The following is a 56,906-nucleotide window of genomic DNA, read 5'->3' on the forward strand; positions in this document are numbered from 1 at the left end:
ATCTCGACGGTCGACCGCAGCAACCGCCTCGCCCAGGACAGCATCCTGCGGTGGTGCCTCGAGGTGCTCGCCGGACTGAGCGACGACGCGGAGGCCGTCATGCAGGCCGGAGTGGTGATCCTCACGAAACTGTCGACGGGCATCGACGGGGTGTCGCTGCGGCTGCTCGCGGTGTACGAGGCCGAACGCGACACCTGGCTGTCGAACCGCAACGTCTCGCGCTCCACCCGGATCCAGGACATTCTCGCCGGCCGGCCCGTGGAGGTGGGGGAGGCCGAGGCCACCCTCGGCTACCGGCTCGGGCAGCGGCACCTCGGGGTGATCGTGTGGACCGAGGAGATCGACACCACCCGCAACGACCTGTCCGAACTCGAACAGGCCGTGACGGCGCTCGCCGACGAACTCGGCGCCCCCGCCCGGCCGCTGTTCGAACCGCACGACGCCCACACCGGCTGGGCGTGGATCCCCCTCGGCGGGGTCGAGACGGTCGACACCGACGCGCTCGGGGACGTCGTCGCGGGGTGGGACCGGACCGTCACCGTCGCGCTCGGCGCCCCGCAGGACGGGATCGGCGGGTTCGTGCACACCCACGAGCAGGCCGAACACGCACAGGTGGTGGCCCGGGCGGCCGGCGCGGCGGGGCCGCGGCTCGTGCCGATCACCGCCGTCGGGGCGGTGGCGCTGATGTGCGCGGATCTCGACGCGGCCCGCACCTGGGCGGCCGGCGCGGCGGGGCCGCGGCTCGTGCCGATCACCGCCGTCGGGGCGGTGGCGCTGATGTGCGCGGATCTCGACGCGGCCCGCACCTGGGTGGCCGACGTCCTCGGGCCGCTCGCCGCCCACGACCCCGCCGCGGGACAGCTGCGGCACACGCTGCGCGAGTTCCTCGCCAACGGCGGCAGCTACGTCGCCACCGCCTCCCGGCTGCACCTGCACCGCAACTCCGTCGCCTACCGGATCAACAAGGCCGAGGAACAGCTCGGCCGCAGCGTGCGCGAGGGCCGGCTCGATCTGGAGAACGCCCTGGCGCTGTGCCACTGGCTGGGGTCGGCGGTGCTGACCCCGGTCGCCGAGGTGCCGGCCCCGCCGGTGTGAGACCGCGTGCTCAGGCGCCCGGCACGATGGCCCGCACGAACCGGCCGATCTCCTCGATGGCCCGCACCGACTCGGGCAGCACGTCGGCGGCGGCCTGGAAGACGTGGATCTGCCGGTCCCAGACCTGCAGCTCGCACGCCGAGCCGGCGGCGGTGAGCCGCTCGGCCATCAGCTCGGCGTCGACGAGGAGCAGCTCGTCGGAACCCACCTGGATCAACGTCGGCGGCATGTCGGTCAGATCGGCGTCGACGGGACAGAGCCGGTCGAACCCGTCGAGGCCGCTGCGCGCGTCGCGGCGGCGCGACAACCCGGCGAGCCCGGACAAGGCGTTGCCGTGCAGCAGCGCGCACCGTTCGGCGTTGGTGTGCCCGAGTTTGCGGTCCGGATCGAGTTCGGTCAGCGGCGACAGCGCCACGATCGCGCCCGGCGCGGGCAGGTCGAGCTCCCGCAGTGCCAGCGGCACCGCGAACGACAGGTAGCCGCCGGCGGAGTCCCCGGCCACCACGATCTGTTCCGGCCGGTAACCGGCGTCCAGCAGGCGGCGGTAGGCGTCGACCCCGTCGGCGACGGCGTCGGCGATCGAGAACTGGGGCAGCATCCGGTAGTCGACCATCAGCACCGGTGCCTGCGCCTGCTGTGAGATCCGCGACACGAGGCGGCGGTGACTGCGCATCCCGCCGCACAGGAAACCGCCGCCGTGCAGGTAGAGCACCACCCGGTCGTCGCCCGCGCCGGGAGCCTCCACCCACGAGCCCGCACAGTTGTCGAGGGCGATCGGAAGGCAGCGGGTGCCGTCGACGGCGGGCAGCAGGCTCCCGACCCGGTCGAGCAGCCCGGTGGGCCACGGCAGGTGCGGGGCGCGTCCCCACAGGCCGAGCAGCGGGCGCAGCGTCATCCGCATCGACTGTGCCAGCAGCCGCGCCTGCAGGCTGGCGCCGCGGAACTCCCTGCGCTGCACGGTGACGGGGGCCTGTGGGGTCCGAGGGGAAGGTACACACGCCGGGGGTGCGGTCGTCACGAGCAGAACTCCTCACAGCGAATCGAGCGAATCGAAGGCCCGCATCCGACCGGTCCGCCTCGGGACCCGATCGGGAATCGGGGATCGGCCGGATCCACCCGTGCCGCGTCCTCATCGACGGTAGGGGCGAAGGTCCCGGGGTTCACCGGTCTGCGTGCACACTCCTCGCCGCGCGCGACTGGGCTGCACGCACAATCCTGCACCCGGTGACAGGAGCCGGGGAGAGGCACCTCACGCCGTCGGAGGCGGACGAACAGCGACAGTCGCCCATTTCGGACGCTCCGTGTGGAGTTGCGCCCCGAGTTGTTGTGCCGACAACCCAACGGCGGGGTCGTTCTGTGTGCTCACGACCCGATGGACAGCGGCCTAAGTCGTCTTATCGTCGATGCAGGGCCGATGACCGGAGCCACAGCATCAGCCCCTCGACCAGGGGGAACCCCGGCGGGATCAGCTTCCGGATGTGGCTCGGACGTTCCTTGCGAAAGGACCTCGATGGCCACCCACGCCGCACACCACGAGTCCGTCCCGGCACTGCAGATCCTGCGCTGCGAGCACTGCACCACCCTGCTTCCACCCGAGACCCTGCGCTGTTCGTCGTGCCGACGCGCCGAACTCACCCCGGTCAGCTGCTGCGGTACCGGTTCGATCGTCTCCTGGAAGCTGCTGCACAGGTCTGTGCGGGAAGACCAGATCACGCCGTCGACCATCGCCATCGTCGAACTCGACGAAGGCCCCTGGGTCTACACGAAGATCGAGGGTTCGCTGCCCGAGCGGGCCGAGGCCCCGGTGCGCGTCGAGTTCCGCCGCACCCCGACCGTCGACCGCTTCCCCGTCTTCGGAGTCCGCGCCGCCTGACCCCGCCGCTCTCCGGATGCAGTCGATCCGTGCGTGGGGGGCGTCGACGTCGGTACCGGGAGCCGGATCCGGACCTGGTTGCCGGCCGTCCTCATCGTGCCCGAGGTCGCCCACGCCGTCCACGGCACCGAGGACACGAGGCAGGGCCGGCTCTCCTCCGACCTGCACGAACCGGCGCGGACCGCGATCACCACCGTGTGGCTACCGATCCAGCACGTGCTCTCGTCGCTGCCCTACCGGTGAGGACGCGGACCCGGTCTCAGGCGCGGGTGGAGCGGGCCTTCCACGCCGAGTACGCGGCGGTGACGATGATCGCGCCGGCGAGCGAGCCGATGATGCCGCTCGGCCGCAATTCGAGGCCGTCGCCCGCGAGCAGGCTGATGAGCAGACCCCCGAGGAACGAACCCGCCACACCGGCGACGAACGCCAGCGTCCAGTCGATCCCGGAAGCCGACCTGCCCACAACGAGCTGCGCCACCGCACCGATGAGCATGCCGAACAGAATGATTCCGATGATCAACATTGCGCGAGTCTACGGCGCGAGAGTCTGCCCGATGGTGATTCCGCGGCGGGAAAACACCGCCCCTGCCGCGGAATTCACCTTCCGCGCTCACCCCGTCAGGGCTGGTGCACCGCCTCCAGCGTGGGGTAGTCGATGTACCCCTCGGCACCAGAGGCGTAGAAGAACTCGGGCCGCGGCTCGTTCTCCGGCAGACCGGCCCGCCACCGCGCGACCAGATCGGGATTGGCGAGTACCGCCCGCCCGACCGCCACCGCATCCGCGCTGCCGTCCGCGACGAGCCGCACCGCCTCCTCCCGGGTGGTCGGGGTGGAGAACCCACTGTTGGCCATCACTTTCCCGCCGAACCGCCGGCGCAGTTCCTGGATCAGCTCCCCGGCGGGATCGTCGTGCAACACCGACAGATAGGCCAGGCCCAGCGGCTGCAACCGGTCGACGAGGGTGCCGTAGACGGCGAGGACATCGGCCGGATCGGTCTCGGCGACGTCCTGGATGTTGCGTTCGGGGGAGATCCGCAGGCCGACGCGGCCGGCCCCGATGGCGTCGGCCACCGCCGTGACGATCTCCACGACGAGGCGGATCCGGTTCTCCACCGACCCGCCGTACTCGTCGTCACGCCGATTCGAGGCCGGCGACAGGAACTCGTGCAGCAGATACCCGTTCGCACTGTGGATCTCCACCCCGTCGAGACCGGCGTCGATCGCCCGTCGCGCGGACGCGACGAAATCGTCGACGACCGCGCGCACCTCGTCGCCGGTCAGGGCGTGCGGGACCGGGAACGGCTGCTTGCCGGAGGTGGTGTGGGTCAGGCCGTCGATCGCGACCGCGCTCGGGGCGACCACCCGCCGGCCACCGTTGGTGTCCGGATGGGTGACCCGCCCGGCGTGCATCAACTGCACCACGATGCGCCCACCGTCCGCGTGCACGGCGTCGGCGACGCGGCGCCAGCCCGTGGTCTGCGCGTCGGTGACCAGGCCGGGCTGGCCGACGAAGCCCTGCGACTCGAAGTTCACATAGGTGCCCTCCGCGACGATCAGCCCCACGCTCGCACGTTGCCGATAGTGTTCGGCGACCAGCTCGCCGGGAACGCCGTCCGGTCCGCCGCGCAGGCGGGTCAGCGGGGCCATGACGATGCGGTTGGCCAGGTCGAGGTCTCCGAGGGTCACAGGTGTGAACAGGTCCATGGGTGGCGCAACAGGCCGCGCTCCCACGGGATTCCCGGCACACCCGACGCTATGAGATGTGTCACCCCCGTCACGGCGTGCCCGCCCGCACGACGCGGAGGCGCGGGAGGCAGGATGGGGCCCATGCAGATCGAACCGTTGACCTATCAGTCCTCCGTCGTCGTGTCAGCCGACCCCGAGAAGGTGTACGCGCTGGTCTCCGACGTCACCCGCACCGGCGAGTGGTCCCCGGTGTGCGTCGAGTGCCGCTGGGACGACGGGCACGGCCCCGAGGTCGGCTCCTTCTTCACCGGCCGCAACGTCAACCCCGAACGCACCTGGGAGACCCGCTCGCAGGTCGTCGCCGCCGACCCGGGCCGCGAGTTCGCCTGGTCCGTCGGCCCGGGCCTGGTCCGCTGGGGCTACCTCATGGAGCCGGTCGAGGGCGGCACGAAGCTGACCGAGACCTGGGAATTCGGCGCGGCCGGCCAGGAGATGTTCCGCGAGCGCTTCGGCGACACCGCCCCGGCCGAGATCGCCAAGCGGGAGCAGGCCGCCCGTGAGGGCATCCCGGTCACCCTCGACGCGATCAAGCGCATCCTCGAGGGCTGATCGTCACGCCGACGTCCACTCCACCCCGGCGGAGCCTCGATCCCGGTCCGATATAACCGAAATCGTGACTGCACCACCCGGATGGCATCCCGATCCCGAAGGTCTACCGCAACTGCGCTGGTGGGACGGGAACCAGTGGACGTCGGCGACCCAGCCGTACCCCGCCGACCACGGGTCGCGGACATGTCGAAGATCATGCTGCGCGCCTACAACGCCGAAGCCGAGAACTGCGTCAAGACGGTCAAGGCCGGGAACCTCGCCGCAGCTTCGGCTCGGCTGATCAAGGCGGCCGAACAGATCGCCCGCCAGGGACAGATGATCTCCCTCCAGGTGACCCCCTACTATCAGCAGCTCCGACTGCGCGAACTCGAGCTGGCCGCCGACGTCCACCGGAAGATCCAGGAGGAGAAGGAAGCCGAACGTGCCCGCCGCGAAGAGCTCCGCGAACAGCGCAAGGCCGAACAGGAACTCGCTGCGGAGCGGGCCGAACTCGACAAGGAACGGGCCCACTACGAATCCGCCCTGGCCACCCTCGAAGCCAACGGCGACACCGCCGGTGCGGAACGGCTGCGGGCCAAACTCGCCGACGTGCAACGGGCGATCGACGACGTCGACTACCGCGCTGCGAACGTGCGGGCCGGATACGTCTACGTCATCTCCAACATGGGTGCCTTCGGGATCAACATGGTCAAGATCGGCATGACCCGCCGCCTCGACCCGATGGACCGCGTCCGCGAACTCGGCGACGCGTCGGTTCCGTTCCGGTTCGACGTCCACGCACTGTTCTTCTCCGAGGACGCCGTCACCGTCGAGGCGAAACTGCACGAAGCTTTCGCGGACAGACGGGTGAACAAGGTCAATCCCCGTCGCGAGTTCTTCTACGCCACGCCCGAGGAAGTTCTCGATGTCCTCCGGCAGCACGTCGGCGAGGTGCTCTCGTTCACGTCCGAACCGGAGGCCGAGGAATACCTGATCAGTATCGGGAAGAAGGACGCGTCGTTCTGAACCGACCGACGATTTGGTGTTCTCGACTTCGCTCACCGAAGTCGAGAACACCAAATCGGGCGCATCGGACCGGCGGAATTACCTCTTGTCGCCGTTCCGGGTGGAGATCTTCTTCACCGCGACCTGTTTCTCGTCCGCGGTGGGTTCGGACACCGGAACCGTGACGGTGAGAATTCCGTCGGCATAGGTGGCTTCGATGCCGTCCTCCACGGCACCGGGCGGCAACGACATCGACCGAGAGAAGGTGCCGTACCGGAATTCCGAGCGGGTGTTCTCCTTCTTCTCCTCGGAGCGTTCCGCCATGATCGACAAACTACCGTCCCGCACCCGGATGTCGACGTCCTTGTCCGGGTCGATTCCCGGCAGTTCCGCCCGCAGGATGTAGCGGTCGCCGTCGAGCTGCTCCTCGACGCGGATCATGTGGTCCTGCAGCGATGGCCACGCCGGCATCGCATCGAAGCGGGCCATGATCTCGGACCAGTCCGGCAACGCCGGCCAGGACGACAGAAGGGAACGAGAACGACGGGGTGAAATCGTGCTCATCGCAGACTCCCTCGAAAGGTGATCGGCTGCGGAATCTTTCGATTCCATTTCCGATCGTGCCCAGTACTCGATGCGCGGTCAAGCACCGGACGTGCTGCAACACAAGGAAGTCGACCAAAGTCACCGTCGAATTCGGAAAAGGTACCCATCGGGATGCGGGCCGACGGATCCGGAATTCGACGATTCGGTGATCCGGTAATTCGACGGGGAATGTCACACGGCTTCGAAACGTGCCTCGACGTCGGCGGTGAGCGTGATGCGCTCCGGTTCGAACACCAACCCCGGCCCGGACTCGTCCGCCGCCACCGCATCCGAACTCATCATCGCCGCCCGCATCACCGGCCCACCGCCGGGTGAGGGCGAGGGCCGGGTGCCGAGCATGCCCGGATCCGCCACCGCCACCGGTCGCACCGTGCCGCAGCCGAGCGCCGCCGCGTAGGTCTCGGCCTTGCCGCGCGCGTCGCGGACGGCGAGCTCACGCACACGGGCCAGACGCGTGCGCTGCGCCTTGCGGGTGACCCACCAGCGCAGGTCGGCGACGGTGACGGTCTCGACCGCCGCGACCCGCTCCACGAACGGCCCCACCGCGTCGAACCCGTGGAAGGTGACGGTGATCGACGCCGAGGAGGTGTACACCCACGGCTTGGTCTTGCCGTCGCGGTGGTAGGGGCGGTGCCGGCCGTGCCGCACCCGGTCGAACACCCACCGCTTCACCGGGCTCGGGGACTGCTCCCGCAGCTCCGTCACCAGCTCGGTGATCGTGGCGACCGCCGCGGTGACGGGCTCGGCGGCGTGGTCCCGGGTGGGACCGTCGGCGTGCACCCGCAGCACCACCGTGCAGCGGTTCGGCGCGACCGTGCGTTCGGCGTGCCCGGTGACGGTGATGGTGACGGAATGCAGATTCATGGCACGAGTGTGCCAGCGCCGGCCGCACTTCGGTGGTTCCGACCGCCTCGAACGCAGCCGGGAACACCGGATCTCACGGCCCGGCCGGTACCCGCACCCGCAGGTGCGTCGACAGCCACGCCACCATCGCGGCGGCCAGCCGCCGCCGGTTCTCGCGCCGGACGATGTCGTGCCCCTCGTCGTCGAACAGCAGGAACCGCACGTCCCGCCCCCGCGCCTCGAGCGCGGCGACGATCTGCCTCGACTCCGGCACCGGCACGTTCGTGTCGTGCGCGCCGTGCACCACCAGCAGCGGCGCCGTCAACGCGTCGATGCGGCGCATCGGCGACAGCTCCCGCAGCAACTCCCGGTCGTTCTCCGGATGGCCGTATTCGAGATAGGCCGCCGCGGCGATCCACGGCTCGGTGTGCGCGTAGAAGCTCTCCAGATCGCTCATCCCGCACACCGTGATCCCCGCGGCGAACAACTCGGGATGGAAGGTCAGCGACGCCAACGTCAGATAGCCACCGTAGGAGTGCCCGGCGCAGCCGATCCGGTCGGGTACCGCGATGCCCTCGTCGACGAGGAACCGCACGCAGTCGGCGACGTCGTCGATCGCGGAGAACCGGCCGTAACGGTCGTCGGCGTGCACGAAGGTGCGGCCGAACCCGCCGGAACCGCGCACATTGGGGGCGAACACGCTGATCCCGGCGTCGGCGAGGGCGGGGAAGTAGTCGCTGTAGCCGGGACGTTCCTGGTGCTCGGGGCCGCCGTGCAGCCACAGCATCACCGGCCCCGGCGCGAACCCCTCGGCCCGGTACAGCCAGCCGGACAACCCCAGCCCGTCCCGCGCCGGGAACTCGAGCAGCACCGGGGTGTCGGCGCGACGCATCTCGGTGCGGGCCGGCTCCACCGGACCCCCTTCCCCGGTGCGCGGATCGACGAGTTCCACCGACGGCGGCATACCCGGCCCCTCCACGGTGACGGCCAGCAGCGACCCGTCCGCGCTGATGCTCGGCTGCGACGCCACCAGCCCCGGCAGCGGGATCGGCGGATCCACCGAGGCGTCGGCGAGATGCAGGATCTGCAACTCGCTGAGTCCCTTGTGGTTCCACAGCAGCGCCACGGTGCTGTGGTCGTCGCTGACGGCGAACTCGTCGAGCGAGGCCTCGTCGCGTTCGGCGAGGATCCGGTAGGAGGTGCCCGCCGCCGAGACGGCGAGGCCGAGCAGCCGGTGGAACTCGGCGTCGTGGTCGCTGCGCACGAGCACCCGGATGTAGCGGTCCGGTTCGCCCTCGCTGGTGGCCCAGGGGGAGCGGTGCTGATCGAGCGCGCCGAGCACGTGATGGTCGTCGAGGATCACCCCGAAATCGGTGCTGGACCCGACATCGGCGGGCAGCAACGGGATCCGGCTCCCCCCACGCAGGAGCAGCAGTTCGCGGTGGCACCGCGGCCCCACCCGCAGCAGCGCCGCCCCGGCCCACGAATCCACCAGGTGCCCACCCACCCGCCGGTCGAGGACCGCGATCTCCCCGGTGCGCACGTCCACCAACCGGGACTCGGCGACGCCGTGCTCGTCGGCCGTGGTGACCGCGACCCGGGTGCCGTCCCAGCCGACGAGTTCGGTGGCGCACGCGTCGTCGGCACCCACGCGCCGCGCCGAGCGGTCCTCCGGATCGGTGCGCACCACCCACACCTGCGGCCGGTTCCCGCCGTGCGGGGCGATCTGGCAGGCCAGCCACCGGCTGTCCGCCGAGTGCGCGAGCCGGGTCACCGGACCGGGGACGGGCAGCTCGACACGCCGGTCGGTGCCGCAGTGGTGCCCGGACAGGAACCGCTGCACCGCCCACGGATAGCCACCGTCGTCGACGATGTGCGCGAACCCGGTCCCGTCCGGCGACACCGACGCCCCGGACGTGAACCGGATGTGCGGAGAAGTCGTCCCCACTAGCCCTCCACGGTCTGCAACCACATCTCCAGCAACCCCACCTGCCACAGCACGTTGATGCCGCGGCCGGTGCGGATCTCGTTCGGGGCGGCGAACAGGGCGTCGAGCGCCTCCGGCCGGTACAGCGCCCGGTCGCGGGCCGCGCGACTGCGCAGCGCATCGGTCACCATCTCGAGCACCTCGCCCTCGAGATGCCGGATCCCCGGCACCGGGAAGTACCCCTTGGTCCGGTCGATCACCTCGCCGGGCAGCAGCGCGCGGCTGGCCTCCTTGAGCACACCCTTGCCGTCGCCTTCGAGCTTGTACTCCGGTGGGCACGCCGCGGCGAGCTCGACGAACTCGTGGTCGAGGAACGGCACCCGCGCCTCGAGACCCCACGCCATGGTCATGCTGTCGACCCGCATCACCGGGTCCTCGACGAGCATGACGGTGGTGTCGAGCCGCAGCGCCGCGTCGACGGTGGTCTCGGCGCCGGCGGCGCGGTGGTGCCGGGCCACGAACTCGGCGCTGACGTCCCGGTCGAGCCGGTAGGCGGGGGTCAGCAGCGCGGCGATGTCGTCGTGGGTGCGGTCGAAGTACACCTTCGCGTAGGCCTCCGCCGACTGGCTGCGCGCCACCCCGACCAGCGGCTGGTACCAGTGGTAACCACCGAGGATCTCGTCGGCGCCCTGCCCGGACTGCACCACCTTCACCGAGCGGCTGACTTCCTGTGCCAGCAGATGGAAGGCGACGCAGTCGTGGCTGATCATCGGCTCGCTCATCGCGGCGATCGCCTGCGGCACCGCGGCCGGCAGCCGCGCCGGATCGATGTGGATCCGCTGATGGTCGGTGCCGAACGTCCGCGCGATCAGATCGGAGTAGTAGTACTCGTTGCCGGACTCGCCGCCGGCGGCGTCGAACCCGATGCTGAAGGTGGCCAGGTCGTGCTGCCCCCGTTCGGCGAGCAACGCCACGAGCAGGCTCGAATCGAGCCCGCCGGACAGCAGCACCCCCACCGGCACATCGGCGACCATGCGGCGGCGCACGGCGGTGCGCAGCGCGTCGAGCAGCGCCTCCTGCCACTGCGCGCGGCCCCAGTCCCGGTGCGCCGGGGAGCGCGTGAACACCGGTTCCCAGTAGCGGGTCTCGGTGCTCGACCCGTCGGGGTGCACCACCCGCACCGTCGCGGGCGGCAGTGTGCGGATGCCGCGGAAGACGGTGTGCGGGGCGGGCACCGCCGCCGCGAAGCTCAGATAGTGGTGCAGTGCCACCCGGTCGAGGGTGGTGTCGACCTCCCCGCCGCGCAGCAGCGCCTGCGTGGTGGACGCGAACCGCAGCCGGCCCGGTCGCTCGGCGAGATAGAGCGGTTTGATGCCGAGCCGGTCACGGGCCAGGGTGACCACCCCGGTGTCGAGGTCGTGGACCGCGAACGCGAACATGCCCTTGAACCGGTGCACGCAGTCGCTGCCCCAGCAGTGGAACGCCTTGAGCACGACCTCGCTGTCGGCCGTGGAGAAGAACCGGTAGCCGAGATGCTGCAGCTCCCCGCGCAGCTGTCGGTAGTTGTAGATGCATCCGTTGAACACCAGCGCCAGCCCGAGCTCGCTGTCGACCATCGGCTGCCCACCCCGCGAGGACAGGTCGATGATGCACAGCCGGCGGTGCCCGAACGCGACCGCCTGCCGGGCGTACGCCCCCGCCTCGTCCGGTCCGCGCGAACCCATCGACCCGGTCATCCGCGCGACCGCGGTCACGTCCGCCGGTGCCCCGTCGAAGCGGATCTCACCGCAGATTCCGCACATGCTCGCCGCCATCCTTTCCCGGGCCCGCGGTCGTGCCGCCCGCCGGTCCGGTCGTCTCGTCGGCCGTGTTCACCAGCGCGAACTCACCGGTGTGCCGCCCCGGCACCGGGGTGGTCCACGACCGGTCCGGGCTGTGCGGGGCGGTGACCGGCGCGCATCGTCCCGCCGTCGCGTCGATCAGCAGATCGACGACGTCGGTGAGCAGCCCGCGCCGCCGCAGGGCCCGGCGTTGCCGTGTGGCCCAGCTGCCCGCCCGCAGCACCTCGGTGGTCAGCGCGGTCACGGTGGCCCAGTCCCCGGCGGCCTCCAGCTCGGGGCGCAGCGAGCGGACCAGGTCCTCGACGACGCGTGGGGCCGGGCGAGGCCGCAGGGTGTCGACGTCGACGAGTTCCTCCTCGAGACCGGACCGGGCCGCCCGCCACATCGCGGCCCGCACCAGCGTCGGCGACGTCCGCGGCGCCGGCGCCCCCGACGCGAGGCGGGCGGACTCCCGTTCGACCAGCGCCCGGAACAACGCCGCGACCAGCACGATCGTGTCGACCGACGGGCAGCTGTCGCACACCCGCAGTTCCAGCGTCGAATAGCGGTCCGAGGGCCGCAGATCGAAGTAGATCATCCCCGGATCGGAGATCACCCCGCTGGCGATCAGGTCCGCGACGAGCCGGTCGTACTCGGCCGCCGAGGTCACCGGAGGGGTGGGCCCGGCCGTCGGCCACCGGCTCCACACCAGGGTGCGCATGCTCGCGTAGCCGGTGTCGGTGCCGTCGGCCCGGAACGGGGAACTGGCACTGAGCGCGAGCAGCATCGGCACGTAGGGGCCGACCCGCGCGGCCACCCGCACCGCCTCGTCCCGGTCCGTCACGTCCACGTGCACCTGGGAACTGCAGATCAACTGCTCGCGCACCAGCAGGCGGTAGTCGGCGAGCATCCGTCGGAAGCGCGGATTCTCCGTCACCCCCGGCTCGACGGCCGGGCACAGCGGCACCGACCCCGACGCCACCACCGCGGCCCCGAGCGATCCGGCGGCGTCGACCAGCACCTGCCGGTGGTGCACCAGATCCGCCCGCAGCTCGCGCAGCGAGGCGAACACACCGCTGTTCACCTCCACGGCACAGCGCTGCAGCTCCTCGACGTACACCTCCCCGGGCAGACGGGCGAGCAACTCGGGAGCACACCCCACCAGACCGCGCGAGGCCGCATCCACGAGATGGAACTCCTCCTCGACGCCGAGCCTGCGCACACGCGACCGGCTCATGGGCCGACACATCCCCCGGCGGCCTCGCAGCGCGCCGCGGCACAGGACAACAGATCGGACACGGGCTTCACGCCGTCCATGGACATCTCGATTCGGCCGACTCGTCAGAACCTCTGTCTACCCGCCCGGCGACCGTTCCGACCCCGGTGCGACCGCATCGTGACCCACCCGCGGTGGTCGAGCGCACTCGAGTGACAGGTGTGACCCATGGGGGAACTGGGTATCAGCGAGGAGCCGCACCACGGAGTGAACGAAAGGAAACTGCAACATGCTCGGACTCGGAATCCTCGGCTGGATCGTCATCGGAGGCCTCGCCGGCTGGATCGGCAGCAAGATCATGGGCACCGACGCGCAGCAGGGCATCCTGCTCAACGTCGTCGTCGGTGTCGTCGGCGGCCTCATCGGCGGGTTCCTGCTCGGGCTGTTCGGTGTCGACGTCGGAAGCGGCGGCTGGTTCTTCAGCTTCTTCACCTGCCTCCTCGGCGCGGTGATCCTGCTGTTCGTCGTCAAGGCGGTCACCGGTCGCCGCGCGCGCCGCTGACCGAACACGCCTTTCGAGGTGGTCCCGGCCCCAGGCCGGGACCACCTCGTCGTCTGCCGTGATCCCTCTGCGGTGGTCTCGTCGGCGGTGCTCCGGGAGGGCGGCAGGTCAGGGCAGGCGGGCGCGCAACCAGCCCGGATCCGGATTCGTGCGGACCTCGTCGCCGGCCACGACCGTCGGTACCGTCTCGTTGCCGCCGTTGAACCCCCGTACCCGCACCGCCGCGGCGCGATCGCGGTGGATGTCGACCCACAGCGCCCGGCCCGCCCGCCGCCCCAGCGCGAGACGCAGCCGCACGCAGAACATGCAGCCCGGACGCCAGTACACGATCGGCACCCCGCGCGCGGCCGCCTCGTGCCGTGCCCTCGCGTCGTCCACATGGCGGGGGAACAGCAACGGCGAGATCAGCCACCCCACCATCAGCAGCACGAGCGCCGTGACGATCGACACCGTGTCGGCCCCGCCGGTGACGAGCACGAACACGGCGAGCGCCGCCATCGTCGCCGGTAGAACCCACGCGCGTGCCATGCCCGTCAGCCTAGGGGCTCCGGTGCCCGGTGGGCCGGCCAGTAGGCTGTGGTGGGACGCGCGCTAGCGTGGACGGTCATGGTCGTCACCGAGAATTCACCGCGCGTCTCCCCACGGTTGGGTCTGTCGACACTGCTGCCCGCACTGTCGACCGCCGTGGTGCTGGCCCTGCTCGCGGCGCTGACCGTCCCCGCCCGGAACCGGCTGTACCTCGCCGTCGCCGAGACGTTCGAGCAGTCGGCGCTCGGCTCGTTCGCCGGGCTCGTCGCCGACAAGGGCCTGCTCGTGCTGGTCGCGTTCACCGGTGTGCTGGCCGTGCAGCTGTGGCGGACCGACCTCGAGCGGTTCCGGACCCTGGCGGTGGCCGGGGTCGGCGTGGTCGCGGCGTATCTCACCAGCGAACTCGTGAAACTGGTCGTGACCGAACCGCGGCCCTGCCGGGCCCTGGGCATCGAGACCGTGCTCGAATGCCCCGAGGTCGGCGACTGGTCGTGGCCGTCCAACCACTCGGTGATCGCCGCGTCCTTCGCCACCGCCTGCATCCTCGCCGTGCCGCGCCTGGCGTGGATCGTCGCGCCGCTCGCGGCGATCCTCGCCTTCTCCCGGGTGGCCGGCGGGGTGCACTACGTCCACGACGTGCTGTCGGGGATGTCCCTCGGTGTGCTCGTGGTCTCGCTCGTCACGGCCGTGCTGCTCCCGCTGTCGGGTCGTATCGACCTCACGCGCCTGGCGCCGCGCCGCTGACCCTCACCGCTTCGTCGCGGTCAGATAGGTCGGCTCCCGCGCGAATTCCTCCAGGGCCCCCAGATCCGGCGGCAGCGGCGGGATCGGCGTCCCGTAGCGCTCGGCGAGCCCGGCGGTGCTCGCCGGCTCCACCCACCAGCCGTGTTCGCCGAGCCAGTCCGCCGGGGACGCCCGCGCATCGTCGTAGAACAGCTCGGTGACGTCGACGCCGCCGAAGGGATCGGCCCCGCCGAACCGTTCGCGCAACTCGGTGAGCTGCCGGACGTGGTCGTCGCGCCCGAAATCGTTGAGCGCCACCCGGCTGCCCGGGGCGGACACGGCGTCGATCCGGGCGAACAGCGCATCGTGCGCCGGACCCGGCAGATAGGCCAGCAATCCCTCGGCGGACCACGCCGTCGGCCGGTGCGCATCGAAACCGGCGTCGGCGAGCGCGGCGGGCCAGTCCTCCCGCAGATCCACCGCCACCGTCCGCAGCTCCGCCCGCGGGCGGACGTCGTGCTCGTCGAGCACCGCCTGCTTGAAGTCGAGGACGCTCGCCCGGTCGATCTCGAAGATCACCGTGCCCGGCTGCCAGGGCAGCCGGTAGGCGCGATCGTCGAGCCCCGACGCCAGCACGACGGCCTGCCGGATCCTGCCGGCCGAGGCCGCGACGAAGTAGTCGTCGAAATAGCGGGTGCGCAACCCCATGAAGCCGGGGAAGAAGAACGGCATCGCCTCGAGCGGCGAGGGGTCGGCGAGTAGCGCCGTGAAGTGTGGGTCACCCGCGGCCTCGACGAACCAGCGGGCGAACGGGTCGTCGATCAACGGGTCGGGACGCTCCGATTCGAGGGCCCGCACGGTCGCGACGCCCAGCGCCGTGCGTCCCACACTGCTCACGATGTCCCAGTCGTCGCCGTCGGATCGGGTCGACATCTCGCGCCTCCGTAGACCGGCACCCCTCGGCCAGGCTACCGCCGCCACCGAGCCCCGGCAGGCGCTTTCCGGCTGTGCCCGGTCGGTGGGCGGGCCTACGCTACCGGACATGAGCCACGGCACCGGTGCACCACCGCCCAGCCGGCACATCTGCCGGGTGATCGCCTGCCCACCGCAGCGGGTGTACGGGTACGCCGCGAACCCCGAGCACCTCCCGGCCTGGGCCGCGGGCCTGGCCCGCAGCGAGGTGCACCGCGAGGGCGACGTGCTCGTCGCGGACTCACCCATGGGCCGGGTCACCGTCCGGTTCGTGCCCCGCAACGATCTCGGCGTGCTCGACCACGACGTCACCCTCCCGTCGGGGGAGACCGTGTACAACCCGATGCGGGTGCTCGCCCACCCGGACGGCGCCGAAGTGGTGTTCACCCTGCGGCAACGCGACATGACCGACGCCGAGTTCGACCGCGACACCCGCATGGTCGAGGAGGACCTCGCGCGGCTCGCGGCGCTGCTCGAGGACTGATCACAAACTCTGCACACAGGTGTTTTCAGACTGTTACGCTCCGCGCGTGCAGATCGCCGTCGTCGCCGTTCCCGGACTGACCGCCCTGGACGTCGTCGGCCCCTACGAGGTCTTCCGCTACCTGTCCGGCGCGGAGATCCGGTTCGTCTGGCACGAGACCGGACCGGTCGTCGCCGACAGCGGCATGCTGGCCCTCGGTGTCACCCACAGCTTCGACGAGACCCCGCAACCCGACATCGTCGTCGTCCCCGGATCCGGCACCGCCATCGCCGTGGCGGCCGAGGACCCTAAGCTACGCGACTGGCTGGTGCGGGTGCACCGCACGACCGCGTGGACCGTGTCGGTGTGCGGGGGTGCGCTGGTGCTCGCCGCCGCCGGACTGCTCGACGAGCGCCACGTCGCCTCCCACTGGCAGGCCCTGGCCGCCCTGCGCACCTTCGGGGCGGTGCCCTGCGCCGACGAGCGGATCGTCTACGACGGCAAGATCGTCAGCTGCGCCGGGGTGTCCGCCGGCATCGACCTCGCGCTGTCGCTCGCGGCCCGCATCGCCGGCCGGGACCGGGCCGAGGCCATCCAGCTGATGATCGAGTACGACCCGCAGCCACCCTTCGACAGCGGCCACATGAGCTCGGCGTCGCGCCGCACCAAACTGCTGGCCAACGCGCGGCTCTCCCGCGATGCCGCGCGCGGCGGGAACCTGGCCGCGGCGAGCCGGCTGGCGTGGACGACGACCCTCGACCGGATGCGCCGCCGCCGTCGCCTGGTGCGACGTCAGTCCGGCGCCGGTGCGCCGGTCGTCGCGTCGGTCTCGGTCGCGCGTGCGACGTTGCCTTCGGTCGCGCGCGCGACGTCGAGCTCGGCACGGAGCCGGGCGTTCTCGCCGCGCGCCGCGTCGATCTCGCCGCGCAGGGCACCGAGTTCGCTGCGCAGTGCCGTGAGTTCGGCGCGTAGTTCGTCGGCCCGCTCCCGCGCGGCCGTCTCCGCCGCCTCGGCCGCGGCGGCGGAGATGCGCGACTGTTCGAGCTGATTGCGCAGCTCCGCGGTGCGCTCCCGCTCGGCGCTCAGTTCGGTTCCGAGACGCTCACCGGCGGCGGCCTCCCGCTCGAGGGCCGCGTGGACGCGGCCCAGTTCGGCGCGGACGTCCGTGATCTCGGCGAGTGCGCGGTCGCGTTCGGCGGACACCTCCGCCAGCCGGCGCCCCTGGTCGGCGAGTGCGTCGTCCTGTCGCGCCACCGTCTCGCGCAGCTCGGCCACCGTGCGGGTGTGCTCGGCGGTCGCGGTGTCGAAATCCTGCTGCCACCGGCGCAGCGTCTCGGCGTGCTCGTCGGACAGGCGCGTCATCTCCTCGCGGTGGGTTTCCTCGAGTCGGCGCAGCTGCTCGCCGTGCGCGGCGCGGGCGTCGGCGAGTTCGGCGTCGACGGCGGCCACCGCGGCGTCGGCGTTGTCGCGGTCCTCGACGGCCTGGGCGAGCTGTTCGCGCAACCGCACGATCTTCGCGTCCGCGTCGGCCTTGACCTTCGCGAGTTCCGCCGCGGCCCGGGTCATCTGCACCTCGAGGGCCTCGGCGTCGGTGAGCCGGTCCACCGCCGTGGTGATCCGCTCGGCGAGCGCCGCGTACTGCTCGACGGTGGTGGAGGTGAGTGCCCGCAGCGCGGTGGTCGCGGCGGTGAGCGACGAGACGGCGTCCTCGGGACTGTCCACCGGCTGCTGGGTGCGGGCCGCCGCTTCCTTCTTCGCCCGTTCGCGTTCGCGGTAGGCGCGGACCCGATCGGCGGGGGTGGCGTACTTGCGGGGGCGGCCGACCCGGGGCTTGTCGGTGGGGGAGACGTCGGGGCTCTCCGGTTCGGGGGAGGTGTCGGTCATGGGGTCCTAGGAGGTCGCGGGGTGTCGAAACGCCTGGTGGTTGTCCACTCTACAGCAATACGTTTCGTAATGAATATCAGATCAGTAACGAAACGTAATGAAACGAAACGAAAATAAGGTGTGTTGAACTGGGGAAATGATGCCGGATACCGTCGGGCAGGCAGGAATCGTTACTTCGATACCTCGGCAAAGGGCTCGGCGCGGCCCGGAGACGACTGATCGTCATAATTCCCACTTATGACGATCACGAGCCGGGGAGGGGTCGAAAAACCGGACCCCTGCGCCGGCCCCGCGAACCGGTTGTCCCGGCCCGGCCGGGGTGCGACCCTGGGAACCGGACAGGCATGTCGGGGGAGACCATGACGGACGATTCGCTCGCACCCGTGCGCCGCTACCGTCCGGGCCGGTGGCGCCATCTCGAGAACGCGGTGATGAGCCTGCTCACCCGGGTGGGCCTGATGCCGCACTCCTACCTGCTGCTCACCCGTGGCCGGCGCACGGGGAAGTTGCGCCGCACACCCGTGGTGCTCGTCGAACTGCACGGCAGACGCTGGCTGGTCGCGCCCTACGGAGTGGTGGGCTGGGTGCACAACGCCCGCGCCGCCGGGGAGGTCACCCTCGTCCGCCGGGCCGAGCGCCGCACCTACACGATCCGGGAGGTGCCGGCCGAGGAGGCCGGGCCCGTGTTGCAGCGCTATCTGGACCTCGCGCCCGCACCCCGCAAGTACTTCCGGGCCCGCCGGGGCGAGCCGGTCCAGCGGTTCGTCGCCGAGGCGCACCTGCATCCGGTCTTCGAACTGACCCCCACCGCCGTTCCGGGATGAACTCGGCCGTGCGGCACGTCGGCATCCTCGGGCACAGCTGGGAGGGTGCCGCCGAATGCTGGCGCGAGGTGTGCCGGCACAGCGCCCGGCTCGGGCATCCGGGACATCCGGACCTGACCATGGACTGCATCTCGTTCGAGACCTGCATGCCCGCCTGGGAGGTCGGTGATCACGCCGCCGTGCGGGCCGTCCTCGCGACCGGCGTCGACCGGCTCGCACGGGCGGGATGCGAGTTCTTCGTGTGCCCCGACAACATCGCCCACCTGGCCCTCGAGGCTCCGGGTGTGCCCTGGCCCTACCGGGTCTGCACCTGATCGACCTCGTCGCCGACGCCGCGCGACGCGCTGGGCACACCCGCGTCGGCGTCCTGGGCACCCGCTTCACCATGGAGGGGTCGCTGTATCCGCGGGAACTGGCGGCACGCGGTATCGAAGCGGTCGTCCCCGCCGCGGCCGATCGGGCGATGGTGGACACCGCGATCTTCACCGAACTGGTCCACGGGGAGTTCCACGACGGCACCCGCGCCGCCTTCGTCGACCTCGTCGACCGGCTGGCGGCGTCCGGGTGCGACGCGGTGGCGTTGGTGTGCACCGAGATCCCCCTGCTGCTCACCCCCGAGGAGTGCCCGCTGCCGGTGCTGGACTCGACGCGGATCGCGGGTCGCGCCGCGCTCGAGGTGGCGCTCGGGCACCGCCCGGCACCGACCTGGCGGGGCGCGTCGTTCCGGCCGTGACGGTCCGGTCGGCTCAGTGACTGCGGTCGTAGTCCCGCTGCGCGGCGACGATCTCCGGTATCGATCCTTCGACGACCTCGACCAGTCCCAGCAGCGGCGCGGTGATGCGTCGGCCGAGGTCGGTGAGGGAGTACTCGACGTGCGGTGGGACGGTGCCGAGCACCGCCCGGTGCACCAGGCCGTCGCGTTCGAGGGTCCGCAGGGTCTGCGACAGCATGCGTTCGCTCACCCCGTCGACCCGCCGGTGCAGCTCCGCGAAGCGGTGCGCGTCGTCGACGAGGGCGGCGAGGATCAGCACACCCCACCGGCCCGTGATGTTCTGCAGCACCGGCCGCGACGGGCACCCCCGCGCGAAAACATCGGCGGCGGGAAGGGATTCGGTGCTCATGCACACGGAGTATACGATCACCGATCACCGATCACCGATCACCGATCCTCGGCCGAGGCCGCCCGCAGGGTTTCCCTTACGAAAAGTAAGTGGTGGAATCGGTGTGGTCCGATCCCACCCGATTCGAGGAGTTCCATGACCATCGCCGTCACCGGAGCCGCCGGCCACCTCGGCCGCCTGTCCATCGCCGCCCTGCGCGCCCGCGGGGTCGCTCCCGCCGACATCGTCGCCGTCGTCCGGGACGCCGCCAAGGCCGCCGACCTCGCCGCCGACGGCGTGCAGGTCCGCGTCGCCGACTACGGCGACCCCGCCGCCCTGCGCGAGGCCCTGACCGGCGTCGACAAGCTGCTGCTCGTCTCCGGCAGCGAGGTCGGGCAGCGCCTGCCCCAGCACACCAACATCGTCGACGCCGCCAAGGCGACCGGCGTGACCTTCATCGCCTACACCTCCGTCCTCCACGCCGCGACCAGCCCGCTGCTGCTCGCCGGCGAACACAAGGCCACCGAGGACCTGCTCGCCGCCTCCGGCATCGACCACGCCCTGCTGCGCAACGGCTGGTACTGGGAGAACTACGCGAGCGCCGTCGGGACCGCTGCGGCCACCGGCACCCTCGTCGGCTCCGCCGGCACCGGACGCGTCGCCGGCGCGGCCCGTGCGGACTTCGCCGAGGCGGCCGCCGTCGTCCTCACCACCGACGGACACGCCGGAGCCGCCTACGAACTCGGCGGACAGCGCCTGACCTACCCCGAGCTCGCCGAGGTGCTCTCCGGCCTCGTCGGCAAGCCCGTCGTCTGCCAGGACATCTCCAAGGAGGAGTACGCGACGATCCTGGAGAACGCCGGGGTCCCCGCCCGGTTCGCCGCCGTGCTCGCCGACTCGGACGCGGGCATCGCCGTCGGGGCGCTCGACACCGACAGCGGCGACCTCGCGCGGCTGATCGGACGGGCCCCGACCCCGGCCGCGGACGCGCTGGCGGCCGTCGCGCCGGCCGTGTGACACCGCCCGGCCGACTTCCGCCGTCAATGCCGACGAGTGCGGGCGCGTGGTGGCAGGATCGGAAGGCGTGAGCTCCGCGAACCTGACCCGTGCCGAAACCGCCGCGCGCGCCCGCGCACTCGACGTGCACTCCTACCGTGTCGAACTCGACCTGCGCGGCGCCGTCGATCCACGCCGCACGAGCTTCCCGACGGTGACGACCCTGGAGTTCACCGCCTCCGCGGAGGAGAGCTGGATCGACTTCATCGGCGACTCCGTCGAATCGGTCACCGTCAACGGCGACCTCGTCCCGGTCGTCTACGACGGCGCCCGCATCACGATCGGTGGGCTGCGCGAGATCAACGTCGTCACCGTCGTTGCGACCGGCCGCTACAGCCGCTCCGGGGAGGGGCTGCACCGCTTCGTCGACCCGGTCGACGGCGCGACCTATCTGTACACCCAGTACGAACCGGCCGACGCGCGCCGCGTGTTCGCCTGCTTCGAGCAGCCGGATCTGAAGGCGCCGTTCACCTTCGTCGTCACCGCCCCCGCCGGCTGGCAGGTGCTCTCCAACGAGGCCCCCGAGCAGCGTGTGGAGCGCGAGGGCAGCCAGACCGTCACCTTCGCCGCCACCCAGCCGATCTCCACCTACATCACCGCGATCGTCGCCGGCCCCTACCACCGTGTCGGATCCTCGTGGCGCCGCGGCGATCTCGAGGTGCCGCTCGGGGTACTGTGCCGCGCCTCGCTCGCCGAGCACCTCGACGCCGAGGAAATCCTCGAGATCACCGAGCAGGGCCTGGACTTCTATGCCGAGCACTTCGCCTATCCCTATCCGTTCGGCAAGTACGACCAGGTGTTCGTCCCCGAATACAACCTCGGTGCGATGGAGAACCCGGGCTGCGTCACCTTCACCGAGGCCTACGTCTTCCGCGGCGCCGCCACCGCCGCCCAGCACCAGGGCCGCGCCAACACGATCCTGCACGAGATGGCGCACATGTGGTTCGGCGATCTCGTCACCATGAAGTGGTGGGACGACCTGTGGCTCAAGGAGTCCTTCGCCGACTTCATGGGCGCCTTCGTCAGCGCCGAGGCCACCAAGTTCACCGACGCCTGGGTGGCCTTCGCCAACCGCCGCAAGGCCTGGGCGTATCTGCAGGACCAGCTGCCCACGACCCACCCGATCGTCGCCGACATCACCGACCTCGAGGCCGCCAAACTCAACTTCGACGGCATCACCTACGCCAAGGGCGCCAGCGTCCTCAAACAACTCGTCGCCTACGTCGGGCGTGACGCCTTCTTCGAGGGTGCCCGCCGCTACTTCCGCCGGCACGCCTTCGGCAACACCACTCTCGACGACCTGCTCACCCAACTGTCGGAGACCTCCGGTCGCGACCTGACCGAATGGGCGCGGGCCTGGCTGCAGACCACCGGGGTGTCCACCCTGAGCCTCGAGACCGGCGCGGACGGTCCCGAGATCGTCCAGACCGAGCCGCGCCCGCACCGCCTCGCGGTGGGCTGCTACGACCTCGACGCCGCCGGGGATCTGGTGCGCACCCACCGCATCGAGGTCGACCTCGCCGAGGCCCGCACCCCGATCGACCTGCCGGACGCCGCGCTGGTGCTGCTCAACGACGACGACCTCACCTACGCCAAGGTCCGGCTCGACGCGCGGTCGCTGGCCACCGTCGACGAACGGCTGGACCGGGTGCGCGACCCGCTCGCGCGGGGCCTGCTGTGGTCGGCGCTGTGGAACGCCACCCGTGACGGGGATCTGCACGCCGACCGCTATCTGTCGATGGCGGCGCGGTTCGCCCGCCGCGAGAACGACGCCGCGCTGCTGACCGCGGTGCTCGCCAACGCCGCGTACGCCGTCGAGCACTACCTGCCGCCCGCGGCGCGGCCGGATGCCCGCCGCCGCTGGCTCGACGCCGTCTGGGACGGGCTGCACGACGCCGATCCGGGCAGCGACGCCCAGCTCGCCTTCGCCCGCGCCGTCGGGGTCGCCGCGGCGACGGACGCGCACCACGCCGCCGAATTGCGCGCCATGCTCGGCGGACACACTGCCCCACCGGAGGGACTGCGCCTCGACCCGGATCTGCGGTGGAGCTGGTGGGCGGCACTGACCACCACCGGCGACGCCGACGAGGCGGACCTCGACGAGGAGCTGCGCGGCGACGACACCGCCTCCGGGCGGACCGCGCACCTGCGGGCGCTGACCTCCCGGCCCCGCGCCGACGTCAAGGCGCACGCCTGGGCGTTGATCCTCGCCGACCACACCCTCACCAACGACCATCTCGACGCCACCATCGCCGGGTTCCGGGCGGGGGACCGCCGCGACCTGATCTCCGCCTACGACTCGGACTATTTCGCGGTGCTGCTCGACACCTGGGCCGAGCGCAGCATCGAGATCGCCCGCCGCATCGTCGTCGGGTTGTTCCCCGCCGCCGACGATCTCACCCAGGTCGACGCGTGGCTCGCCGGGCATCCCGACGCTCCCGCGGCGCTGCGCCGCCTGGTGCTCGAACAACGCGACCATCTGGCCCGCGACCTGCGGGTGCAGCGGATCAACACGCCGTGACCGAGCCGCAGCCGTACCGCGAACCGTCGGTGGTGTCGACCCCGCCGGCGGTACCCGACACCGTCGCCGACGCGATGCGGCGGCTGCGCAGCAAGGCCAGCTCCGACAACACCCGCGCTGCGCAGCTGAGCGACTGGGCGATCTTCACCCGCTGGTGCGAGCGCACGGGGCACACCCCGCTACCCGCCGACCCGGAGCAGGTGAGCTGGTTCCTCACCGAGAAGGCCGCCGAGCTGCGCCCCGACGGCCGCTGGGCCTACGCCCCGTCGACGCTGACGCGCTGGGTGTCGACCATCAACCGGATGCACACCCTCGCCGGGCTGCCCGCCCCCGGCACGGACCCGGCGGTGCGGGACCTGCTGCGGGGCCTGCGCCGTGAACGCGCCACCCCACCGGCGCGGCGCACCCCGCTGCTCACCGACGACATCCGCACCATCCTGGCCGCGATGCGCACCGAGGCCGCCGCGGCGGGCTGGGCCGAACGGGTCGCCGAACGCCGCGACGCCGCGATCCTGCTCATGGGCCTGGCCGGGGCGCTGCGCCGCTCCGAGCTGACCGGCCTGCGCGTCGCCGACGTCGTCCCGCACCGCGCCGACGGCCTGTACGTGACGGTGCGCCGCTCGAAGAGCGACCGGGCGGCGCAGGGCCGCACCGTCACCCTGCCCTACGGCTCCGACCCGCACACCTGCCCGGTCTGCGCCTACCGTCGCTGGCGGCAGGTCCTCGACGTCTGGGACGGTGGGGGCCGCCCCGCCGTCGCCGAGCTGCTCGCCGTCGCCGACACCGGCCCCGACGAGCACTGCTGCCGCGGGCTCGCCGCCGGGTCGACGCGCCCGGAGGGGGAGCGGCCCCTGTTCCGGCCCGTGCACCGCACCGGCTCCGTCGGCGCGGCCGCGCTGTCCGGGCAGTCGGTGCACTCGATGATCCAGCGGCGGGCCCGCCGCGCCGGGTTCAGCGAGGAACTCGTCGCCACCCTCGGCGGCCACAGCCTGCGCGCCGGGTTCGTCACCCAGGCGGTGCGCGGCGGCGCCACCACCCAGACGATCATGACTCAGACCGGGCACGCCGACGAACGGATGGTCGCGCTCTACAGCCGCCACCACGCCGGGCTCGTCGGCAACGCCGTCACCCGTCTCGGGCTGTAGCGTCGGAACCGGGCGGAATTGCATCGGATGCAACACTGCGCAAGTGGGGGAGAAGTGCTCGACGTGCGGCGAAGGGGACGTGCCCGTGCGTCGAGTATCCGGCCTGCGTGGGCCGTGACCTGGCAGAACACCTCGTTTCGGCCACGCAATTCAACAATGAGGTCTTCTCAGTAAGTTGATCTTGGCCGAGCGGTGCGATACCCGAATCACGAAGAGACGCAGAGCCCCTGGTAGGACTGGATTTGCGAAGACCAAGTCCAAGAACCAGAGGCTCCACGTGATCACCTATTCTGCCACGCTCGACGTCCCACGCCCTCTCGCCCAGCACCTCGCCGCATTGCTGCAGGTCAACCGTCGTGAACGCGGCAGCCGCCGCGGACGCCGCGCCCTGACTCCCTTCCGCCACGCGGTCCTCGTACTGCGCTGGTTCCGACAGGACACCCCACTGACCGCACTGGCCCACGACGCCGGCATCTCCATCGCCACCGGCTACCGGTACCTGCACGAAGGCATCGACGTTCTCGCCGCGCAAGCTCCGGACCTGGCCGACGTGCTCAGCGACCGACTCGCCGCGGGACGGACGCACGTGATCCTCGACGGCACGCTGATCCCCACCGACCGGGTCCGTGAGACCACGATCGGAACGAAGGGCACCCCGGTCCACCGGTGGTACTCCGGTAAACACCGCCGATTCGGTGCGAACGTCCAGTTCATCGCGACCGCGGACGGATTCCCGTTGTGGGTGTCGGAATCGCTGCCGGGCAGCACCCACGATCTGACCGCGGCCCGCGCACACGGAATTACGGGCGCGTTGTACGCCGCCGCAGCTCAGGGTCTGCTCACCCTCGCGGACCAGGGTTATCAGGGGGTGGGCATCGGTATCCACACGCCCACGAAGGCTCCTGCCGACGGCAACACTCTCGACGCCGACACCGCCTGCCGCAACACGCTGCTGACCAGTCTGCGGTGCCTCGGCGAACGTGCCGCCGCATTGCTCACCACCCGATGGAAGGCACTCGCCAGGATCACCCTGTGCCCCAAAAGAATCGGTTCCATCGTCAAAGCGGCGCTCGTTCTCACCCAATTCGAGCATGCAGGACGCTACTGAGAAAACCTCAATGTTGTGTTCAATGCAACATATGGAGTCAGTGGTCGATCCGCCCGGTGCGGCGCATCTGGTGCTGGCCGATGCGGTGGTGCACCTGGATCCGCAGCAGGCGGTGTTCGAGGCGATGCTCGCCGGGTGGCAGCGACAGCAACGCACCCGGTTTCTGAGCGAGTCCGGCACGATCGGTCCACGGGTGGCGGTGGTGCGGCGAATGGCCGAGTTCACCAATTCGTATCCGTGGCAGTGGGAACCGGCCGATGGGGAAGATTTCATCACGCATCTGCGTTCGGAACTGCGGGCGCGACCGATCGTGGTGTCCACGGCGCGCAGCTACGAGATGGCGATCGCGTTGTTCGTCGAGTACGTCACCGATCGTCGGTACGGGTGGCCTGCGGTGTGCGAGCAACGGTTCTCGCAGGTGCCACAGCGAATCTTCCATGAAGGCAACACCATCGCGCATGTCGCCGACGTCGAGGGACAGCCGGGGCGGCGCCCGTTGACCTACGACGAGGTCCAAGCATTGTTCGATGCCGCCGACGCCCGGGTGGGACAGATCCGCGAGCGGGGTCGCAAGGGGGCGCTGACGGCGCTGCGGGACGCGGCGCTGCTCAAGACCGTGTACGCCTACGGCCTGCGCCGCCGGGAGGCGTACGGGCTGGACCTGGCGGATCGGCGGCACAGTCCCACCGCGGGGCAGTACGGCCGCTACGGGGCGTGGTTCGTGCGCTGGGGTAAAGCGTCGAAGGGCGGTCCGCCCAAGCGTCGCACCGTACTCACGGTGCCGGAGATGGACTGGATCGTCGAGGTGCTCGAGCACTGGGTCACCGAGGTGCGTCCGTTGCTGCATCCGGGTCCGCTGGCAGCGGTGTGGGTCAACGAACGGGCCGGGCGGATGTCGATGCGCAGCATCAACGAGGCCTTCGCCTCGGCTCGGCAGGCGGCCGGGTTGCCGACCGAGTTGGATCTGCACTGCCTGCGTCATTCCTACGTCACTCATCTGGTCGAGTTCGATTACCCGGAACGGTTCGTCTCCGAGCAGGTCGGGCACCGCTACGCGTCGACCACCGCGCTCTACACGGGGGTCTCGGACGAGTACCGGCGCCGGCTGATCCGGCGCGCCTTGCAGGACCGTACCGAACTGTGGGAGCAGCGCTGATGATCAAGAAGATGGGCTACCGCTGGAATCTGCGCAAACGCATGGCCGAGCAGGACATGTTCGCCACCACCGACCTGGTGCCGCTGTTGGCCGAGCGTGGCATCCACCTCTCGCGAGAGCAGGTCTACCGGCTGGTCACCGCACCCCCACAGCGACTGTCGATGGACACCCTCGCCGCCCTGTGCGACATCCTCGCCTGCACCCCGAACGATCTGATCGAGATCGATGTGGTCAACACCCCCGTCGCCAAGACCGGCGGCCCGGCCGAACGAGTTGCCCCGCCGCAGGTTCGGCGCACCACCATCCGTCGGCCGAGGTCGACATGACCGCCGCCCAGGCCCGCCGGGAACGGCGGCAGACGGTACTCGACCGGGCCGCTGCCCGGCTCTGCGCGGTGGTGCCCGACCTCGACCCCACCGCCGCTACACAATTCGTCGAGCGTGCCACCGTCGCGCACACCCTGCGACGCCTCGAGACGCACCTGGCCGAGCATCCGGACGCGCTGATCTCCGGGTCGTCGGACGCGCCCATCGCGGTGCAACGGCTGGCCGGGCTGCTGGCCGACGCCGGCCACACCACCGTCGTCGTCCCCGGCTGCCTGCGCTGCGGTCGGCTCGTGCTGTTGCCGCACATCGTCGACGGCGGCCGAGTCTGCGACAACTGCCGCCGCTTCTACCATCGCGCACCCTGCGGACGTTGCGGGCACGATCGCCCGATCGCCACCCACACCGACCGTGGTGATCCCTTGTGCCGCTCGTGCATCCCCTGCAGGCGCGAACCCTGCGGCACCTGCGGACGGGTGCTGCGGGTGCAGACTCGGCGCGCCGACGGTGCCGCGGTGTGCCCCAACTGCTATCGCGCCCCGCAGCGCCGCTGTTGTCGCTGCGAGCACACCGCCTCGACCTACGCCCACACCGCCGACGGTCCGATCTGCAAGTCCTGCTACCGCCGGCCCCTGCGCCGTTGCGGCGCCTGCGGTGAGCACCGACGCATCGACCGCCGCGCCACGGCAACCAGCCCGGATATCTGCATCCGCTGCCGGACCCGACGCCTGCGGTCGTGCACCGTCTGCGGCACCGCGTATCCGGCCCATCCGCGTGCGCAGCATCCGGTGTGTCTGCCGTGCCGGGACGCCGGCCACATCCTCGAACCCGAGCTGACCGAATCACCCGGCCGGGTCCGTCGGCGTCGAGACGAAACCGGCCACGACGCCCTGATCACCACCCTGCACGCTGTGATCGCCGATCCGCAGCGGGGCATCGCCGCTCCACTCACCGTGCTCGACGAGGTCTTCCGCACGGTGCCCAACCCCGAGATCACCCGGTATTGGCTGCGCCGCCGGCGCGGCGGTGCTGCTCTGCTGCACCAGATAGCCCTACGCGCTCACGACGAACCGATCACCCATCAGCTGCTCGACAGCGTCCCCCACAGCGCAGCCCTACCCCGGCTGCGCGATTTGTTCGTCCACGCCGGGATCCTGCCCGACCGCACAGACCTGATCGAACGGATCGGACCCTGGCTCGACGAGATTCTCGAGAGCCACCCCGCCCACCACGGTGAACTGGTGCGTCCCTTCGCGCATTGGCACGTGCTACGGCGAGCCCGCCGCCGCGCCCGAAACCGCCCGGTCACCGACAGTGCCGCCGCCTACGCCCGCAGCCAGATCTCCCTCGCCCTGGACTTTCTGTCCTGGCTCGACGAACACGACACCCCCTTGGCCACCGCCACCCAAGCCGACCTCGATCGCTGGCTCGACGGTGGCAGTCGCTACCGATATTTCCTGGCCAACTTCATCACCTGGGCGACCACCCACCACCGGTGCACCGACCTGGTCGTGCCGAACCCTCACAGCGGCGAACCATCACACATCCTCACCGACGACGACCGCTGGGCAATGCTCGCTCGCTGTCTGCACGACGAGACGCTGCCCCTGCACGTGCGAGCGAGCGGCGCGCTGGTACTGCTCTACGGACGCACCATCACCAGCATCGCCGATCTCACCACCAGCGACATCATCGATACCGATACCGATGCCTACCTCCGCATCGGCAACGGCACCGTCCCGCTCCCTCCGGCCCTCGCCACGCTCGTGCACAGTCTCGCCGACGACGCCGATGGCCGTGCCCCCTTCCCGCGTCCCGGCGATACGACCCGCTTCCTTTTCCAGGGAAGAAGGATCGGCAAGCCCACCACACCGAAAGTGCTGGCCCGCAACCTTCGAACCTGTGGGATCGACCCCCGGCCCGCTCGACACGCAGCCCGAGCTGCCTGGGCCCGGGAGATCCCCGCCCCCATCGCCGCGGACGTGCTCGGCATCCACATCACCACCGCCACCCGATGGGCGGGCCGCACACGACGGGACTGGACCCACTACCTTGCCATCCGAACCGACACCGCAGGACACACCCATGACAACCCCAGGAAGACATGACGAATACCGCATCCACCGAATACCGTCACTCCGCCAGTCCGGGGCGAGCGGGCGACCGCCGGGTACCGGGGCCGTACCGGGTTCGAGCCGCACGACGATCTGCTTGGAGGTCGGCGTGTTGCACACGTCCGCGACGGCCTCGCGGTGGATCAGCTCGGTTCACCCTCGTGGCGCGGTGCATCCACGGAGGAACCGAGCCGCCGCGACCCGGGGTCCGGCACCAGCATCGACCGCAGATGCGCGATCTCGTCGGCGAGCTCACGAATCGCCGGATCGGGCGAATCGGCGCCGTGCACCGACGCCACCGGGATCCGCTCCGCACCGGCCGTCCGGCACCGGGCGGCACCCGGATCCCGCAGGTCCGCCGCGAGCGCGCGCAGCTCCGCCGAGGCCGGTACGTCCGGGGCGGCGGACCGCGTCGCCGACGCCCCGGTGATGCGATCGGCGACCCGTTCCGCGGCCGCGACCACCGGGATCCACGACCACGCCTCGGCGCCCGCCGGAGGCGGCTCGGCCAGGGTGCGCTGCAACGCCGCGCGGGTGTCGGACAACCGCCGGTAGACATCCCGGCGGGTGGCGGCCACCGCGTCCGGCCCGGCACCGCCCGCCACCTCGCCGGCGTAGTCCGCCAGCGCCGTGAGCGTGGCCGCGAACGACCGGGCGACGTGCACGTGCCGGGCGGACGGCCACACCAGATAGCCCGCCACCACCACGATCACGCCACCGAGCACGGTGGCGACGATGCGGTCGACCCCCAGTTCGACGACCCGATCGTGGGGCACCACCACGTCGATGAGGATCATCACCAGCGGGGTCAGCACCAGCACCTGCCACAGATACGACCGGCCGATCGCCCACGGCAGCACCGCCGCGAAGACCGCCACGACGACGCACGCCGCGACCGGACCGGCCGGGGCCAGCGCGGCGACCAGCACCGCGACGACCGCGCCCGCCACGGTGCCGAGGCTGCGCAGCGTGGCCCGCGCGAACACCGATCCGAGATCGGGTTTCATCACCAGCGCCACCGTCAGCGGAATCCAGTAACCGTGATGGACCGGCAACAGATAGAAGGCGAGATAGGCCAGCCCCGTGCACACCCCGAGACGGGTGGCGGTCAGCAGCAACACCGGCCCGGGCGGCGCCGGGCGGGACCACCCGGCGGCCGGCGCCGCCCCCGGCGCTGCGGCGGCCCCCCAGATCGCGGCCTCGAGCATCGCCAGCCGCACCAGCGTCCCCGACGCGGCGCGGCTCGGGGTGGGACGCCGGTGTCGCAGCACCGCGACGACGCACTCGTCCAGTCGCGTCGCCGTCGCCGCGGCGCCACCCGGATCACAGTCCTCGGCGAGCAGCCGCGCCAGCAGCTGGTCGGCGGCCCGCACGACGGTGGCGGCACGGTCGTAGTCCGGCGTCGGACCGAAGGCACGGCCACGCTGCACGAGCGCCCGCGAGTGGAAGGCATCGAGCGCGGCGACCGCCCGGGACCGCACCCCGGTGAGGTCCGCGGCGTCCACGGCCCGGGCCCGCGCGAGATCCGCCAGCGCCGTCAACAGATCCACCAGGGCCTGCCGCTGCGGCCGCCGCCGATCGGACAGGACCTCGCACCCCAGCAGCAACGCGTACAGCGCCGCGCCGACGAGGAACCAGCAGGCCGCCGGCCAGTAGGGCGCCGTCACCGGCAACCCGAGCGCCAGCGCCGCGATCAGCAGCGCCTGCATCGTGCCGACGGACAACAGATGGCTGTACCCGCTGAGCACCCCCGCCCCGAACGCCAGCGCCGCCATCACCACCACGACCAGCGCGTGCGGTGCGGACGAGAGGAAACCCAGCAGATACGCCGTCGCCGCCAGCGGCGTGGTCACCGCGATCTGCCGGAACCGGGTCCGGTACGCGTCGTCGCGTTCCCCGGCCGCGAGCAGCAGTGCCCCCATCGCGATCCACATGCCCACCAGCAGATGATCGGTCAGCGCCCCGGCGAGCAACGGCCCCGCCACCGTCACCGCCGCACGCACCGAACGGCCCACCGGCCACGGTGCGGGCGGCGCGACGAGCAGCGACCGCAGCCACACCGCCGGGCGCCAGTCGGGATCGGATCCGGTCGCGGGCCGTTCCTGCACTCTCGCTCCTCCTCGCTCGCGGCGGGCACCGACCGCGAAAACATCTGCGCGGCAACCGGTGAACGGTCCTCGCAGTATGCGGCATCGACCCCCGGAAACGGCGCAGCCGCCCCGGACCCGGCCCCGATCTCGTAGGCTGGGCCCGCACGGACGGACAGGAGACCGCGATGGCCGACACCATTTCCGACGAGACCGTCCAGGACCTGCTGGCCGAACTCACCGCCCTCGACGAACCGAAGATCCGCGCGGTCAACGCCCGGCACGGCGACGACCACGGCGTGAACCTCACGAAGCTCCGCGCGATCGCCACACGCCTGAAGACCCAGCAGGAACTCGCCCGGCGACTGTGGGACACCGGCGACACCGCCGCCCGCCTGCTCGCCCTGCTGATCTGCCGCCCCAAGGCCTTCGACCGCACCGACCTCGACACCATGCTGCGCGACACCCGCACCCCCAAGGTGCACGACTGGCTCGTCAACTACGTGGTGAAGAAGAACCCCCACGCCGAGGACCTGCGCCTGATCTGGCTCGACGACCCCGACCCGGTCGTCGCGAGCGCCGGCTGGGCCCTCACCGCCGACCGCGTCGTCGGAAAACCCGCCGGCCTCGACCTGCCCGGCCTGCTCGACACGATCGAGGCACAGATGAAGGACGCCCCGGAACGACTGCAATGGGCGATGAACACCTGCCTCGCGCAGATCGGCATCGAACACCGCGACCACCGCGCGCGGGCCCTCGACATCGGCGAACGCCTCGAGGTGCTGAAGGACTACCCGACCTCCCCGGGCTGCACCTCGCCCTACGCCCCGGCCTGGATCGCGGAGATGGTGCGCCGGCAGAACGCGTGAACCGGCCCCCGCCCGGGTACCGCTGCACAGGACGCGCCCGGTCGCCGACGACGAGGAGAACGATGCCGCCCGCCACCGACCCCCGCCGCACCGACCTCGAGGCCCTCGACGCCTGGTGGCGCGCCGCGAACTATCTGTCCGTCGGACAGATCTACCTCATGGACAACCCCCTGCTGCGCGAACCGCTGCGACCCGACCACATCAAACCGCGGCTGCTCGGCCACTGGGGCACCACCCCGGGCCTGAACTTCGTCTACGCCCACCTCAACCGCGCGATCGTCGCCCGCGACCTCGACATGATGTACGTCATGGGACCTGGCCACGGCGGCCCCGGACCGGTCGCCGCGGCCTGGCTCGAAGGCACCTACAGCGAGGTCTACCCGCAGATCTCCCGCGACGAGGACGGCATGCGGCGCCTGTTCCGCCAGTTCTCGTTCCCCGGCGGCATCCCCAGCCACGTCGCCCCCGAGACCCCCGGCTCCATCCACGAGGGCGGTGAACTCGGCTACTCCCTCGCGCACGCCTACGGCGCCGCCTTCGACAACCCCGACCTGATCGTCGCCGCGGTCGTCGGCGACGGCGAAGCCGAAACCGGGCCGCTGGCCGCGAGCTGGCACTCGACGAAATTCGTCGACCCGCGGCGCGACGGGGCGGTGCTGCCGATCCTGCACCTCAACGGCTTCAAGATCGCCAACCCGACGGTCCTCGCCCGCATCGGCGAGGACGAACTGATCTCCCTGCTGCGCGGCTACGGACACGAACCGATCGTCGTCGCCGGCGACGATCCCGCCGACATGCACCGGCGCTTCGCCGCCGCCCTCGACGCGGCGCTCGACCGCATCTCCGAGATCCAGCAGACCGCCCGCAGCACCGGCACCGCGACCCGCCCGGCCTGGCCGATGCTCGTGCTGCGCTCCCCGAAGGGCTGGACCGGACCGGTCGAGGTCGACGACGCCCCGGTCGAGGGCACCTGGCGCGCCCACCAGGTACCGATCGGCGATCCCCGCGGCAACGACGAGCACCGCCGCCTCCTCGAGGAATGGCTGCGCAGCTACCGGCCGAAGGAGTTGTTCGACGACGACGGCGTTCCCGTCGCCGCCCTGCGCGATGTCGCGCCCCGCGGTACCCGGCGGATGAGCGCCAACCCGCACGCCAACGGGGGAGCAGTACTGCGCGACCTGATCCTTCCCGACTTCCGCGACTACGCCGTCGATGTTCCCGAACCGGCCACCGCCACCGGCGAGGCCACCCGCATCCTCGGCACCTTCCTGCGCGACGTCATGCGCAGCAACCCCACGAACTTCCGCATGTTCGCACCCGACGAGAACAACTCCAACCGCCTCGACGCGGTCCTCGACGCCACCGACCGCACCTGGAACGCCCGCATCGAGCCGGGCGACGACCACATCGCCCCCGACGGGCGGGTCATGGAGATCCTGTCCGAACACACCTGCCAGGGCTGGCTCGAGGGCTACCTGCTCACCGGCCGGCACGGACTGTTCTCCAGCTACGAGGCGTTCGCGCACCTCGTCGACTCGATGGTCAACCAGCACGCCAAATGGCTGCTCACCACGAACCGCATCCGCTGGCGCCGCCCCATCCCATCGCTGAACTACCTGCTCACCTCCCACGTGTGGCGGCAGGACCACAACGGGTTCTCGCACCAGGACCCCGGCTTCATCGACCACATCGTCAACAAGAAACCCGAGATCGTGCGCGTCTACCTGCCGCCCGACGCGAACACCCTGCTCTCGGTGGCCGACCACTGCCTGCGCACCCGCCAGTACATCAACGTCATCGTCGCCGGCAAGCAACCCGCCGTACAGTTCCTCGACATCGACGACGCGACCACCCACTGCCGCAAGGGCATCGGGATCTGGCAGTGGGCCTCCACCGACCGCGACACCGAACCCGACGTGGTGCTCGCCTGCGCCGGCGACATCCCCACCCTGGAGACCCTCGCCGCCGTCGACCTGCTGCACCGCCGCTTCCCCGACCTGCGCATCCGGGTGGTCAACGTCGTCGACCTCATGCGGCTGCAGGACGACCGGGCGCACCCCCACGGCCTACCCGACGCCCACTTCGACGCACTGTTCACCACCGACACGCCGGTGGTCTTCGCCTATCACGGCTATCCGTGGCTGATCCACCGTCTCGTCTACCGGCGCACCAACCACGACAACTTCCACGTCCACGGCTACATCGAGGAGGGCACGACCACCACCCCCTTCGACATGTGCGTACTCAACCGCATCGACCGCTACCACCTCGCCCTCGACGTCCTCGACCGCGTCGAGCGAATCCGGCCCATCGCCGGGCACGCCCGCGAGGAACTCGAGAACATCCTCGCCGAACACACCCGCTACGTGCGCACCCACGGCGAGGACATGCCGGTGATCACCGACTGGCACTGGCAGGGCGTCGGAATCGACTGAGCGTCACACCGATCCGCGGCGGGCCAGGCGCCCGGCGGTGAACGCGTCGACGTCCACCTCGTCCAGGGAGGTCACCACCAGATCGGCGCCCGCCGCCTCGAGCTCGGCGGCGTCGTCGAACCGGGCCACCCCGAGCGCCCACATCCCCCCGGCCTTCGCCGCCGCGATCCCGCTCACCGCGTCCTCGACCACCACACATCGCTCCGGCGGCACCCCCAGCTCGGCGGCCGCCGCCAGGAACAGATCCGGGGCGGGCTTGCCGTGCGCGACCTCCCGCCCCGACAGATCCGCATCGAACGACTCCAGCAACGAACCGTCCCCCGCCGGGATCGCCGCCAACAACCGCCCGGCGTTCCTCGACGACGACGCCGCCGCCACCGCCGACCCCGCCGCCTTCACCACCGCGACGAACCGCACCCCGTCGTCGTAGGCGGAGAACCGCCGCTCGTCGATCGACCGCAACAACAATTCCTGCTTGCGGTCGGCGTACTCGACCGCGCGGCGCGCGGCGTCCGGCACCCCGAAGAACTCCAGCGCCGCCCGGGCCCCGTCCAGCCGCGGCCGCCCCGACACCACCTGCCGGTACACCTGCGCCGTGAAACCCTCCGGCGTCCACGACGTGCACTCCCGCAGGCCGGCCCACTCACCGGTCAGCAGCTCCGCCAGCGCCTCCCGCCACGCGAGCTCGTGCGGGGAGTCCACCAGCACCCCGTCGACATCGAAGATCACCGCCCGGAAATCCGCCACCGCCGCCCTCCGAGCTCAGGCTTGCGCCGGCACCGGGTTCAACCGGAACGCGTGCGACTGCCCGGGCCCGAGCTCGACGGTCTCCCCGTTCAGTGCGACCCGCACCGGCACCCGGAAACCCTCCGCCTCGGCGAGCGCCGTCAGCACGTTGCCGTCGATGTGCACCCGCAGCGGGGTGCCACGATAACGCATCGAGAACGCCACCCCGTCCAGATGGGAGATCAACCGCGGCCGGAACACCAGCACCCCCCCGTACACCCGGGCGCCGACGTAGTAGCGCTGCACCAGATCCAGGGTGCCGCCCATGACACCCATGTGGATGCCCTCCTTGGTGGTGCCGCCCTGCAGGTCGCTCACGTCGCTCTCGAGTGCCAGCTTGAACCGCTGCCACGACGACTGCGGGTCGAACCCGCCGAGCACACCCGCGAACGTCACATGACTGAGCGTCGAACCGTGCGTGGTCCGCGCATCGTAGTACTCGACGGTGCGGCGCACCAGATCCCGATCGTAGGGATACCCCAGCCGCTCGAACACCGCCCGCAACTCCTCGTCGTCGAACAGGAAGAACAACATCACCGTGTCCGCCTGCTTCGACACCTTGTAGCGGTTCGGGTCGTCGCCCTCCGCCCGCAGGATGCGATCCATCCGCCCGATGTTCGAATACTTCGACCGGTAGTAGTCCCAGTCCAGCTCCTCGAGCTCCTCGTACCCCTCGAACTGGCTGATCACCCCGTCGTGGAAGGGCACGAACATCTTCCGGCTCATCTCCGACCAGGTACGCAACTCGTCGTCGGTCACCCGCAGCGCCGCCCGCAACGCCGTCTGCCGGCTCGTCGACAGCACCTCGAAGACGTCCAGCGCCCGCGCGGCGATCCACGCCACCATCACGTTCGTGTAGGCGTTGTTGCGCAAACCCGGCTCCGACGACCCCGGATACATCTCGTGGAACTCGTCCGGGCCCATCACCCCGTGGATCTCGTACCGGTCCCGCTCCGGGGCGTAGTGCGCGATCGACGCCCAGAACCGGGCGATCTCGAGCATCATCTCCGCCCCGTAGTCGGCGAGGAACTCCACATCGTCGGTGGCCTGGAAATGCCGCCACACGTTGTAGAAGATCGCCGCGCTCACATGCCGCTGATTGCGGCTCAGATCCGGATCCCACTGCCCCGACAGCGGATTCAGATGCACCGTCTGGGTCTCCTCGGTGCCGTCGCTGCCGCTCTGCCAGGGATACATCGCCCCCCGGTAACCGGCCTCCCGCGCCGCGGCCTGCGCCTCACCCAGCCGCCGGTAGCGGTACAGGATCAACCCCTTGCTGATCTCCGGCGCCCGCAGATCCAGGAACGGATAGACGAACGTCTCGTCCCAGAACACGTGCCCGCGATAGGCCTCCCCGTTCAACCCCCGCGCCGGCACCCCCGCATCCAGCCGGGCGGTGTGCCGCGAACACACCTGCAGCACATGCGAGACGTGCAGGCGCAACAGCAACTGGGCGCGCGGCTCCCGCGGCAACCGGATGTCGCAGATGTCCCACAACTCGTCCCAGGCCGCGGCGTGCTCGGCCCAGGCCTCCGCGAAATCGGGGCAACGCAACACGTGCCGGCCCGCGGTCGCCAACGGCTCGGTGATCGCGTCGTCGCGGGAGGTGAACATCGTCACCAGCTTCTCGACCCGCACCGTGGCGCCCGCGGAGACCTCGAACGCCAGCACCTGCTGGATGTAGTCCTCCGTCTGGTACAGGTCACGGTCGATCAGCATCGGCCCCGGCGAGCCGTCCCGGAACACCCGCGTACGCGCGGCCTGCGCGATGTAGATGTCCGACTGGCGGATCTGCACCTTCAACGCGATCGTCTCCGGCCCGAAGGTACGCGGGGACACCGGGTCGAGATGTCGGCCCTCGAGATCGCGGTACCGGGCGACCGCCCGGTTGGTGACCCGCCCGTCGAGCGCGGAGACGATCTCCACCCGCCCCGACCAGTTCTCCGGGGTCAGCGACCACTCGACGGCACCCTGGTGGGGATGCGCCATGCTCACGAACCGGCGGCTGCGCAGCGTGGTCTCGCGCAACCGCCGATCCCGGAACCGCAGCTCCCGCACCACCGTCGCCGTGCGGATGTCGTAGACGTGCCGGTAGGACAGGATCTCCACGTTCGACAACCGGATCGCGTCCTCACCCTCGATGCGCAGCTTGAGCACGAGCCAGTTCGGCAGATTGACCAGATCCTCGTTGAGGACGGGATTGCCGCCCATGATCGTGGTCTCGCGGTTGTAGCAACGGTGCGCATAGGTCCCCGGATAGTGGACCTCACCCATGTCCTCCCACTCCGCGGTGCCCCGCGTGCAGAAGTACCCGTTGCCCGTGGAGGTCAGCGACTCACGCAGCGCCTCGTCCTCGGGATCGAAACGGTCGTATCCGAGAGTGAATTCGGGGTCGAACGTGTAATCCGGGTCGGATGTGTATTCCGGGTCGGACACGGACGCCTCCTGGGAGTCGGAACCGATACGAGCGGAAAGACCGCGCGGGGGAGAGGTGGGTGCCGCTACCTCCCCAGCACGGACAGGAAGTCCTGCACGGCATCCACCGACGGCAGGACGAAGTCGGCGGCGGTCCGGCGCTCGGCCATCTCCGGATCGTCGGGGCTGCCCACGAGGATCCCGACGCCCCGGCCCTGCAGCGCCCGGAAGGCGTCCTCGTCGGTGATGTCGTCGCCGAGATACAACGGCAGCACCTCCTCCCCGGTCAGGCCGAGCACGTCGATCAGGTGCAGCACGGCCCGGCCCTTGTCCCAGTCGACGGCGGGCTTGAGTTCGTAGACCATCTTCCCGGGCACCATGTCGAGGCGGCCGCTGTTCTCGGCGAGCAACGTCTCGACCAGCGCGGTCACCCGCGGCCGGTCGGCAGGATCGGCCTGCCGGTAGTGCACCGCCACCGACGCCCGCTTCGGTTCGATGCCCACCCCGGCGATACCGTCGACCCGTTCGCGCAGCAGCGCGGTGACCTCGCCGACCAGATCGGTGAAGTCGTCGAGCACGTCGTGGGCGATCGGACCGGTGGTCGGGCTCCAGATGTCGAAACCGTGACTGCCGGCGACGACGAGATCGTCGACGCCCATCAGCTGCTGCACCACCTCGCGGTCGCGGCCGGTGACGATGCACACCGAGCACCGGTCGGCGAGTTCCCGCACGGTGCGGCGCATCCCGTCCGACCACACCGCGTCCTCGGGGCGGGCGACGATGGGAGTGAGCACTCCGTCGTAGTCGAGGAACACCGCGGGCCGGCGCCCGGACAGGCGCGCGGCCAGCTCGTCGGCCACTCGTCCGGGCGAGGAATGCGCGGCCAGGGCCGCCGGCAGCTCCTCCACGGCGCGGAGCGTGGTCATCGTCTCGGTCCTCCTGTCGTCCCGGCGGGCCGTTCGTCTCGAACCGTACACCTCGGACACATGCCTCCGATCCGGAACTCGATCACCGCAACGGCCGGCGCCAGCGCGCCTCCTCGGCGGTGAGCTGCTCCCGGAGATGTTCGGCCGCATCGTCGTTGCGGAACGGACCCGCCAGCAGATCGGCGTACAGATGCGACACCGCGACGTGACGCAGCCCACCACGGCGATCCATCCGATCGAAGGCCACCGGCGACCACGGGATCGCCACCACCACGTCGCCACCGTGGTCCACCGGACGCAACCCGAGCGCATCGGCGAAGTCGTCGGGATCGTCGGCGTACGCCTCGAGCAACGCCGGCGCGGCGTAGTCGGTGGCACCGACACCGGTGAGCGCGTAGGGGATGTCGACGCGCTCGGCGAGGCGGGCACGGATCGCCGCGACCCCCTCGGGGGCGGCGAACCGCCGCACCGCGCACACCTTCCGCTCCCCGGCCCAGGCGCGCAGCATCGGCTCCCAGCGCACCTCGACGATCGGGCCGCGGGGGACCCGTCGCACCAGTTCGCGTTCGACGAGCACCTCCACCACCCGGTAGGTCGCGCCGGTGGAGGCCCCGGACAGCTTGATCAGCTCCGGGACGCTGAGTTCGCCCACATGATCGGCCAGCGCCCGCACCACCCGATCGGACGGCTCACCCGTCAGCACCCCGGAGGGGCGGCCGGGGCCGCGCCACGGATCGGCGTCGGCACCGCGGTCGCGCACCCAGATCGCCGGGCGGGCCGCGACGAGGGAGAGGTTGCCGGTCGCGTCGGCGTAGGAGATGCCGTGCTGGTCGAGCTGGCGGCGCACCGGATCGGACAGATAGTGGGCGCACACGAAGCCACGATCGGCATCGGACAGGTCGGCGGCGATGCGGGCGACGTCGCCGCTGAGCACACCGCGGGAGGTGACGACGGCGAAGGAGACCGACTCGCCGTCGGGGGCGGTGACCAGCAGGCGGGTGGGGGCCTCGGGGGAGCGGGCGCGGTCGCTCGACAACGACCAACCCAGCGGCAGGCACGCTTCGAGCCGCGCCGCGGCGCGGCGGTAGATGTCGATGTGCCGCTCGGGGCGGGGGCCGATCGGATTGGCGGGGGCGGTACCGGGCGCAGTCACATCCACCACGATAGCCACTCTGTGCAGAACGGAAAAGAGAAATTAACGAAATCACGGTGGTCCGGACACCACCCCCACCACACCCGGCCCACAACGGCGACATGCGCTAGTTTCGTGACATGAACAACACCACCGGCCGGATCGCCTTCGTCCAGGCCACATGGCACCGCAGCATCGTCGACCAGGCGAAGATCGGCTTCACCGAGGAGATCGGCACGCTCGGCTGGCCGGAGGACTCGATCGACTTCTTCGAGGTGCCCGGAGCCTTCGAGATCCCGCTGCACGCCAAGCGCCTCGCGCAGTCCGGCCGCTACGCCGGCATCGTCGCCGCCGGCCTGGTCGTCGACGGCGGCATCTACCGGCACGACTTCGTCGCCACCGCCGTCATCGACGGGCTCATGCGCGTCCAGCTCGACACCGACGTGCCGGTGTTCTCCGTGGTGCTGACCCCGCACCATTTCCACGAGCACAGCGACCACGTCGAATACTTCACCAAGCACTTCGTGAAGAAGGGCGCCGAGGCCGCGCGGGCTCTCGACGCCACCCTGCAGTCGCTGGCTGCGCTGCCGACCGAGTGATCCCGGGCCGGCAGCGCAGCCGCGTTCAGCGTGCGCTGCCGGACACGTTCTTCTTCGCGGGCGAGGTCGCTTCGGTGCGGGGCTCCGGCGCTTCGGTGCGTTGCCGGTACGCTGCCCGGGCGGTCTCGTCGGTGTTCAGCGCCAGCTTCTGCAGCCCGAACGCCGCCGACAGGCGGTAGCGGGTGGCCTCCGGCAACAGCTTCAGCACACCGAGGATCACCCCCGCCGCGCGCGGCACGTACCGCAGGCCGGGGCGGCGCTTCGTGATCACGTCGACGATCGCGGCGGCGACGTCCTCCGGGCCGACCATCGCGACCTTCTCGATGAGGGCGTTCGGCTTCATGCCCGCGATGAGTTCGGTGCGCACGAAACCCGGTGCGATGGTGGAGACCACGACGTTCGACTCGGCCAGTTCCTGGCGCAGCACCGCGCCGAGGCCGATCACCGCGTGCTTGGTGGCCGAGTAGACGGCGAGACCGGGTGCACCCTCGATGCCCACGACGGAGCCGAGATTGACGATCTGGCCGTGGCCCTGGGCGGTGAAGCGCGCGGCCGCGATCTTCGATCCGAGGATCACGCCGCGGATGTTCACGCCGATCTGCCGGTCGGTGACGAGGTCGGTCTCGTCGAGGAAGGCACCGGTGGGCATGATGCCGGCGTTGTTGACGAGCACGTCGAGTCCGCCGAGTTCGAGTTCGGCGAGGCCGAGGAACTCCTCGAACGAGGCGCGGTCGCTCACGTCGACGTGGGCGCCGAGCACGGTGGTGCCGAAGCGGTCCCCGATGGCGGCGGCGGTCTCGCGCACCAGGTCCTGATCGATGTCGCCGATGGCCACGCGGGCGCCGGCGGCGACCAGCGCCTCCGCGGTCGCCCGTCCGATGCCGCGGGCACCACCGGTGATGACCACTCGTCTGCCCTGCAGGTTCGCGCTCATGCGGCGTCGTCCTTTCGTTCGTGTGTCCTTGCTGTTGTCCACGCTAGGAACGGCGAGGATCGTGAGCCATGCCACTATCGGCAAGTTCTTGTGAATTTCGGCCACGGTGCCGAAAGATGGGTCCTCGTGAACAGCTGGACCTCCCGCCGCGCGGCGACGAGCGCGGCCCTGCTCGTGTCGTTCGGCCGTGAACGCGGCATCGCCCCGCAGACACTGCTTGCCGGCACCGGGCTGACCGAAGCCGCTCTGGCGGAGCCGGGACGGGAGATCACCGACGAGCAGGAACTGACGGTGATCACCAACCTGGTGACGGCACTGGACGACGCGCCGGGGGAGGGGTTCGTGCTCGGCCGCCGCTATCAGGCCGTGGTGCACGGCATCTTCGGCTACGCCCTGCTCAGCTGCGCGACGGTGCGGGAGGCGATCGAGGTCGGCACCCGTTTCTTCGATCTCACCTTCGCGTTCTCCCGGGCAGCCCTGCGCTACGACGGCGACGAGGTTCGTTTCTGTCTCGACGACCGGCATGTGCCGGCACAGGCCCGCGGGTTCCTGTTCGAACGGGACGTGTCGGGGATGCTCACACACTGGGAAGCCCTGTGGGGAGACCGGTCCGAGGTACGGCGTATCGAGGTGGACTCGACGCTGGGGGAGCGGGTGGGTCCGGTCCTGGCCTCGCACGGCTACCGGGTCGTCGGAACCACCGGGCCGCACGCGGTGGTCGTGGACGCGCGGGCGCTGGATCGCCCCATGCCGACCGCCAGCCCGGAGGCCGCGGCGGTGCTGTTGCGGGAGTGCGCCGAGCTGCTGCAGCGACGACAGAGCCGCAGCGGGCTGAGCAGCAGTGTGCGGGAGGTGCTGCTGCGGACCGCAGCGGAGGGGCCGACCCAGGAGCGGGTGGCTCGGGAGCTGGGGACCAGCGTGCGCACACTGCGACGCAGGCTGGGGGAGGAGGGGACCTCCTACCGTGCGATCGTCGCGGAGACCTTCGGGGCGGTGGCCGAGGAACTGCTCGATGCCGGGTTGCCGGTGGAGAGGGTGGCGAGACGACTGGGCTACTCGGACGCGTCGAGCTTCACGGTCGCCTTCAAACGATGGACCGGACGGACCCCGGGGCGTGGCAGAACGATCCGAAATTATTCTGGATAAGACGGAAACTATAGAAATACAGAATCCCTCCCTCCCGCACACATCACCTCACGAGGGAGCTCACCGACCCTCGCCGACTATGAAACCGCGAGGCGGGCTGGAGATCAGGAAGGGCGAGGACCGGTCCGAGGTGTCGCGATGGGCACCACCGTTGCGAGCAGAACAGCAGGTACGAGGAAGGCCGCGAAAGGCTCTGCCCCATAGACCGGTGTGAGCAGCACAGGGGAGAAGGCCTGGCCGCCGAAGCGGAAAGCCTGTACCACCGAGACCGCACCGCCGCGGTTGCCGCCACCGCCGCCGAGTACTGCGGCGTTGACGCCGACCAGGATGCACTGCGATGCGACTCCCGCGAGGAACCAGGCGACGGAGATGATCACCAGGGAGGACGCACCACCGATCGTCACCACGAGGGCCGCCCCGCCGAGCGCGCCGACGATCAGCGAGCGGCGGGCGCCCACACGGTCGATGAGCATGCCGACAGGACGGGCGGTGAGGATGCCGGCGAGACCGAACAAGGTCAGCAGGGCACCGCGCTGGGACGAGGTGAGCCCGAAGAAGTCCTCGGTGCGGAAGGCCAACAGGAAGTTCAATCCGCCGAGTGCAGCGTTGCCGAGCAGAGCCACCACACCGATCCGAAGCACGTACGGTCCGAGTGCGTCACGCAGGCGGGCCGGTTCGCGGCCGGCCGTCTCGTCGCGTACCGAGTCGGGCAGGCCAATGACGGTGAGTACCACCGCCGCGGCGGCGAGGACCACGAACGACCAGCGCCAGCTGGTCTCGGCGGCGAGTCCGCCCACCAGAGGGGCGACGGTCTGACCGGTGGCCTGCATCGCCCCGAACAACCCGAGCGCCCGACCGAGCCGGTCCTTGGGGGTGACCATCGCCAGGGCGGCGAGGAGGATCGGAGTGGTGAAGGCGTTCGCGGCGCCCTGCAGCATCCGCGCGCCGAGGAGCAGGGAGAAGGTGGGAGCAAGAGCAGCGGCGAGCGATACGGCCGCGTACACCGCATAGGCGCTGCGGACGGTGCGCACCCGCCCCCAGCGGGTACCGAGTGTGCCGGAGAACAGCATGGTCGCTGCGAACACCGCGAGGTAGGCGGTGACCGTGGTGGCCGCGGCCCCGGTGGAGACGCCGACGTCGGCACCGATCTCCGGGAGCATCGACACGACGACACTGCCGCCGAAGGGCCCAAGGAATCCACCCGCGTACAGCGCCGCGCGCTGCAGCGGTTCGCGAACCGCGCTCACCGGTTGAAGCCGCCGGGGCCCCGTCGACGCAGATAGCGCTCGAACTCCGCGGCGAGGGCGTCGCCGTCGATCTTCGCGATGACCTCCGAGATGTCCTCCTCGGCCTCTGCGTCGCCGCGTTCCTCGAGGGTCCGCACGTACTCGGCGATCTCCTCGTCGTCCTCGATCATGTCGGTGACGGTCTGTTCCCACTCCTCGGCGAGCAGGGGGAGTTCGCCGAGGGGCACCTCGATGTCGAGGACGTCCTCGACGCGACGCAGCAGCGCGACGGTGGCCTTGGGGTTGGGTGGGTTGGACACGTAGTGGGGGACGGCCGCCCAGAAGGACACGGCGGGGATGCCGGCGCGGACGAAGGCGTCCTGCAGGACGCCGGTGATGCCGGTGGGGCCTTCGTAGCGGGAGGTCTGCAGCTTGAAGCGTTCGGCGGCCTCGGAGCTGTAGGCGGTGCCGGTCACCGGGACGGGCCGGGTGTGGGCAGTGTCGGCGAGGAGGGCTCCGAGCAGCACGACGGTGTGGACCTGCAGTTCGTCGACGAGTTCGATGATGGCGTCGCAGAAGCTGCGCCAGCGCATGCTCGGTTCGATGCCGTGGAGCAGGACGACGTCGCGGTCGGCGCCGGGAGGCGAGCACAGGGACAGCCGGGTGGTGGGCCAGACGATCTCGCGGGTGACGCCGTCGATGAGCCGGACCTGGGGCCGGTTGACCTGGTAGTCGTAGTACTCCTCCGAGTCGAGCTCGGCGAAGGGCTCGGCGTCCCAGATCAGTTCGAGATGTTCGACGGCGCCGCTGGCGGCGTCGCCGGCGTCGTTCCACCCTTCGAAGGCGGCGACGAGTACCGGATCGCGCAGGACTGGGACGTCCTGGTCCGGGCTCTCGGGAAAGTCGGGTGCGCTCACCCGTCCAGCCTACGACCCGCCCCGATCCGGGCGCCCACTAGTCTGAAGGGCATGTCCACCCCACTGCATTCCGTCCTGCTCGATGCGCTGAAGCGGCGCGTTGTCATCGGAGACGGGGCGATGGGCACCATGTTGCAGGCCGCGGATCTGTCGCTCGACGACTTCCGCGGCTTGGAGGGGTGCAACGAGATCCTCAACGAGTCTCGCCCCGATGTGATCCGTGGGATCCATCGGGCGTATTTCGAGGCCGGCGCGGACGTGGTCTCGACCAACACCTTCGGTTGCAACCTGCCCAACCTCGCCGACTACGACATCGCCGACCGTATCCGTGATCTGTCCGAACGTGGTGCCCGCCTCGCTCGTGAGGTGGCCGACGAGATGGGTCCCTCCGCCGATGGGACGCCGCGCATGGTGATCGGGTCGATGGGTCCGGGTACGAAGCTGCCCACCCTCGGTCACGCGCCTTTCGCGGCGCTGCGCGACGCGTATGTCGAGTCGGCGCTGGGCATGATCGACGGCGGCGTGGACGCGATCCTGGTGGAGACCTGCCAGGACCTGCTGCAGGCGAAGGCCGCGATCATCGGCAGCAAGCGGGCGATGGAGCAGGCGGGCCGGCGGGTGCCGATCGTCGCGCACGTGACGGTGGAGACGACGGGCACGATGCTGCTCGGGTCGGAGATCGGTGCGGCGTTGACGGCGTTGGAGCCGCTGGGCATCGACCTGATCGGTCTGAACTGCGCGACCGGCCCGGCCGAGATGACCGAGCATCTGCGGTACCTGTCGCAGCACGCGCGGATCCCGGTGTCGGTGATGCCGAACGCGGGTCTGCCGGTGCTGGGTGCGAACGGCGCGGAGTATCCGTTGCAGCCGGAGGAGCTGGCGGAGGCCCTGGCAGGGTTCGTCGCCGAGTACGGGCTGGCATTCGTCGGGGGCTGCTGCGGCACGACCCCGGAGCACATCCGGCAGGTCGCCGAGGCGGTGCGGGGTGTGGAACCGGCGCCGCGCGCCCCGCAGCCGGAGCCGGGGGTGTCGTCGCTGTACACCTCGGTGCCGTTCGAGCAGGACGCGTCGATCCTGATGATCGGTGAGCGGACGAACACGAACGGGTCGAAGGCGTTCCGGGAGGCGATGCTCGCCGCGGACTGGGACAAGTGCCTGGATATCGCGAAGGATCAGATCCGCGACGGTGCGCACATGCTGGACCTGAACGTCGACTACGTCGGTCGTGACGGTGCGGTGGACATGGCGGAGCTGGCGGGTCGGTTCGCGACGTCGTCGACGTTGCCGATCATGATCGACTCGACGGAGCCGGACGTGATCCGGGCGGGTCTCGAGCATCTCGGTGGCCGGTGTGCGGTGAACTCGGTGAACTACGAGGACGGTGACGGTCCGGGTTCGCGGTTCGAGCGGATCATGCAGCACGTGGTCGAACACGGTGCGGCGGTGGTCGCGTTGACGATCGACGAGGAGGGCCAGGCCCGTACCGCGGATCACAAGGTGCGGATCGCGGAGCGGTTGATCGCGGATCTGACGGGCAAGTGGGGTCTGTCGCCGCAGGACATCATCGTCGATGCGTTGACCTTCCCGATCTCGACGGGCCAGGAGGAGGTGCGCCGGGATGCGATCGAGACGATCGAGGCGATCCGGCGGATCCACGAGGCGCATCCGGAGGTGCACTTCACGCTCGGTATCTCGAATGTGTCGTTCGGTCTGAATCCGGCGGCGCGGCAGGTGCTGAATTCGGTGTTCCTGCACGAGTGCACCGAGGCGGGTCTGGACACGGCGATCGTGCACGCGTCGAAGATCCTGCCGATGGCGCGGATCCCGGAGGAGCAGCGGCAGGTCGCGCTGGATCTGGTGTACGACCGGCGGCGGGAGGGTTACGACCCGCTGCAGAAGCTGATGGAATTGTTCGAGGGTGTGTCGGCGGCGTCGGCACGCGAGTCGCGGGCGCAGGAGCTGGCGGCGTTGCCGTTGTTCGAGCGGCTGGAGCGGCGCATCGTCGACGGTGAGCGCAACGGTCTCGAGGACGATCTGACCGAGGCGATGCAGACCACCCCGCCGTTGGCGATCATCAACGACACGTTGTTGTCGGGGATGAAGACGGTCGGCGATCTGTTCGGGTCGGGGCAGATGCAGTTGCCGTTCGTGTTGCAGTCCGCCGAGGTGATGAAGGCGGCGGTGGCGTTCCTCGAGCCGCACATGGAGTCGACGGGCGACGAGGGCAAGGGCCGGATCGTGCTGGCGACCGTCAAGGGCGATGTGCACGACATCGGTAAGAACCTGGTGGACATCATCCTGTCGAACAACGGCTACGAGGTGATCAACCTCGGTATCAAGCAGCCGATCGCGACGATCCTGGAGGCGGCGGTCGACAAGCGCGCCGATGTGATCGGTATGTCGGGGCTGCTGGTGAAGTCGACGGTGGTGATGAAGGAGAACCTCGAGGAGCTCAACGCCCGCGGGGTGGCCGAGCAGTTCCCGGTGCTCCTCGGTGGTGCGGCGCTCACGCGCAGCTACGTGGAGAACGATCTGGCGGAGATCTACGAGGGCAAGGTGTCGTATGCGCGGGACGCCTTCGAGGGTCTGGCGTTGATGGACCGGGTGATGGCCGAGAAGCGGGGCGAGGGCCCGGCTCCGGACAGCCCGGAGGCACTGGAGGAGGCGCGGAAGGCCGCCGAGCGCAAGGAGCGGCACGAGCGCAGCAAGCGGATCGCGGAGAAGCGGAAGGCCGCGGCAACACCGGCGGAGATCCCCGCGCGCAGTGATGTGGCGGCGGATCTGCCGGTGCCGACCCCGCCGTTCTGGGGTACCCGGGTGATCAAGGGCATCCCGTTGGCGGACTACGCGTCGCTGATCGACGAGCGGGCGTTGTTCCTGGGGCAGTGGGGGCTGCGCGGGCAGCGCGGCGGTGACGGGCCGACCTACGAGGAGCTGGTGGAGACGGAGGGCCGGCCGCGGTTGCGGTACTGGCTGGACCGACTGGCGACCGAGGGGATCCTGCAGCACGCCGCGGTGGTGTACGGCTACTTCCCGGCGGTGTCCGAGGGTGACGACGTGGTGGTGCTGACCGAGGCGCGCCCGGATGCGCCGGAGCGGTACCGGTTCACCTTCCCGCGGCAGCAGCGGCCGCGTTTCCTGTGCATCGCCGATTTCGTGCGGTCGCGGGAGGATGCGCTGGCGTCGGGTCAGGTGGATGTGTGGCCGTTCCAGCTGGTGACGATGGGGCAGCCGATCGCGGATTTCGCGAACGAGCTGTTCGCGTCGAACGCCTACCGGGACTATCTGGAGGTGCACGGGATCGGGGTGCAGCTGACGGAGGCGCTGGCCGAGTACTGGCATCGGCGGGTGCGGCAGGAGCTGGTGTTCCCGGAGGGCCGGACGGCGGCGGACGAGGATCCCGAGGATGTCGCCGAGTACTTCAAGCTCGCCTATCGGGGTGCGCGGTTCGCGTTCGGCTACGGGGCGTGCCCGAATCTCGAGGACCGCATCAAGTTGGTGGAGCTGCTCGAGCCGGAGCGGATCGGGGTGGAGTTGTCGGAGGAGCTGCAGCTGCATCCGGAGCAGTCCACCGATGCGTTCGTGCTGCACCACCCGGAGGCGAAGTACTTCAATGTCTGAGTGGGTGGAGGCGCCGCTCGCGGTGCACAACGGTGCGTTGCGGGCGGTGCTGTGGGACATGGACGGCACGTTGCTCGAGTCGGAGCGCCTGTGGGACGTCGGGATGCGGGAGTTGTCGCTGCATCTCGGGGGTCCGATGAGCGAGGAGACCCGGATCGCCACGATCGGGGGTCCGATGGATCTGGCGGTGTACCGCACGTTCGCGGGGCTGGGTCTGGAGCCGACCGAGGACGAGCAGGCCGCGGCGGCGGTGTGGCTGACCGAGTACATGCGGGCGTTGTTCGCGCAGGGGTTGCCGTGGCGGCCGGGGGCGCAGGCGGCGTTGCGCACGGTCCGTGAGGCGGGGCTGGGGTCGGTGTTGGTGACCAACACCGAGCGGGCGTTGTGCGAGGTGGCGCTGGACACCCTGGGCCGCGAGCATTTCGATCATTCGGTGTGCGGTGACGAGGTGCCGGCCGGCAAGCCGGATCCGGCGCCCTATCTGCGGGCGGCCGAGCTGCTCGGGCTCGATCCGGCGCAGTGCCTGGCGGTGGAGGACTCGCCGACGGGTGCGGCCGCGGCGGACGCGGCGGGCTGCACGGTGCTGGTGGTGCCGTCGCTGGTGGACGTGCCGGGTTCGGCGCGGCGGGTGTTCCGGTCGACCCTCGAGGGGTTGAGCGCGGAGGATCTGCACGAGCTGCACGGGGCGGGGGTGCGCTGAGGTGGCGGTCCCGAAGATCGTGCTGTTCTACAGGTTCACGCCGCTGCCGGATCCGGAGGCGATCCGGTTGTGGCAGTACACCTTGGCGTCGTCGCTGGGGTTGACGGGCCGGATCCTGCTCTCCGAGCACGGCATCAACGGCACCGTGGGCGGGGACATCGCCGCGGTGAAGAAGTACGTGCGGGGTCTGCGCAGCTATGCGGCGTTCAAGGACACCGATGTCAAGTGGTCGGACGGCACCGGCGACGATTTCCCGCGGCTGTCGGTGAAGGTGCGGCCGGAGATCGTCACCTTCGGGGTGCCGGAGGAGATCAAGGTCGACGAGAACGGCATCGTCGACGGTGGGGTGCACCTGTCGCCGCACGCCGTGCACGAGCTGGTCGCCGAGCGCGGCGACGAGGTGGTGTTCTTCGACGGCCGTAACCGGTTCGAGGCGGAGATCGGGCGGTTCCGGGGTGCGATCGTGCCGGATGTGGCGACGACGCGGGATTTCGTGGCCGAGCTCGACAGCGGCCGGTACGACCATCTGAAGCACCGGCCGGTGGTGACCTACTGCACCGGTGGGGTGCGCTGCGAGGTGCTGTCGGCGCTGATGCGTCACCGTGGTTTCGAGGAGGTCTACCAGATCGACGGTGGCATCGTGCGGTACGGCGAGACCTTCGGCGACGAGGGCCTGTGGGAGGGTTCGCTGTACGTCTTCGACGGGCGGATGAACGTCGAGTTCAGCGACGCGGCGACGGTGATCGGCCGGTGCACGCTGTGCGGCACCCCGACCTCGCGGTACCGGAACCATCCGGACGTCCAGGGCCGGGAGCTGACCCTGGTGTGCGAGAGCTGCGTCCCGGATCCCGTGGAGGCGTAGACCGGTGCGGGCTGCACCGCTGCCGGTGCGCGACGGGCTCGGTCCGGACCGCATCCGGATGCCCGCCGAGGCCGTGGCGACCACGATCGTCGGCTATCTGCGGGCGGCGTATCCGGAGGAGGACTGGGCCGCGCGCCTCGCCGCGGGGGAGCTGGTGGACGAGCACGGCCGGGCGGTGACCGAGGACAGCCGGTATCAGCCGACGCGGTTCGTGTACTTCTACCGGGAGCCGGCGCCGGAGGTGCCGGTGCCGTTCCCGGTGGAGGTGCTGCACCGCGAGGACGGCCTGGTGGTGGCCGACAAGCCGCATTTCCTGGCGACCATCCCGCGGGGCGCGCACATCCGTGAGTCGGTGGTGGTGCGGCTGCGCCGCGAGCTGGAGCTGCCGGATCTGGTGCCGGTGCACCGCCTGGACCGGATGACGGCGGGGGTGTTGTTGTGCACCACCGATCCGCAGCGGCGGCGGCCCTATCAGCAGCTGTTCGAGCAGCAGCGGGTGCGGAAGGTGTACGAGGCGGTCGCCGGGTACCGGCCGGAGTTGGAGTTCCCGCGGGTGGTGCGCTCGCGGATCGTCAAGCGGCACGGGGAGTTGACGGCCGAGCAGTTCCTCGACGGGGAGCCGAATGCGGAGACCCGCATCGAGTTGCTCGAGCGGCGGGGGGAGCGGGCCCGTTATCGGCTGCATCCGCGCACGGGGCGGACGCACCAGTTGCGGTTGCATCTGGCGGCGTTGGGAATCCCGATCGTGGGGGACAACTTCTATCCGCGGTTCGAGCGGCGCCGCGCGGACGATTTCACCGAGCCGCTGCGGTTGCTGGCGCGGTCGCTGGAGTTCACCGATCCGATCTCGGGGGTGGCGCGGTGGTTCGTCAGCGACCGGGTCCTGCAGTGGTGAACATCGGTGGTGAACGTCTCTGTGGGGGTCGGCGGTGTCCTGGATGCGGCGCCGATCGCGGGGCATGAAACAATCGATGTCCGTGAAGACCTTCGATTCCCTGTTCGCCGAGCTGTCCGAACGCGCCGCGACCCGTCCCGAGGGCTCCGGTACCGTCGCCGCCCTGGACGCCGGCGTGCATTTCCAGGGCAAGAAGGTACTCGAGGAGGCCGGTGAGGTCTGGATCGCCGCCGAGTACCAGTCCGACGAGGAACTGTCCGAGGAGATCTCGCAGCTGCTGTACTGGCTGCAGGTGCTGATGGTCGGGCGGGGACTGAAGCTCGAGGACGTCTACAAGCATCTGTGACGGGCGGTGGGCCCGCCCTCGTGCGCCGGGTCCGCCGTCCGTGCCCGTGTAGATCCTCTTCCTCGCTTCCGTTCGTCGTTCGAAAGGACCCATCCGTCATGCTGCGCGTCGCAGTCCCCAACAAAGGTTCGCTGTCCGAGTCCGCCGCCGAGATCCTGCGGGAGGCCGGCTACCGGCGCCGCACGGACTCGCGGGATCTGACCGTCATCGACCCGGTCAACGAGGTCGAGTTCTTCTTCCTGCGGCCCAAGGACATCGCCATCTACGTCGGTTCCGGGGAGCTGGACCTGGGGATCACCGGCCGCGACCTCGCGCTGGATTCGGGGGCGCCGGTCGCCGAGCGGCTGGCGTTGGGTTTCGGCAGCTCCACCTTCCGCTATGCCGGGCCGAAGGGCCGCGACTGGAAGGTCGAGGACCTGCAGGGCCTGCGGATCGCCACCTCCTACCCGAATCTGGTGCGCCGTGATCTCGGTAAGCGCGGCATCGAGGCCGAGGTGATCCGCCTCGACGGTGCCGTGGAGATCTCCATCCAGCTCGGGGTCGCCGACGCGATCGCCGACGTGGTGGGGTCGGGTCGTACGCTGCGCCAGCACGACCTCGTCGCGTTCGGGGACTCGCTGTGCGACTCGGAGGGTGTGCTCATCGAGCGGGAGGGATCCGATCGGTCGGATCGGGCCCGGAACCAGCTCATCGCCCGCCTCGAGGGTGTGGTCTTCGCGCAGCAGTACGTGATGCTCGACTACGATTGCCCGAAGGCGGTGCTCGACCAGGCGGTCGAGCTCACCCCGGGCCTGGAGTCGCCGACGATCTCGCCGCTGGCCAACGACAATTCGGTGGCGGTGCGGGCGATGGTGCCGCGCAAGGGCCACAACGCGGTGATGGACAAGCTCGCCGCTCTCGGGGCGCACGCGATCCTCGCCTCGGACATCCGATCGTGCCGGGCGATGCGCGCCCCGGAGGAGTGAGCGCGCTTCGCCCGTCGCTTCGGTGACAGCCTCGTCGGTGCGGCCCCGCTGGTTCAGCGGGGCCGCACCTGCACGTTCTGGGTGACGCGTCCGAGCGCGCCGGTGCTGTCGTGGAGCACCCCGGCGGTCAGGCCGACACCGTCGGGGCCGACGGAGGTCTCGGCGGTGATGCCGACGAAGTCCTGCTCGGTGAACTCGGGGGCGCGGAACAGGTGCACCGTCAGTTCGGTGTTGAGGAAGGTGTACTGGCGGGGGTCGAGCTTCGAGCCGACCCCGTTGGCGACGTCGGCGACGGCCATCAACCGGTCGAGGCCGGACAGGGTTTCGCCTTCGACGAGGTCGAGGCGGGTGCGCAGCCACGCCGACGACATGCCGGGCGCCCCGAAGGGGACGACGATGCGCCAGTCGAGGGTGTCGACGTAGCCGCCCATGCCGACCCACAGGGGCAGGTCGGTATCGCTGTCGGAGGGGGCGGGCATCGGCGGTTCGGAGGTGCGGGCGACCTGCGGCAGGTCGACGGTCTCGAGGCGCCAGCCGGTGCCGCGCGCCACGGCGCGGGCGGTGCCGTCGTCGGTGGTGGCCCACAGTTCGGCGACGACGAGTTCGATGCGGCGGCCGGGCCGTTCGATGCGGGTGCGCACCTCGAGGTCGGTGAGGGGGACGGGGCCGAGCAGGTCGACGGTCAGGCGGGTCAGCCGCGCGTCGGGGCGGGGCCGGTGGCGTTCGATGGCGCGGGCGAGCAGCGCGGACGGCGGGGCGCCGTGCTGCAGGTGCGGGCCCCAGGTGCTCACGGTGTGTTCGGTGGGGCGGAAACGCTCGATGGTGATCCCCTCGGTGGCGTCGGTGGGGGTGTGGGGGATCGGCAGGTAGTACGCGGCGTCGCTCACGCGGTGGTCTCCTGAGGTGTCGGGTCCGGGTGGCAGTGCCGCCGGACACGGAACATACCGACTGCATGATCGCACCCTGCTGGAGTGGGGGCGTGGGCCGGGGCACCCGGGTACGGGGTGTGTGCGCGTCGCGGCCGGGGCACCTGGCAGGCTGGAACACAGGTCCGGCGCGGTGCCGGACCTGCGCACCCGGCGGGTGCGGTGCGATGTTTCAGCGAAGGTGGACACGGCGATGGCAGTAGGCGGACTCGGGCGCAGCGGACCCTTCCAGGTGGGGGACCGGGTGCAGTTGACCGACGCCAAGGGCCGCAAGTACACCGTGGTGCTCGAGCCGGGCAAGGAGTTCCACACCCACCGCGGCGGGATCCTGCACGACGATCTGATCGGTACCGACGAGGGTGTGGTGGTGACCTCCACCAACGGCACCCCCTATCTGGCGCTGCGGCCGCTGCTGGTGGACTACGTGATGTCGATGCCGCGCGGAGCGCAGGTGATCTACCCGAAGGACGCGGCGCAGATCGTGCAGGAGGGGGACATCTTCCCCGGCGCGACGGTGCTCGAGGCCGGCGCCGGTTCCGGGGCGCTGACCTGTTCGCTGCTGCGCGCCGTGGGGGAGACCGGGCGGGTGATCTCCTACGAGGTGCGCGAGGACCACCTCGAGTACGCGCAGCGCAATGTCGACACCTTCTTCGGGGAGCGTCCGGCGAACTGGACGACGGTGCTCGGGGATCTGGCCGACTACGACGTGGAGAAGTACGGCCGGGTGGACCGGGTGGTGCTGGACATGCTCGCGCCCTGGGACGTGCTCGAGACGGTGAAGAAGGCGCTGGTGCCCGGCGGGGTGCTCATCGTGTACGTGGCGACGACGACGCAGCTGTCGCGGGTGGTCGAGGCGATGCGCGAGCAGACCTGCTGGACCGAGCCGCGGTCGTGGGAGTCGATGGTGCGCGGCTGGCACGTGGTGGGGCTGGCGGTGCGGCCGGAGCACCGGATGCAGGGGCACACCGCGTTCCTGGTCAGTGCCCGGCGTCTGCAGGACGGGGTGGAGACGCCGAAGCCGCAGCGCCGGCCCAGCAAGGGCTGAGCCGGCACTGCGTGAAGCTGCGGGATGCCGTCGAGTTGCGGGGGGTTATTCGCAGCTGAGGCGGCCCATGCTCAGCACGGAGCAGGCGCTCTCGTCGGCGATGACCCAGGTGCCGTCGATCTGTTCGAAGGTCAGCGGCATCGGGGCGCCGCCGTGCGGGCCGGCGACCTCGGTGGTGGCGGTGACGGTGTCGGCGTCGACGATGGTGATCTCCCCGACGGTGCCGGTGAGCGGGTAGCCGGCGAGCACGCCGGTGAACTGTTCGAGCACGGCGGTGCGGTCGGTGCCGTTCTCCACGACGGCGGCGCGCTGCTCGGTGGTGGCGGCCGGGTCGAAGAACACGTCGACCTGCGCCTGGAGCTGCTCGACGGTCACCGCCGGTTCCGCCGCCGCGCTGGTGGTGGAGGTCGTCGAGGTCGCCGTCGTGGTGGTGGCGTCGCTGGTGCTGTCGTCGGAGTCGTCGGAGCTGCAGCCGGTGAGGGCGGTGAGCAGGGTCAGCGCCGCGGCGGCACCGGTGACGCGAAGAGAACGCTTGGTCACGGAGAACACCTTTCGAGAGAAAATGATCGACTCCGGATATTAGGTGAGCCTAACAGTGTGGGGGGAATGTCGGTCCTGTCGCGTTCCACACACGACACACGTTCGGAACACGACTGTTTCGTGTCGCCGCACACGCGGGCCGCTCGCCCGGTAGCGTGGAATGACCGACAGTGGAGGGAGTCGCACATGAGCTCGTCAGAGAAGCCGGATGCGGTGGCGGCGGCACGCGAGATCGAGGAGCTGCGGGCGGAGGTGGCGGCGCTGCGCCGACGGCTGGCCGAACCGTCCGATCAGGTCCGCGACCTCGAGAACCGCCTCGAATCCCTCACGGTTCGCAACTCCAAACTTCTCGAGACCCTCAAGGACGCCCGGCAGCAGCTGATCACCCTCCGCGAGGAGGTCGACCGACTCGCGCAGCCGCCGAGCGGCTACGGCGTGCTGCTCGAGGCGTTCGACGACCAGACCGTCGATGTGTTCACCTCCGGCCGCAAGATGCGCGTCGCGGTGTCGCCGAATCTCGACCCGGACGACTTCCGGCCCGGCCGTACCGTGCGACTGAACGAGGCCCTGACCGTCGTCGAGGTCGGTGGCTTCGAGCGGGTCGGCGAGATCACCACCCTGCGGGAGGTGCTCGACGACGGGGCCCGCGCGCTGGTGGTCGGGCACGCCGACGAGGAACGCATCGTCTGGCTCGCCGAGCCCCTCGCGGCGGCGGCCGCGGCCACCGAGGCCGGCCGCGCCGAGGGCGAGGACGGCACCTTCGTGCTGCGCCCCGGCGATTCGCTGCTCGTCGATTCCAAGGCCGGTTACGCCTTCGAGCGCATCCCCAAGGCCGAGGTCGAGGACCTGGTCCTCGAGGAGGTCCCGGACGTCGACTACGGCGACATCGGTGGCCTGGGCCGGCAGATCGAGCAGATCCGCGACGCGGTGGAGCTGCCGTTCCTGCACAAGGACCTGTTCCGGGAGTACTCGCTGCGCCCGCCGAAGGGTGTGCTGCTGTACGGTCCGCCCGGCTGCGGCAAGACGCTCATCGCCAAGGCGGTGGCGAACTCGCTGGCGAAGAAGATCGCCGAGGCCCGCGGGGACGACTCGAAGGAAGCCAAGTCGTACTTCCTCAACATCAAGGGCCCGGAGCTGCTGAACAAGTTCGTCGGTGAGACCGAACGGCACATCCGGCTGATCTTCCAGCGGGCCCGGGAGAAGGCCTCCGAGGGCACCCCGGTGATCGTGTTCTTCGACGAGATGGACTCGATCTTCCGCACCCGCGGCTCCGGTGTGTCCTCCGACGTGGAGACCACGGTGGTGCCGCAGCTGCTCGCCGAGATCGACGGTGTCGAGGGCCTCGAGAACGTCATCGTCATCGGCGCCTCCAACCGCGAGGACATGATCGACCCGGCGATCCTGCGGCCCGGCCGCCTCGACGTGAAGATCAAGATCGAACGTCCCGATGCGGAAGCCGCCCAGGACATCTTCTCGAAGTACCTCACCGAGGACCTGCCGGTGCACGCCGACGATCTCGCCGAGTTCGGCGGCGACCGGGTGGCCTGCATCCGGGCGATGATCGAGCGGGTCGTCGAGCGGATGTACGCCGAGTCCGAGGAGAACCGTTTCCTCGAGGTCACCTATGCCAACGGCGACAAGGAGGTCCTGTACTTCAAGGACTTCAATTCCGGCGCGATGATCCAGAACATCGTCGACCGGGCCAAGAAGTACGCGATCAAGTCGGTGCTCGAGACCGGTGCGCCGGGTCTGCGGGTGCAGCACCTGCTCGACTCGATCGTCGACGAGTTCGCCGAGAACGAGGACCTGCCCAACACCACGAATCCGGACGACTGGGCCCGGATCTCCGGCAAGAAGGGCGAGCGGATCGTCTACATCCGCACCCTGGTCACCGGCAAGAACGCCAGCACGAGCCGCGCGATCGACACCGAGTCGAACACCGGCCAGTACCTGTAGGGAATCCGACCGTGACGGCCGGGCCCTCCCCACTGCGGGACGGCCCGACCGTCGCTGTTCGAGAGTCGCCGCCGTTCGAGAAGGGGGAGCGGGATGCCGTTGCCGCGCGCTCTGGCCCGATTCAACAAGCAGGTCACCAACCGGGTCGCCACCCCGGTCGCGCAGCTGCTGCCCGGCACCGCCGTCGTCGAGCACCGCGGGCGGCGGTCGGGGCGCCGTTACCGCACCCCGGTGCTGTTGTTCACCGCCGGCGACGATCTGCGGATCGCGTTGACCTACGGGTCCGGCACCGACTGGGTGCGCAACGTGCGTGCCGCGGGGGAGGCGGTGGTCCACACCCGCGGGCGGGCGATTCCCGTGCACGCCCCGCGACTGGGCCGGGACCCGCAGGCCCGCTGGGCGCCGCCGCCGGTGCGGGGGGGTGCTCACCGCCCTCGGGG

General features: G+C 70.5%; 52 protein-coding genes and 3 pseudogenes (2 of these 55 running past the window's edge). 33 read left to right on the forward strand and 22 right to left on the reverse strand.

What is annotated here, in order from left to right:
• A protein-coding gene (locus tag OED52_RS10530; RefSeq protein WP_264150864.1) for a PucR family transcriptional regulator crosses the window boundary here: on the forward strand, positions 1-1,095 show its 3' portion. The gene continues 309 nt to the left of window position 1, outside the view; 1,095 of the gene's 1,404 nt are visible here — the last part of the coding sequence; its start codon lies off the left edge, out of view; its stop codon occupies positions 1,093-1,095.
• 10 nt (positions 1,096-1,105) lie between these two features.
• Here the strand turns inward: OED52_RS10530 and OED52_RS10535 are convergent, their stop codons facing one another.
• Positions 1,106-2,053 carry an alpha/beta hydrolase gene (locus tag OED52_RS10535; RefSeq protein ID WP_264150865.1) on the reverse strand — a complete coding sequence of 316 codons (948 nt, stop codon included), beginning with the start codon at positions 2,051-2,053 and terminating at the stop codon, positions 1,106-1,108.
• 552 nt (positions 2,054-2,605) lie between these two features.
• Here OED52_RS10535 and OED52_RS10540 point away from each other — a divergent pair.
• Together OED52_RS10540 and OED52_RS10545 are read left to right on the forward strand one after the other, a co-directional pair.
• Positions 2,606-2,968: a Zn-ribbon domain-containing OB-fold protein gene (locus OED52_RS10540; RefSeq protein WP_264150866.1), complete on the forward strand. Its 363-nt coding sequence runs from the start codon at positions 2,606-2,608 to the stop codon at positions 2,966-2,968.
• A 33-nt stretch (positions 2,969-3,001) separates the two neighbouring features.
• Complete coding sequence (locus OED52_RS10545; protein WP_264150867.1) at positions 3,002-3,211, forward strand: hypothetical protein; 210 nt, start codon at positions 3,002-3,004, stop codon at positions 3,209-3,211.
• 16 nt (positions 3,212-3,227) lie between these two features.
• Here OED52_RS10545 and OED52_RS10550 read toward each other — a convergent pair whose 3' ends face one another.
• Together OED52_RS10550 and OED52_RS10555 are read right to left on the reverse strand one after the other, a co-directional pair.
• On the reverse strand, positions 3,228-3,491 hold the full coding sequence (locus OED52_RS10550; RefSeq protein WP_264150868.1) for a GlsB/YeaQ/YmgE family stress response membrane protein: 264 nt from the start codon (positions 3,489-3,491) through the stop codon (positions 3,228-3,230).
• A 95-nt stretch (positions 3,492-3,586) separates the two neighbouring features.
• Entirely contained in the window at positions 3,587-4,672 is a 1,086-nt protein-coding gene (locus tag OED52_RS10555; protein ID WP_264150869.1) for an alkene reductase, read from the reverse strand.
• Positions 4,673-4,786: 114 nt separating this feature from the next.
• Here OED52_RS10555 and OED52_RS10560 point away from each other — a divergent pair, with 114 nt between their 5' ends.
• The 3 genes from OED52_RS10560 to OED52_RS10570 all read left to right on the forward strand — a co-directional run bounded on the left by OED52_RS10560 (position 4,787) and on the right by OED52_RS10570 (position 6,268).
• Positions 4,787-5,263 carry an SRPBCC family protein gene (locus OED52_RS10560; protein WP_413247645.1) on the forward strand — a complete coding sequence of 159 codons (477 nt, stop codon included), beginning with the start codon at positions 4,787-4,789 and terminating at the stop codon, positions 5,261-5,263.
• Between the two features lie 64 nt (positions 5,264-5,327).
• Positions 5,328-5,543, forward strand: a complete 216-nt coding sequence (locus OED52_RS10565; protein ID WP_264150871.1) for a DUF2510 domain-containing protein — start codon at positions 5,328-5,330, stop codon at positions 5,541-5,543.
• Entirely contained in the window at positions 5,447-6,268 is an 822-nt protein-coding gene (locus OED52_RS10570; protein ID WP_264150872.1) for a DUF4041 domain-containing protein, read from the forward strand. Before OED52_RS10565 ends, OED52_RS10570 begins: the two co-directional genes overlap by 97 nt.
• Before the next feature lie 78 nt (positions 6,269-6,346).
• Here OED52_RS10570 and OED52_RS10575 read toward each other — a convergent pair whose 3' ends face one another.
• The 5 genes and pseudogenes from OED52_RS10575 to OED52_RS10595 form a co-directional block, all read right to left on the reverse strand.
• Positions 6,347-6,811, reverse strand: coding sequence for an Hsp20/alpha crystallin family protein (locus tag OED52_RS10575; RefSeq protein WP_264150873.1), 465 nt, complete (start codon positions 6,809-6,811; stop codon positions 6,347-6,349).
• Between the two features lie 213 nt (positions 6,812-7,024).
• On the reverse strand, positions 7,025-7,717 hold the full coding sequence (locus tag OED52_RS10580; protein WP_264150874.1) for an SIMPL domain-containing protein: 693 nt from the start codon (positions 7,715-7,717) through the stop codon (positions 7,025-7,027).
• A gap of 73 nt (positions 7,718-7,790) precedes the next feature.
• Entirely contained in the window at positions 7,791-9,599 is a 1,809-nt protein-coding gene (locus OED52_RS10585) for an alpha/beta hydrolase family protein (protein WP_264150875.1), read from the reverse strand.
• 44 nt (positions 9,600-9,643) lie between these two features.
• Positions 9,644-11,425 (reverse strand): N-acetylglutaminylglutamine amidotransferase, encoded by a 1,782-nt coding sequence (locus OED52_RS10590; RefSeq protein WP_264150876.1) that lies wholly within the window; start codon positions 11,423-11,425, stop codon positions 9,644-9,646.
• A 124-nt stretch (positions 11,426-11,549) separates the two neighbouring features.
• Positions 11,550-12,680, reverse strand: a pseudogene (locus OED52_RS10595) (carboxylate-amine ligase); the annotation flags it as partial.
• 268 nt (positions 12,681-12,948) lie between these two features.
• On the opposite strand from OED52_RS10595, the gene OED52_RS10600 reads away from it, so the two are divergent.
• The gene (locus OED52_RS10600) at positions 12,949-13,221 is read left to right on the forward strand and encodes a GlsB/YeaQ/YmgE family stress response membrane protein (RefSeq protein WP_264150877.1); all 273 of its coding nucleotides are present in this window, start codon (positions 12,949-12,951) and stop codon (positions 13,219-13,221) included.
• A 108-nt stretch (positions 13,222-13,329) separates the two neighbouring features.
• Here OED52_RS10600 and OED52_RS10605 read toward each other — a convergent pair whose 3' ends face one another.
• On the reverse strand, positions 13,330-13,749 hold the full coding sequence (locus OED52_RS10605; RefSeq protein WP_264150878.1) for a glutaredoxin domain-containing protein: 420 nt from the start codon (positions 13,747-13,749) through the stop codon (positions 13,330-13,332).
• Between the two features lie 78 nt (positions 13,750-13,827).
• Between OED52_RS10605 and OED52_RS10610 the strand changes: the two genes are divergently transcribed.
• A complete protein-coding gene (locus OED52_RS10610; protein WP_264150879.1) occupies positions 13,828-14,493 on the forward strand; it encodes a phosphatase PAP2 family protein in 666 nt (221 codons plus the stop codon).
• 3 nt (positions 14,494-14,496) lie between these two features.
• On the opposite strand, the gene OED52_RS10615 is transcribed toward OED52_RS10610, so the two are convergent.
• Positions 14,497-15,405 (reverse strand): class I SAM-dependent methyltransferase, encoded by a 909-nt coding sequence (locus tag OED52_RS10615; RefSeq protein ID WP_264150880.1) that lies wholly within the window; start codon positions 15,403-15,405, stop codon positions 14,497-14,499.
• 109 nt (positions 15,406-15,514) lie between these two features.
• Between OED52_RS10615 and OED52_RS10620 the strand changes: the two genes are divergently transcribed.
• Together OED52_RS10620 and OED52_RS10625 are read left to right on the forward strand one after the other, a co-directional pair.
• Positions 15,515-15,928, forward strand: a complete 414-nt coding sequence (locus OED52_RS10620; protein ID WP_264150881.1) for an SRPBCC family protein — start codon at positions 15,515-15,517, stop codon at positions 15,926-15,928.
• Between the two features lie 46 nt (positions 15,929-15,974).
• Positions 15,975-16,703: pseudogene (locus OED52_RS10625) on the forward strand (DJ-1/PfpI family protein); the annotation flags it as partial.
• Here the strand turns inward: OED52_RS10625 and OED52_RS10630 are convergent.
• Positions 16,700-17,791, reverse strand: a complete 1,092-nt coding sequence (locus OED52_RS10630) for a coiled-coil domain-containing protein (protein ID WP_264150882.1) — start codon at positions 17,789-17,791, stop codon at positions 16,700-16,702. The pseudogene OED52_RS10625 and the gene OED52_RS10630 sit on opposite strands and share 4 nt — an antisense overlap.
• A gap of 359 nt (positions 17,792-18,150) precedes the next feature.
• Here OED52_RS10630 and OED52_RS10635 point away from each other — a divergent pair, with 359 nt between their 5' ends.
• Genes OED52_RS10635 through OED52_RS10645 form a run of 3 tightly spaced genes read left to right on the forward strand, consistent with a single transcriptional unit; the run spans position 18,151 to position 19,348 of the window.
• Positions 18,151-18,615 (forward strand): nitroreductase family deazaflavin-dependent oxidoreductase, encoded by a 465-nt coding sequence (locus OED52_RS10635; protein ID WP_264150883.1) that lies wholly within the window; start codon positions 18,151-18,153, stop codon positions 18,613-18,615.
• Positions 18,612-18,929, forward strand: coding sequence for a hypothetical protein (locus OED52_RS10640; protein ID WP_264150884.1), 318 nt, complete (start codon positions 18,612-18,614; stop codon positions 18,927-18,929). The genes OED52_RS10635 and OED52_RS10640 overlap by 4 nt, the downstream gene beginning before the upstream one ends.
• Positions 18,842-19,348, forward strand: a complete 507-nt coding sequence (locus OED52_RS10645; protein WP_264150885.1) for an aspartate/glutamate racemase family protein — start codon at positions 18,842-18,844, stop codon at positions 19,346-19,348. Before OED52_RS10640 ends, OED52_RS10645 begins: the two co-directional genes overlap by 88 nt.
• Before the next feature lie 13 nt (positions 19,349-19,361).
• Here OED52_RS10645 and OED52_RS10650 read toward each other — a convergent pair whose 3' ends face one another.
• Complete coding sequence (locus OED52_RS10650) at positions 19,362-19,736, reverse strand: winged helix-turn-helix transcriptional regulator (RefSeq protein ID WP_264150886.1); 375 nt, start codon at positions 19,734-19,736, stop codon at positions 19,362-19,364.
• Positions 19,737-19,871: 135 nt separating this feature from the next.
• Between OED52_RS10650 and OED52_RS10655 the strand changes: the two genes are divergently transcribed.
• From OED52_RS10655 to OED52_RS10685, 7 genes are all read left to right on the forward strand, one after another.
• Positions 19,872-20,732, forward strand: a complete 861-nt coding sequence (locus OED52_RS10655; RefSeq protein ID WP_264150887.1) for an SDR family oxidoreductase — start codon at positions 19,872-19,874, stop codon at positions 20,730-20,732.
• 67 nt (positions 20,733-20,799) lie between these two features.
• Positions 20,800-23,292: an aminopeptidase N gene (pepN, locus tag OED52_RS10660; protein ID WP_264150888.1), complete on the forward strand. Its 2,493-nt coding sequence runs from the start codon at positions 20,800-20,802 to the stop codon at positions 23,290-23,292.
• 74 nt (positions 23,293-23,366) lie between these two features.
• Positions 23,367-24,437, forward strand: coding sequence for a site-specific integrase (locus OED52_RS10665; protein ID WP_264154652.1), 1,071 nt, complete (start codon positions 23,367-23,369; stop codon positions 24,435-24,437).
• Between the two features lie 277 nt (positions 24,438-24,714).
• Positions 24,715-25,545: a transposase family protein gene (locus tag OED52_RS10670; protein ID WP_264150889.1), complete on the forward strand. Its 831-nt coding sequence runs from the start codon at positions 24,715-24,717 to the stop codon at positions 25,543-25,545.
• Between the two features lie 31 nt (positions 25,546-25,576).
• Positions 25,577-26,701 (forward strand): tyrosine-type recombinase/integrase, encoded by a 1,125-nt coding sequence (locus tag OED52_RS10675; protein ID WP_138846018.1) that lies wholly within the window; start codon positions 25,577-25,579, stop codon positions 26,699-26,701.
• Positions 26,701-27,027: a helix-turn-helix domain-containing protein gene (locus OED52_RS10680; protein WP_068159118.1), complete on the forward strand. Its 327-nt coding sequence runs from the start codon at positions 26,701-26,703 to the stop codon at positions 27,025-27,027. Before OED52_RS10675 ends, OED52_RS10680 begins: the two co-directional genes overlap by 1 nt.
• Positions 27,024-29,132, forward strand: coding sequence for a hypothetical protein (locus tag OED52_RS10685; RefSeq protein WP_264150890.1), 2,109 nt, complete (start codon positions 27,024-27,026; stop codon positions 29,130-29,132). The genes OED52_RS10680 and OED52_RS10685 overlap by 4 nt, the downstream gene beginning before the upstream one ends.
• Before the next feature lie 149 nt (positions 29,133-29,281).
• Here the strand turns inward: OED52_RS10685 and OED52_RS10690 are convergent, their stop codons facing one another.
• Positions 29,282-31,246 carry an FUSC family protein gene (locus tag OED52_RS10690; protein ID WP_264150891.1) on the reverse strand — a complete coding sequence of 655 codons (1,965 nt, stop codon included), beginning with the start codon at positions 31,244-31,246 and terminating at the stop codon, positions 29,282-29,284.
• Positions 31,247-31,413: 167 nt separating this feature from the next.
• Here OED52_RS10690 and OED52_RS10695 point away from each other — a divergent pair, with 167 nt between their 5' ends.
• Positions 31,414-32,094 carry a DNA alkylation repair protein gene (locus tag OED52_RS10695; RefSeq protein WP_264150892.1) on the forward strand — a complete coding sequence of 227 codons (681 nt, stop codon included), beginning with the start codon at positions 31,414-31,416 and terminating at the stop codon, positions 32,092-32,094.
• Between the two features lie 62 nt (positions 32,095-32,156).
• On the forward strand, positions 32,157-34,529 hold the full coding sequence (locus tag OED52_RS10700; RefSeq protein WP_264150893.1) for a phosphoketolase family protein: 2,373 nt from the start codon (positions 32,157-32,159) through the stop codon (positions 34,527-34,529).
• Positions 34,530-34,532: 3 nt separating this feature from the next.
• Here OED52_RS10700 and OED52_RS10705 read toward each other — a convergent pair whose 3' ends face one another.
• The 4 genes from OED52_RS10705 to OED52_RS10720 all read right to left on the reverse strand — a co-directional run bounded on the left by OED52_RS10705 (position 34,533) and on the right by OED52_RS10720 (position 39,815).
• The gene (locus OED52_RS10705; RefSeq protein ID WP_264150894.1) at positions 34,533-35,276 is read right to left on the reverse strand and encodes an HAD family hydrolase; all 744 of its coding nucleotides are present in this window, start codon (positions 35,274-35,276) and stop codon (positions 34,533-34,535) included.
• 15 nt (positions 35,277-35,291) lie between these two features.
• Positions 35,292-37,751, reverse strand: a complete 2,460-nt coding sequence (locus OED52_RS10710; protein WP_264150895.1) for a glycoside hydrolase family 65 protein — start codon at positions 37,749-37,751, stop codon at positions 35,292-35,294.
• Positions 37,752-37,816: 65 nt separating this feature from the next.
• Complete coding sequence (gene otsB, locus OED52_RS10715; RefSeq protein ID WP_264150896.1) at positions 37,817-38,656, reverse strand: trehalose-phosphatase; 840 nt, start codon at positions 38,654-38,656, stop codon at positions 37,817-37,819.
• A gap of 82 nt (positions 38,657-38,738) precedes the next feature.
• Positions 38,739-39,815, reverse strand: coding sequence for a helix-turn-helix domain-containing protein (locus OED52_RS10720; RefSeq protein ID WP_264154653.1), 1,077 nt, complete (start codon positions 39,813-39,815; stop codon positions 38,739-38,741).
• Between the two features lie 113 nt (positions 39,816-39,928).
• Here OED52_RS10720 and OED52_RS10725 point away from each other — a divergent pair, with 113 nt between their 5' ends.
• Complete coding sequence (locus OED52_RS10725) at positions 39,929-40,387, forward strand: 6,7-dimethyl-8-ribityllumazine synthase (RefSeq protein WP_264150897.1); 459 nt, start codon at positions 39,929-39,931, stop codon at positions 40,385-40,387.
• A gap of 25 nt (positions 40,388-40,412) precedes the next feature.
• Here OED52_RS10725 and OED52_RS10730 read toward each other — a convergent pair whose 3' ends face one another.
• Positions 40,413-41,321, reverse strand: a complete 909-nt coding sequence (locus tag OED52_RS10730) for an SDR family NAD(P)-dependent oxidoreductase (RefSeq protein ID WP_264150898.1) — start codon at positions 41,319-41,321, stop codon at positions 40,413-40,415.
• Between the two features lie 126 nt (positions 41,322-41,447).
• Between OED52_RS10730 and OED52_RS10735 the strand changes: the two genes are divergently transcribed.
• A complete protein-coding gene (locus OED52_RS10735; RefSeq protein WP_264150899.1) occupies positions 41,448-42,467 on the forward strand; it encodes an AraC family transcriptional regulator in 1,020 nt (339 codons plus the stop codon).
• A 104-nt stretch (positions 42,468-42,571) separates the two neighbouring features.
• Here the strand turns inward: OED52_RS10735 and OED52_RS10740 are convergent, their stop codons facing one another.
• The gene (locus OED52_RS10740; RefSeq protein ID WP_264150900.1) at positions 42,572-43,714 is read right to left on the reverse strand and encodes an MFS transporter; all 1,143 of its coding nucleotides are present in this window, start codon (positions 43,712-43,714) and stop codon (positions 42,572-42,574) included.
• A complete protein-coding gene (locus OED52_RS10745; protein WP_264150901.1) occupies positions 43,711-44,610 on the reverse strand; it encodes a PAC2 family protein in 900 nt (299 codons plus the stop codon). The genes OED52_RS10740 and OED52_RS10745 overlap by 4 nt, the downstream gene beginning before the upstream one ends.
• A gap of 51 nt (positions 44,611-44,661) precedes the next feature.
• Between OED52_RS10745 and metH the strand changes: the two genes are divergently transcribed.
• The 6 genes from metH (at position 44,662) to hisG (ending at position 51,999) form a co-directional block, all read left to right on the forward strand.
• A complete protein-coding gene (metH, locus tag OED52_RS10750) occupies positions 44,662-48,231 on the forward strand; it encodes a methionine synthase (RefSeq protein WP_264150902.1) in 3,570 nt (1,189 codons plus the stop codon).
• The gene (locus tag OED52_RS10755; protein WP_264150903.1) at positions 48,224-48,931 is read left to right on the forward strand and encodes an HAD family hydrolase; all 708 of its coding nucleotides are present in this window, start codon (positions 48,224-48,226) and stop codon (positions 48,929-48,931) included. Before metH ends, OED52_RS10755 begins: the two co-directional genes overlap by 8 nt.
• 1 nt (position 48,932) lies before the next feature.
• On the forward strand, positions 48,933-49,793 hold the full coding sequence (gene trhO, locus OED52_RS10760; protein ID WP_264150904.1) for an oxygen-dependent tRNA uridine(34) hydroxylase TrhO: 861 nt from the start codon (positions 48,933-48,935) through the stop codon (positions 49,791-49,793).
• 4 nt (positions 49,794-49,797) lie between these two features.
• Entirely contained in the window at positions 49,798-50,688 is an 891-nt protein-coding gene (locus OED52_RS10765; RefSeq protein WP_264150905.1) for a pseudouridine synthase, read from the forward strand.
• A gap of 64 nt (positions 50,689-50,752) precedes the next feature.
• Entirely contained in the window at positions 50,753-51,034 is a 282-nt protein-coding gene (locus OED52_RS10770; protein WP_264150906.1) for a phosphoribosyl-ATP diphosphatase, read from the forward strand.
• 98 nt (positions 51,035-51,132) lie between these two features.
• Positions 51,133-51,999, forward strand: coding sequence for an ATP phosphoribosyltransferase (gene hisG / locus OED52_RS10775; RefSeq protein WP_264150907.1), 867 nt, complete (start codon positions 51,133-51,135; stop codon positions 51,997-51,999).
• A gap of 53 nt (positions 52,000-52,052) precedes the next feature.
• Here hisG and OED52_RS10780 read toward each other — a convergent pair whose 3' ends face one another.
• Positions 52,053-52,886, reverse strand: a complete 834-nt coding sequence (locus OED52_RS10780; protein ID WP_264150908.1) for a thioesterase family protein — start codon at positions 52,884-52,886, stop codon at positions 52,053-52,055.
• A gap of 232 nt (positions 52,887-53,118) precedes the next feature.
• On the opposite strand from OED52_RS10780, the gene OED52_RS10785 reads away from it, so the two are divergent.
• Positions 53,119-53,970 carry a tRNA (adenine-N1)-methyltransferase gene (locus OED52_RS10785; RefSeq protein WP_264150909.1) on the forward strand — a complete coding sequence of 284 codons (852 nt, stop codon included), beginning with the start codon at positions 53,119-53,121 and terminating at the stop codon, positions 53,968-53,970.
• A 45-nt stretch (positions 53,971-54,015) separates the two neighbouring features.
• Here OED52_RS10785 and OED52_RS10790 read toward each other — a convergent pair whose 3' ends face one another.
• Positions 54,016-54,510 carry a WKL family lipoprotein gene (locus OED52_RS10790; RefSeq protein WP_264150910.1) on the reverse strand — a complete coding sequence of 165 codons (495 nt, stop codon included), beginning with the start codon at positions 54,508-54,510 and terminating at the stop codon, positions 54,016-54,018.
• Between the two features lie 186 nt (positions 54,511-54,696).
• Here OED52_RS10790 and arc point away from each other — a divergent pair, with 186 nt between their 5' ends.
• The gene (arc, locus tag OED52_RS10795; protein ID WP_264150911.1) at positions 54,697-56,466 is read left to right on the forward strand and encodes a proteasome ATPase; all 1,770 of its coding nucleotides are present in this window, start codon (positions 54,697-54,699) and stop codon (positions 56,464-56,466) included.
• A gap of 93 nt (positions 56,467-56,559) precedes the next feature.
• A pseudogene (locus OED52_RS10800) lies at positions 56,560-56,906 on the forward strand (nitroreductase family deazaflavin-dependent oxidoreductase); it runs 32 nt beyond the window's last position.

This window comes from Rhodococcus sp. Z13 (assembly GCF_025837095.1).
GTDB lineage: Bacteria > Actinomycetota > Actinomycetes > Mycobacteriales > Mycobacteriaceae > Rhodococcus > Rhodococcus sacchari.

What these genes read in the sequence shown, in the direction of transcription:
- OED52_RS10540 (WP_264150866.1), top strand. Translation starts at nt 2,606, where the DNA reads ATGGCCACCCACGCCGCACACCACGAGTCCGTCCCGGCACTGCAGATC.
- OED52_RS10550 (WP_264150868.1), bottom strand. Translation starts at nt 3,491, where the DNA reads ATGTTGATCATCGGAATCATTCTGTTCGGCATGCTCATCGGTGCGGTG.
- OED52_RS10555 (WP_264150869.1), bottom strand. Translation starts at nt 4,672, where the DNA reads ATGGACCTGTTCACACCTGTGACCCTCGGAGACCTCGACCTGGCCAAC.
- OED52_RS10560 (WP_413247645.1), top strand. Translation starts at nt 4,787, where the DNA reads ATGGGGCCCATGCAGATCGAACCGTTGACCTATCAGTCCTCCGTCGTC.
- OED52_RS10570 (WP_264150872.1), top strand. Translation starts at nt 5,447, where the DNA reads ATGTCGAAGATCATGCTGCGCGCCTACAACGCCGAAGCCGAGAACTGC.
- OED52_RS10575 (WP_264150873.1), bottom strand. Translation starts at nt 6,811, where the DNA reads ATGAGCACGATTTCACCCCGTCGTTCTCGTTCCCTTCTGTCGTCCTGG.
- OED52_RS10580 (WP_264150874.1), bottom strand. Translation starts at nt 7,717, where the DNA reads ATGAATCTGCATTCCGTCACCATCACCGTCACCGGGCACGCCGAACGC.
- OED52_RS10590 (WP_264150876.1), bottom strand. Translation starts at nt 11,425, where the DNA reads ATGTGCGGAATCTGCGGTGAGATCCGCTTCGACGGGGCACCGGCGGAC.
- OED52_RS10600 (WP_264150877.1), top strand. Translation starts at nt 12,949, where the DNA reads ATGCTCGGACTCGGAATCCTCGGCTGGATCGTCATCGGAGGCCTCGCC.
- OED52_RS10605 (WP_264150878.1), bottom strand. Translation starts at nt 13,749, where the DNA reads ATGGCACGCGCGTGGGTTCTACCGGCGACGATGGCGGCGCTCGCCGTG.
- OED52_RS10610 (WP_264150879.1), top strand. Translation starts at nt 13,828, where the DNA reads ATGGTCGTCACCGAGAATTCACCGCGCGTCTCCCCACGGTTGGGTCTG.
- OED52_RS10615 (WP_264150880.1), bottom strand. Translation starts at nt 15,405, where the DNA reads ATGTCGACCCGATCCGACGGCGACGACTGGGACATCGTGAGCAGTGTG.
- OED52_RS10620 (WP_264150881.1), top strand. Translation starts at nt 15,515, where the DNA reads ATGAGCCACGGCACCGGTGCACCACCGCCCAGCCGGCACATCTGCCGG.
- OED52_RS10630 (WP_264150882.1), bottom strand. Translation starts at nt 17,791, where the DNA reads ATGACCGACACCTCCCCCGAACCGGAGAGCCCCGACGTCTCCCCCACC.
- OED52_RS10635 (WP_264150883.1), top strand. Translation starts at nt 18,151, where the DNA reads ATGACGGACGATTCGCTCGCACCCGTGCGCCGCTACCGTCCGGGCCGG.
- OED52_RS10640 (WP_264150884.1), top strand. Translation starts at nt 18,612, where the DNA reads ATGAACTCGGCCGTGCGGCACGTCGGCATCCTCGGGCACAGCTGGGAG.
- OED52_RS10645 (WP_264150885.1), top strand. Translation starts at nt 18,842, where the DNA reads ATGCGAGTTCTTCGTGTGCCCCGACAACATCGCCCACCTGGCCCTCGA.
- OED52_RS10650 (WP_264150886.1), bottom strand. Translation starts at nt 19,736, where the DNA reads ATGAGCACCGAATCCCTTCCCGCCGCCGATGTTTTCGCGCGGGGGTGC.
- OED52_RS10655 (WP_264150887.1), top strand. Translation starts at nt 19,872, where the DNA reads ATGACCATCGCCGTCACCGGAGCCGCCGGCCACCTCGGCCGCCTGTCC.
- OED52_RS10665 (WP_264154652.1), top strand. Translation starts at nt 23,367, where the DNA reads ATGCGGCGGCTGCGCAGCAAGGCCAGCTCCGACAACACCCGCGCTGCG.
- OED52_RS10675 (WP_138846018.1), top strand. Translation starts at nt 25,577, where the DNA reads ATGGAGTCAGTGGTCGATCCGCCCGGTGCGGCGCATCTGGTGCTGGCC.
- OED52_RS10680 (WP_068159118.1), top strand. Translation starts at nt 26,701, where the DNA reads ATGATCAAGAAGATGGGCTACCGCTGGAATCTGCGCAAACGCATGGCC.
- OED52_RS10685 (WP_264150890.1), top strand. Translation starts at nt 27,024, where the DNA reads ATGACCGCCGCCCAGGCCCGCCGGGAACGGCGGCAGACGGTACTCGAC.
- OED52_RS10695 (WP_264150892.1), top strand. Translation starts at nt 31,414, where the DNA reads ATGGCCGACACCATTTCCGACGAGACCGTCCAGGACCTGCTGGCCGAA.
- OED52_RS10700 (WP_264150893.1), top strand. Translation starts at nt 32,157, where the DNA reads ATGCCGCCCGCCACCGACCCCCGCCGCACCGACCTCGAGGCCCTCGAC.
- otsB (WP_264150896.1), bottom strand. Translation starts at nt 38,656, where the DNA reads ATGACCACGCTCCGCGCCGTGGAGGAGCTGCCGGCGGCCCTGGCCGCG.
- OED52_RS10725 (WP_264150897.1), top strand. Translation starts at nt 39,929, where the DNA reads ATGAACAACACCACCGGCCGGATCGCCTTCGTCCAGGCCACATGGCAC.
- OED52_RS10730 (WP_264150898.1), bottom strand. Translation starts at nt 41,321, where the DNA reads ATGAGCGCGAACCTGCAGGGCAGACGAGTGGTCATCACCGGTGGTGCC.
- metH (WP_264150902.1), top strand. Translation starts at nt 44,662, where the DNA reads ATGTCCACCCCACTGCATTCCGTCCTGCTCGATGCGCTGAAGCGGCGC.
- OED52_RS10755 (WP_264150903.1), top strand. Translation starts at nt 48,224, where the DNA reads ATGTCTGAGTGGGTGGAGGCGCCGCTCGCGGTGCACAACGGTGCGTTG.
- OED52_RS10770 (WP_264150906.1), top strand. Translation starts at nt 50,753, where the DNA reads ATGAAACAATCGATGTCCGTGAAGACCTTCGATTCCCTGTTCGCCGAG.
- hisG (WP_264150907.1), top strand. Translation starts at nt 51,133, where the DNA reads ATGCTGCGCGTCGCAGTCCCCAACAAAGGTTCGCTGTCCGAGTCCGCC.
- OED52_RS10785 (WP_264150909.1), top strand. Translation starts at nt 53,119, where the DNA reads ATGGCAGTAGGCGGACTCGGGCGCAGCGGACCCTTCCAGGTGGGGGAC.
- arc (WP_264150911.1), top strand. Translation starts at nt 54,697, where the DNA reads ATGAGCTCGTCAGAGAAGCCGGATGCGGTGGCGGCGGCACGCGAGATC.